The sequence below is a fragment of the Phenylobacterium sp. genome, from assembly GCF_004799515.1.
Lineage (GTDB): Bacteria > Pseudomonadota > Alphaproteobacteria > Caulobacterales > Caulobacteraceae > Phenylobacterium.
The window spans coordinates 110,802-151,908 of record NZ_SSMX01000036.1; the positions used below are offsets into that span (position 1 = coordinate 110,802).

Consider the following 41,107-nt stretch of genomic DNA (forward strand, 5'->3'; position numbering starts at 1 on the left):
TCGCCGAGTATCACACGCGGGATCGCCGGTATGGCGCTGTCATCGCCGATGATGTCCTTGCCGCAGGCTAGGCGCTTCGACTGGTCGAACCTGGGCCTGCGCGTCGCCTCTGGCTTCGTCCTGGTCCCGACGGCGCTCTACGCCACCCTGGGCCAGCACCAGCATTGGGCGCCGGCCCTGCAGGGCCGCCAGGAGGCCTTGCCCTATCTGCTGCTGATCTCGGTGGGCGTGGCGCTCCTGGCCATCGAATGGGGCGGGATGAGCGCGCCCTACGCGCCGATCCGGGTCTCGGCCGCGGTCACCGCCGCGGTCCTGGCCGCCGTCTTCCTCGGCTACCGGGACCACTTCCTGCTGGCCTGGCTGGCGATCCCGGTGGGCGCGCTGGCCGCGGCCCTGGTGGCGCGCGGCGTGGCGGAGCGGCCGGCCGATGCGGCCTTCGGGGTGTTCTATGTGGCGCCGGCGGCGCTCTGCCTGGTGTGGCTGAGAGCCACCAACCAGGGCGTCTGGTGGACGCTGATGCTGTTTGCCTGCACCTGGGGCGCCGACATCGGAGCCTTCGCGGTGGGCAGCGCGCTGAAGGGACCGAAGCTGTGGCCGCGTTTTTCGCCCAACAAGACCTGGTCGGGGTTCATCGGCGGCCTTATCACCGCCATGGGCGCGGGCGCCCTGATGGCCTCCTTGCCCTATTTCCAGCTCAGCCTGTGGGCCGCGGCCTTCATCGGCCTGGCGGTGGGCCTGGCGACCATGGCGGGCGACCTTTGGGAATCGGCGCTGAAACGCCGGTTCGGGGTTAAGGATTCGGGGGATATCATACCGGGCCACGGCGGCCTTCTGGACCGGGTCGACGGACTGATGTTCGCCGTCGTGGCCATGGCCGCCGCGCGTCTCGCCAACCATCTGGGGTGGGGACATTGAGTTTGCCGCGTAAGGTCAGCGTCCTGGGCTCGACCGGCTCGATCGGGGTCTCGACCCTCGACGTGCTGCATCAGGCCAAGGCCGATATCGAAGTCGTGGCGCTCGCCGCCGGGCGCAACGTCGCGCGGCTGGCCGAGCAGGCCCTGCGCTGGCGGCCGCAGCTCACCGTCATCCAGGACGAGACCTTGCTGCCGGAGCTGCGGGAGCGGCTCGCGGGATCCGGCCTGGCGACGGCCGCCGGGGTCCAGGCGGTGACCGACGCCGCCGCCCTCGACGCCCAGTGGGTGATGTCGGCCATCGTCGGTTTCGCAGGCCTGGCTCCGACCCTGGCCGCGGCGCGGGCCGGGACCATCGTCGCCTTGGCCAACAAGGAAAGCCTGATCTGCGCCGGACCGCAGCTCCTGCGCACCGCCAAGCTGGCGGGCGGGACGGTGATCCCGGTGGACTCCGAGCATTCGGCGATCTTCCAGGTGCTGGAGCCCGCCAACGCCGGCCGGGTGGCCCGGCTGATCCTCACCGCCTCCGGCGGGCCGTTCCGCGGCTGGACCCGCGAGCAGATGGCCCGCGCCACCCGCGAACAGGCGCTCAACCACCCCAACTGGAGCATGGGGGCCAAGATCACCATCGATTCGGCCACCATGATGAACAAGGGCCTGGAGGTCATCGAGGCGGCCTACCTGTTCGCCATGCCGCCCGAGAAGGTCGACGTGGTGATCCACCCGCAGTCCATCGTCCACTCCCTGGTGGAGTACACGGATGGCTCGACGCTCGCCCAGCTCGGCCCGCCGGACATGCGCGCGCCCATCGCCTGCGCCTTCGCCTGGCCTGAGCGGCTGTCGTGGCCGGCCCAGAAGCTGGACCTGGCCCGCGTCAGCCCGCTGACCTTCGAGGACCCCGATCCGGAGCGCTTCCCGGCCCTGCGAATCGCCAAGCAGGCCCTGACCGCCGGCGGGGCCGCGCCGGCGGCCATGAACGGGGCCGACGAGGTGGCCGTGGCCGCCTTCCTGGCCGGGCGCATCGGGTTCCTTGATGTTGCCGCAACTGTCGAGGAAACCCTGGCGCGGATGGATCGCCAGAACCTGCTTCGGCCGCCCGAGAACGACCCGGTCGAGGCCGCGCGCATCACCGATGCGACCGCGCGCCGCGTGGCGGACGAGGTGGTAAGCGGCCTTATGGCTCCGGCCCACGCATGACGCGCTCGGGGGAATCGCTGGGAGGGATGGACGGCCGATGATCGGTTTGCTGCCGAACCTGCTGTTCTACATCGTGCCCTTCCTGGTCGTGGTGGGCGTGGTGGTCACGGTGCATGAGTTCGGCCACTTCCTGGCCGGCAAGGCGACCGGGACCAAGATCGACCAGTTCTCCATCGGCTTCGGCAAGGCCATCGCTCACTGGACCGACAAGTCGGGAGTGGAATGGCGCCTTGGCTGGCTGCCGATCGGCGGCTTCGTCCGCTTCGCCGGCGACGACAACGCCGCCAGCGTCCCCGACACCGACGACCTGGACTCCTTGCGCCGCGAGGTGCTGGCCCGCGAGGGGCCGGAGGCGCTGTCGCGGTACTATCACTTCAAGCCGATCTGGCAGCGGGCGGTGATCAGCGCGGCGGGGCCGGTGGCGAACTTCGTGCTGTCCATCGCCATCTTCGCCGGCCTCGCGATGCTCCTGGGCGAGCCGATCACGGCGGCGCGGGTCGCCAGGGTGCTGCCCAACACGCCGGCGGCGCGCGGCGGCTTCGAGCCCAACGACGTGATCGTGCAGGCCGACGGCAAGCCGGTGAAGTCGTTCGAGGCCGTCAAGCAGCTGGTGATCCTGCGCTCCGGGGTGCCGATCACCTTCGTGGTCGACCGCGGGGCGGGGCAGGCGGTGCTGACGGTGACGCCGGTGCGCGGCGACGTCACCGATGCGGTGGGCCATGTGCATCGCCTGGGCACCATCGGCGTCGCCTTCGCCGATCTGCCGCAGGACCGCAAAACTGTCCGCTACAGCCCCGTGCAGGCCCTGGGGGTTGGCGTCGGCAAGACCTTCGATGTGGTCCAGACCACGGTCTATTACATCGGCCGGATGGTCTCGGGACACGAGACCGCCGACCAGCTCTCCGGCCCGCTGGGTATGGCCCAGATATCCGGCGACCTCGCCAAACAGACCGCCGACGTCTCCAAGGACGCGGCCAGCTTCGCGGTGAACGCCGCGCTGACCGCGCTCCTGCTGGTGGCCAACATCTCCGTCGGCATCGGATTCCTCAACCTGATGCCTATCCCGGTGTTGGATGGAGGCCATCTATTGTTCTATGCCTACGAAGCCGTTGCGCGGCGCCCACTTGCTGCCAAGGTTCAGGCGGCAGGGTATCGCGTGGGCCTTGCGCTAGTTCTCGGATTGATGTTGTTCGCGACCTGGAACGATCTGCAGCGCCTGCGTGTGTTCAATTTCATCGGCGGTCTATTCTCCTGACCCCCGACTTTTCCTCAACGGCTGATTCGATGCACAGACACCGCGCCCGTAGCGCTGCGCTAGTTTCCGGTCTTGCCGGTCTTATGGCGACGACCGCACTGGCCACGCCAGGCCTGGCGTTTGCGCAAGCTCCGCCAGCGCCTGCGTCCGGCGCCCCTGCGCCCGCCGCACCGGCTCCTGGAGCGCCCGCGCCTGGGGCCGCGGCGCCCGCGCCGGCCCCCGGGCCGCGGCTGACGGCCAACACCCAGACCGGCGTGGTCCAGCGCTTCGTGGTGCGCGGCAACGAGCGCATCGAGCCGACCACGGTGATCTCCTACCTGCCGATGACGGTGGGCGAGACCATCGACCCGGCCAAGATCGACGCGGCGGAAAAGGCGCTGTTCCGCACGGACCTGTTCTCCGACGTGTCGATCGCCCTCGACACCAGCGGCGACCTGGTCGTCACCGTGGCGGAAAACCCGATCATCAACCGGGTGCTGTTCGAGGGGAACAGCTCGATCAAGGAAGACAAGCTGAAGGACGAGGTGCTGGTCCGTCCGCGCGGCATCTTCACCCGCGCCAAGGCCCAGGCCGACGTGGGCCGCATCGTCGAACTCTACCGCCGCGCCGGCCGCATCTCGGCCAATGTGACGCCGCAGATCGTCGAGCTTCCGCAAAAGCGCGTGGACCTGATCTTCAAGATCGATGAAGGTCCGAAGAGCGGCGTGCTGCGGGTCAACTTCCTGGGCAACCACGCCTTCACGGACGACGACCTGCGCAGCGTGGTCGTGACCGAGCAGAGCCACTGGTACAAGTTCTTCTCGTCGAACAGCAACTACGACCCGGATCGGTTGGAGTACGACAAGGAGCAACTGCGCAAATACTACCGAAACCGCGGCTTCTATGACTTCCGCGTGATCTCGGCGGTGGCGGAGCTGTCACCCGACAAGAACGGTTTCGTCCTCACCTATACGGTGGAGGAGGGGCCCGAGTACAAATTCGGCAAGATCAGCGTCGAAACGGACCTGAAGAAACTCGACAAGAACGTCCTCGAAGCCCTGGTGCCCGTGCACCGCGGCGACATCTATCAGGACGAGAAGATCGAGCAGGCCACCGACGCGCTGACCTTCGCGGCCGGCGCGGCCGGCTTCGCCTTCGTGGACGTGCGGCCGCGCTACACCGCCAACCGCGCCAAGGGCACGGTGGACGTCACCTTCGACGTGAAGGAAGGCCCGCGGGTCTACGTGGACCGCATCGACATCGTCGGCAACACGCGGACCCTGGACTACGTGATCCGCCGCGAGATGAACGTCTCAGAAGGCGACGCCTACAACCGCGTGCTGGTCGACCGTTCGAAGAACCAGATCCGGGCGCTGGGTTACTTCAAGGACGTCGACATCACCGAGATCCCCGGCTCGGCCCCGGACCGCACCGGCCTGCAGGTGAAGGTCACCGAGCAGCCCACCGGCGAGCTGTCGTTCAGCGCGGGCTATTCCTCCGTCGACCAACTGGTCGTCGACCTGGGCGTCACCGAGCGCAACTTCCGCGGCCGCGGCGAAGACCTGCGCGCGCGCATCTCCATCGGCTCGATCCGCCAGTCGATCGACCTCGGCTTCACCGAACCCCACTGGCTGGGCCGCAATCTCTCGGCCGGCGTCGATCTCTATCTCTACAAGTACGACCTGACGCAGTTCTCCGCCTACAAGCAGGCGACGATCGGCATGGGTTACCACATCAACTTCCCGCTCAGCCTGAACTCGATCGGCACCCTGCGCTACACCCTGAAGAACGACGACGTGCAGATCGACCCGTCGTTCTGCGACCCGTCGGTGCAGGTCATCTCGGTGGCGCTCTGCGACCAGCGCGGCTCGTTCCTGACGTCGTCGGTGGGCTACGGCTACCGCCTCGATCACCGCAACGATCCGCAGAACCCGACGCGCGGCTATTACGTCCAGCTCAACCAGGACATCGCCGGCCTGGGCGGCGACGTGCGCTACGTGAAGTCCGAAGGCGAGTTCGGCTGGTATCACGGCTTCAACAAGACCTACATCCTCAGCATCACCGGGTCGGCCGGCGACGTGGAAGGCTGGGGCGGCGACCACGTGCGGATCAACGACCGCTTCTACAAGGGCGGCAACAGCTTCCCGGGCTTCCAGGTCGCCGGCATCGGCCCGCGCGACCTGACCCTCGAGGCGGAGAACGGCGGCGTCGCGCAGAACAACGCCCTGGGCGGCAAGGCCTACGCCATCGCCTCGGCGGAACTGACCGTTCCGACCTTCCTGCCCGAACAGTACGGCATCAAGGCCGCGCTCTTCACCTACGTCGGCACCGCCGGCCTGCTCGACAACTTCGACAAGTCGACCACGGACCCCACGACGGGCCTGCCGGTCAAGAACCCGGAGATCCAGGACGGCCTCGGCCTGCGCGCATCCGCCGGCTTGAGCGTCCGCTGGAAGTCGCCCATGGGTCCGATCCAGTTCGACTTCAGCCAGATCCTGAAAAAAGAACCCTACGACCAAACCGAACTCTTCCGGTTCTCAACCGCAACACGTTTCTAGGACGAACATGACCGCCAAGACTTTCGCCGCCGGCCTCTGCGCCGCCGCCGTCGCCGTTTCGGGCTCCAGCGCCTTCGCCCAAGCCCCCGCGGCCGCGCCGGCCGCCCAGCCCGTGACCCACGGACCGCCGCTCACGGGCGTCTGCATCTTCTCCTTCGAGAACGCCATCGCCATGTCGAAGGTCGGTCAGTACGTCGACGGGCGCATGAAGCAGATCGTCAGCCAGACCAACGCCGAGCTGACGGGCGAGAAGACCACCATCGACACCGACGCCAAGGCGCTCGACGCGCGCCGGGCCACCCTCGACCAGGGCACGCTGGAACAGCAGGCCGCCCAGCTGCAGGTCCGCGCCAACGCCCTGCAGCGCAAGGCCCAGCTGCGCGACCGTGAGATCCAGGCTACCGAACAGAAGGCCGTCTCGCGCATCAGCCAGGAGATGGAGCCCTACATCCGCGCCGCCTATCAGCAGAAGACGTGCAGCATCCTCCTGCAGCGCAATTCGGTGATCATCGGCAACCCGGCCATGGACATCACCCAGGCGGTCGTCACCGGCATCGACGGCAAGATGACCCAGTTCGCCTTCGACCGCGAACGCCTCGACCAGCCGGGCGCCACGGCCCCGGGCGGCGCGCCGGCCATCGTCCAGACGCCCGGCGGCGCGACGCCGCGCCCGGCCGCCCCGACCAAGAAGTAAGGCCTAAGGGAAGACGCGGGTCGCCGCACCTCAACCATGCCCGATCCGCGCTTCTTCGAAGACCTCGGCCCCGTCACGCTTTCCGAACTCACGGCCCTGACGGGCGCCGAATTGGCCGATCCGACCACGGGCGCACGCCAGGTGCGGGCTGTCTCGATCCTCGACGGCGCCGGGCCTGAGACGATCACCTTCCTGAGCGACCGCAAGCGCCTGGACGACGCGCGGGTGACCGCCGCGGGCGCCTGCTTCGTCATTCCCGGCCATGTGGCCGCGCTGCCCGCGAATTGCGCGGCGCTGGTCGTGGCCGCGCCGCACTTCGCCTACTCCACCGCCGCCCATCGCCTGCACCGGCCCCGGGTGCTGGGCTCGGGCGACAAGCCGATCTCGCCCCTGGCGCAGATCGAGCCGGACGTGCGGCTGAGCCCCGGGGTGGTGGTGGGCGCCGGCGCGCAGATCGGGCGCGGCAGCTATATTGGGCCCAACAGCGTCATCGGCCCCGGCGTCGCCATCGGCCGCGATTGCCAGATCGAGGCCAGCGTCAGCATCGGCTTCGCCCTGCTGGGCGACCGGGTGCAGATCCTGTCGGGCGCCAGGATCGGCGACGCCGGTTTCGGCGCGACGCCTGGACCGCAGGGGCTGATCAGCGTCCCTCAGCTCGGGCGGGTCATCCTGCAGGACGGCGTTTGCGTCGGCGCCAACAGCTGTATCGACCGCGGCGCCTTCGACGACACCTCCATCGGCGAGAACACCAAGATCGATAACCTGGTGCAGATTGGACACAATTGCCGCATTGGGCGTAACTGCGTCATGGCCGCCATGACGGGGATCTCCGGCAGCGTCACCATCGGTGACGGCGCCCAACTCGGGGGCGCGGTGGGGATCGCGGACCACCTGACGATCGGCGCGGGGGCGCGGATCGGCGCCCGCGGGGGCGTGATTTCGGATATACCGGCCGGCGAGACCTGGGGGGGCTTCCCGGCTCGGCCGATCCGCCAGTGGCTGCGGCGGGAAGCCTGGGTGGCGCGCCAGTCCGGTGACCCGCGGGGGGCTGCGTCCGGCGGCGCGAAAGAGGAGGGGTGATGGCTCAGAAAGCGCCAGTGAATGTCGATCCCAGCGTGATCGACATCAGTGAGATCATGGCGCGGATCCCGCACCGGATTCCCTTCCTGCTGGTGGACCGCTGCGAAGACTACGTCGCCAGCCAGTCGATCGTCGGGATCAAGTGCGTCACGGTCAACGAGCCGTTCTTCGCCGGGCACTTCCCAGACTATCCGGTGATGCCCGGCGTGCTGATCGTCGAAGCCATGGCCCAGACCAGCGCGGTCCTGATGTCGAAGTCCCTGGAGGTCGACCCGAAGGGCAAGGCGATCTTCTTCATGTCCCTCGATAACTGCCGGTTCCGGGCGCCGGTGCGTCCAGGCATGGTCCTGCGCCTCGCCGTCGAGGTCACCCAGTCGCGCCGGGACATCTTCAAGTTCAAGGGCCGCGCCCTGGTGGACGACAAGGTCGCCGCCGAGGCGGAGTGGGCGGCCATGGTTGTGGACACCACCCGGTGAGCGTCGAGATCCATCCCACCGCCATCATCGCGCCGGGCGCCGAACTCGGCGACGAGGTGCGCATCGGCCCGTACTGCATCGTGGGCGAGCACGTCCGCATCGGCGCCCGCACCACGCTGGCGAGCCATGTGGTTGTCGAGGGGCATACCCGGATCGGCGAGGACTGCACGGTGCGCAACTTCGCCAATCTCGGCGGCCCGCCGCACCACACCGGCTACAACGGCGAACCCACCGAGCTGGTGATCGGCGACCGCAACAAGCTCTGGGAACACGTGACCATGCACATCGGCACGCCCCAGGCCGGCGGCGTGACCCGGGTCGGCGACGACGGCATGTACATGGCCACCAGCCACGTGGGTCACGACTGCCAGGTGGGCGACAACGTCATCCTGGCCCACTCGGCCACCCTGGGCGGCCATGTGCACATCGGCGACTTCGTGATGGTGAGCGGCCTGGCCGCCGTCCACCAGTATTGCCGTGTGGGCCGCTATTCCTTCATCGGCGGCCTGGCGGCGGTGACCAAGGACGTGATCCCCTACGGCTTGGTCTGGGGCAACCACGCCCACCTGGAAGGCCTGAACCTGGTGGGGCTGAAACGGCGCGACTTCAGCCGCGAGACCATCGGCGAGCTGCGCTCGGCATACCGTCTGCTGTTCGCCGAGGAAGGCACCTTCCAGGAACGGATCGACGACACCGCCGAGACCTTCGGCTCGTCCCCTCCGGTGATGGAGATCATCGACTTCATCCGCGCCGACGCCGGCCGGCCGCTGTGCCTGCCCGAACGCGAGGTGTGATGCACAAACTCGGGCTGATCGCGGGCGGCGGAAGCCTGCCGGTCGAGATCGCCGAGCACTGCGAACGCTCCGGCCGGCCGCTGTTCGTGGTCCGCCTGAAGGGGTTCGCCGGCGCGGGGCTGGAACCCTTCGCCGGCGCCGACGTGGGCCTGGCGGAGCTGGGTAAGTGCATCAAGGCCCTGAAGCGCGCCGGCTGCCGCTCGGTCTGCCTGGCCGGCCAGGTGGCCCGGCCCGACTTCGCCACCCTGATGCCGGACCTGCGCGGCCTCGCCATCCTGCCGGCGGCCATCGCCGCGGCGCGGAAGGGCGACGACGCCCTTCTGCGCATGCTGGTGGGCGAGTTCGAGAAGGAGGGCTTCCTGGTCGAGGGCGCGCACGAGGTGATGGACGACCTCAGCCTGGGCGAAGGCGCCTTGGGCCGGATCGAGCCCGGGCCCGAGGCCCAGACCGACATCGCCCAGGCGCTGGCGGCCGCCCGCGCCGTCGGGCGCCTGGACGCCGGCCAGGCCGCCGTGGTCTGCCGCGGCCTGGTGCTGGCGCTGGAGGCGGCCGAAGGCACCGACGCGCTGTTGGCCAGGGTGGCCGACCTGCCGCAGGCCCTGCGCGGCCAGCCCGGCGAACCCGCCGGCGTGCTGGCCAAGGCGCCCAAGCCGATCCAGGAGACCCGCGTCGACCTGCCGACCATCGGCCCGGCCACCGTCGAAGCGGTGGCGCGCGCCGGCCTGGCCGGGATCGTCGGCGAGGCCGGCCGCCTCCTGGTTCTGGAGCGCGAGCGGGTGATCGAACTCGCGAACGAGCTCGGCGTCTTCATCCTGGGCGTCGAGCCGCCGTCGCCGTGACCCGGCCGCTCACCGTCATGCTGGTGGCCGCCGAAGCCTCAGGCGACGACCGCGGGGCAGGGCTGGCGCGGGCGCTGAAGGCCCGGCTGGGCGAGGGCGTCCGCTTCGTGGGCGTTGGCGGCGAGCGCATGGCGGCCGAAGGCGTGCAAAGCCCCTTCGACATCGCCGAAATCTCCATCCTGGGCCTGTGGGAAGGCCTGATGGCCTATCCGCGCATCGTCCGCCGCGCCGACGAGACCGCCGCCATCGCCGCGCGCGAGAAGCCGGACGTGGCGGTCCTGATCGACTCCTGGGGCTTCACCCTGCGCGTGGCGCAGCGCCTGCGGCGGCTGGACCCCAAGCTGCCGCTGATCAAATACGTCGGCCCGCAGGTCTGGGCGAGCCGGCCGGGGCGGGCCAAGACCCTGGCCGGCGCGGTCGACCACCTGCTCTCCATCCACGCTTTCGACGCGCCCTGGTTCGAGGCGGAGGGCCTGCCGGTGACGTTCGTCGGCAATTCGGCGCTCACACTCGACTTCTCCGGTGCAAGCCCGGAGCGGTTGCGGGCGGAGATCGGGGCCGCGCCCGGCGATCCGATCCTGCTGGTGCTGCCCGGCAGCCGTCGCGGCGAGATCGAGCACGTCCTGCCGGCCTTCGAGGACGCCGTGCGCCGGCTGAAGGCCGACCGGTCGGAGCTCCAGGTGGTGATCGTCGCCGCGCCGACGGTGGCCGAGACCCTCAAGGCCCGCGTCGCCGGCTGGTCGCACCGGGCGCACCTGGTCGAGGGTGAGGCGGGCAAGCTCGACGCCATGAAGGCGGCCACGGTGGCGCTCGCCTGTTCGGGCACGGTGACGACAGAGCTGGCGCTGGCCGGCGCGCCTATGGTGGTGGGCTACCGTCTGGCCCCCATCGGCGCCTTCGTCCTGCGCCGGTTGCTCCGTACACGGTACATCACCCTGTTCAACATCGCCGCCCAGGATTTCGTCGCCCCGGAACTCATCCAGGAGGCCTGCACGGGGGAGAACCTCGCGCGGGAGGCGGCGCTGCGGCTCGACGATCCGGAATTGCGCGCACGCCAGGTCGCCGCCCAGTACGCCGCCCTCGACAAGATGGGCCGCGGCGGTCCGGATCCGTCCGAAGCCGCCGCCGACGCCGTGCTGAAGATCGTGAGCGCGGGGCGGGCCTAGCTCAGGGCGCTTTGGTCTCGCCGAAGGGCGCGCCGCGCAGGGCCGTGTAGGTCGCATCGAACACGGTCAGGGTCTTAAGCTCCGGCGGCGGTCCGGCGGCGATCGGATCGCCGAGGCGCAGCACCGGTCCCGCCACGCCTTGCAACCTCGGCCAGGCCGGCAGGCCCGAGCCGTTGGGGTCGCCGGCGCGGGCGAAATTCACCCAGTAGCTCGTCATGGCGTCGGCGAGACGGCGGTCGGCGGGCGTCCAGGCCCAGGTCTCCTGGTCCAGGTGGTCGAAGACGTACCAGAGCTCGGCATAGTGCGAGGCGCCCCAGCCGGCGCGCACCGATCCGGCCGGGAAGGGCGGCTTCTGCTCGAAGCGGTAGGCGTAGGCGGGCTGCCCCGCCTTGGCCGCCAGCCGCGCCCAGGCCCAGTTGTCCCAGGCGAAGCGCAGGTCGCGCTCGAAATCGACGCGGGCCTGGCGGGCCTGGGCGTCGTCGGCGTGCGGATAGGCCTCGATCAGCGGCGGCGGCAGCGGTCCGAAGGCGCTCGTGATGTCGGCGGCGAAGGTGGCCGCCTTCACCGTGCTGAGATCGGTGAGCGACCGCGGCTCCTCCGCGTTCCAGCCGGTCAGCACCGGGACGTGCGCCTGGCGGCCGGCGGCGAAGGCGTCGTAGGGCGACAACGGCAGGGCGTAGCTCTGGATCACCGGATGCGACACGCGGGTCGCCCCATGCCCCAACAGCGCCTCGGCCGGCAACTTGCGCAGGTCAGCCAGCGACGTCGCGCCGCGCGATTTCGCGAAGGCGACGCCGTCGGTCTCCGCCGTCGCCAGCTGATAGCTGGGCGCGAGTTGCACGGGCTCGAACAGGCCGCCGCTTTCGCCGATGGCCCGCTGGAACAGGCCTTGGGACAGCGGCGAAGCCATCAGCATGCTCACCGACATGGCCCCCGCCGACTGGCCGAAGATCGTCACCTTGCGCGGATCGCCGCCGAAGGCCGCGATGTTCCGCCGCACCCAACTGAGGGCCCCGATCTGGTCGAGCAGGCCGTAGTCGCCGGAGACCTTGTGCGGGCTCTCGGCGGTGAGTTCGGGATGGGCCAGGAAACCCAGCACGCCCAGGCGATAGGCCAGCGTCACCACCACCACGCCCCGCCGCGCCAGCCGGTCGCCCCAGTAGAGCGGCAAGGAGGTCGCGCCGTTCTCGTAGCCGCCGCCGGGGATGAACACCATGACCGGGAGCCGGCCGGGCCCGGCGTGGGCCTTCGGGGTCCAGACGTTCAGGTAGAGGCAGTCCTCTTCCGTCCGGGGCGGCGGCTCGCCGGGCATGGAGACGCCGTGTTGTGGGCAGGCGGGCGCGAAGGCCGTCGCGGGCCGAACGCCGCGCCAGGCCGTCACGGGCTGGGGCTCGCGCCAGCGCAGCGGCCCGACCGGCGGGGCGGCGTAGGGCACGCCCTCGTAGGCGGTCACGCCGCCGCCGGCGTCCAGGCCGCGCAAGGTCCCGGTGTCGACCCGCGCGGTCGCCGCCGAGGCCAAAGCCGGCAGGGCGGTCAGCACCGCCGCCAGCAGGAACGCGGATGTCATTGTCGGTCTTGTCTTCCGTTGCATCGCACCAAGTTGGCGATCCGTGGACCGCGCCGGAAGCCGTGGACCTGCCGGTTCGTCCCCGGGCGGGAACGGGCCGTCACAAATCGGCCGATGGACGGTTCGGAGCCGCTCCCGCACACTGGCGCCATGCGCCAGACCGCCGTCTTCGATCTTCGCCAGCTCACCCGGGACCTGTCCTTCGGCTTTCTCTATTGGCTCGGGCTTGTCCTCATCCTGGAGCCCGGCAACCTGATGCGTTGGGTCCCGCCGGACGGCGCGGCCTGGAGCCATGAGATCCTGCGGTTGCTGGGCGCGGGCCTCTTGGGCGCGGCCGCCACGCCGGCGATCCTGGCGCTGACCCGCCGCCTGCCCATCGAGGGCCCGTCCGTGGCGCGGCGCGGGCTTGTCCATCTGGGATTCGGTGCGGCCACGACCCTGGCCTTGATCGTGGCGTCCTGCCTTTTGGGACGGCTGCTGCCGCACGCCGGTCATCGTCCGATGGGCCGGGAAATCGTCGAGGAGCTGACCGCCAACGGCCCCCTGGTGGCCGCCTGGATCGGCGGGCTGACGGCGCTGGCTCATGCCGCCCGCCATCGGCGCCGGGAGGCGGCGGCGACCGACCTGGCCGTCCGACAGCGCGGGCGGTTCACGCGGCTCGACCTGTCCCAGGTGGCCTGGATCGAGACCCAGGGGAACTATCTGGCCCTGCACGCCGCGACGGGCGTCAGCTTGCTGCGCCGGACCGCCAAGAGCCTGGAGCCCGAGCTCGACCCGAGCCGGTTCGTCCGCGTCCACCGCCGCGCCATCGTCGCCCTGGAGGCGGTGCAGTCGGTGACGCCGCTCGCCGCCGGCGACGCCGTCCTATGCTTGAAGACGGGCGAAACCCTGCGCGTCAGCCGAAGCTGCCGCGCGCGGTTGCACCAGGCCTTGGGACTCGGCGGCGTTTAGGGGCGCTTGTCGACCGGGACGTAGGGACGCTCGAGGGCGCCGGTGTAGAGCTGGCGCGGGCGGCCGATCTTGTAGGCCGGATCCTCGATCATCTCTTTCCACTGGCTGATCCAGCCGACGGTGCGGGCCACCGCGAACAGCACGGTGAACATCTCCGCCGGGAAGCCCAGGGCGCGCAGGGTGATACCCGAATAGAAGTCGACGTTCGGGTAGAGCTTGCGCTCGATGAAGTACTCGTCCGAGAGCGCGATGCGTTCCAGCTCGAGCGCGACCTTCAGAAGCGGGTCGTTCTCGTCGCCGACCTCCTTCAGGACCTCGTGGCAGGTCTTCTGCATCACGGTCGCGCGGGGGTCGTAGTTCTTGTAGACGCGGTGGCCAAAGCCCATCAGCCGGTAGCGGCGGTCCTTCACGCCCTGGATGTATTCGGGGATCTTATCGACCGTCCCGATCTCCTTGAGCATGTTGAGCGCCTCCTCGTTGGCCCCGCCATGCGCGGGACCCCAGAGGCAGGCGATGCCGGCGGCGATGCAGGCGAACGGGTTGGCGCCCGACGAGCCCGCCAGGCGGACCGTCGAGGTCGACGCGTTCTGCTCGTGGTCGGCGTGCAGGATGAAGATGCGGTCCATGGCCCGCGTCAGCACCGGGTTCGGCTTCCAGTCCTCGGCCGGGACCGAGAAGCACATGCGTAGGAAGTTCTCCGCGTAGGAGAGGTCGTTGCGCGGGTGCACGAAGGGCTGGCCGGTGAAGTACTTGAAGGCGCGCGCGGCGATCGTCGGCATCTTGGCGATCAGGCGATGCGCCGAGATCATCCGCTGCTCTGGATCGTTGATGTCGGTGCTGTCGTGGTAGAAGGCCGAAAGCGCGCCGACCGCGCCGGTCATGATCGCCATCGGGTGAGCATCCCGACGGAAGCCCTGGAAGAACCTATCGAACTGCTCATGCAGCATGGTGTGATAGGTGATCGTGTGCTCGAACTCTTCGTACTGGGCCGCGTTCGGCAGCTCGCCGTGCAGCAGCAGGTAGCAGACGTCCAGGAAGGTCGACTGCTCGGCCAGCTCGCCGATCTTGTAACCGCGGTGCAGCAGGATTCCGGCGTCGCCGTCGATGTAGGTGATCTTGCTTTCGCAGCTGGCCGTGGAGGTGAAGCCGGGGTCGTAGGTGAAGGTGTCGCTCTCCGCATAGTACTTGCGGATGTCGACCACGTCGGGGCCGGTGGTGCCCTTCAGGATGGGCAGATCGATGGTCTTGCCGCCGATGCTGATCTTCGCCGTGTCGGCCATGCCGCCCCTCCAAGATGTGGGAATGAAACGCCTGTTTCGACGGCTTATAGCGCGTTAGCCGCCAAGCGAAAGCGCCTCGTCAAGCCGCGCCAGGCTTTCGTCTTTCCCGAGTGAAACAAGGGCGCCGGCGAGGTCCGGCGCGGGCGCTCCGCCCGAGAGCGCGGCGCGCAATCCGGGGCCGATCTTCCCCAGTCCCACACCCTCGCGTTCGGCGAACGCGCGGTTGACGCCCTCCAGGGTCGGGACGTTCCAGGCGGGCGCCGCGGCCAGGTCTTCACGCAGGCGCCGGAGGCGGTCCAGGAACTCGGGATTCGACGCCAGCTCGCGCGCCTTGTCCGTGAACGGCAGCGGCCGGCGGTGCAGGGCGAAGACCGTGGCGTCGGCCAGTTCCAGCGTTGTCTTGGCCCCGTCGCGCACGAAGGGGATCACCTGGGTCAGGACCGCCAGGTGGTCATCGTGCAGAGGAAAATCGCGGCTCCTGTGGATCGCCGTCACGAGGCCGGCCAGCCGCGCCGGATCGGCCTCGCGGATATAGTGGTTGTTGAGGTGGTTCAGCTTCGCCCAGTCCAGGCGGGCGGGCGCCCCCACCACATCCTTGATGTCGAACCAGCCCACCGCCTGCTCGTCGGAGAAGATCTCGTCGTCGCCGTGGCCCCAACCCAGCTTGGCCAGGTAGTTGCGCATGGCCTCGGGCAGGTAGCCCATGTCGGCGAACTCGCTGACGGCCTGGGCGCCGTGGCGCTTGGAGAGCTTGGTCCCGTCCGGCCCGTGGATCAGCGGCAGGTGCGCCCAGATCGGCGGCGTCCAGCCCAGGCCTTCATAGATCAGGGTCTGACGCGCGGCGTTGTTCAGATGGTCGTCGCCGCGGATGACGTGGGTCACGCCCATCTCGTGATCGTCTGCGACCACGGCCAGGTTGTAGGTCGGGGTGCCGTCGGTGCGCAGCAGGATCAGGTCGTCGAGGTCCTTGTTGTGGAAGACCACGCGGCCCTTCACCTGGTCGTCGATCACCGTCTCACCCAGGACGGGCGCCTTCAGGCGCACCACGAAGGGGCGGTCCGGGGCGTCGTTGGGCGAGGCGTTGCGCCAGGGCGAGCGGACCACCCGGCCCTCCGCGCGGGCGGCGGTGCGTTCGGCCTCCAGCTCGTCGGGGGTCATGTAGTCGCGATAGGCTGAGCCGCGCGACAGCATCTCCTCGACCGCCCGGGCGTGGCGGTCGGCGCGCGCGGCCTGGAACACCGGCGTCTCGTCGGCTTCCAGCCCCAGCCAGGCCAGGCCGTCGAAAATCACCTGCACCGCCTCGGCCGTGGAGCGCTCACGGTCGGTGTCTTCGATGCGCAGCAGGAACTTGCCGCCGGTGTGGCGTGCGTAAAGCCAGTTGAACAGCGCCGTGCGCGCCGTACCAATGTGCATGGCGCCGGTCGGCGAGGGGGCGATCCGGGTGACGACGGGTTTGTCGGACATCGAAGTTGAAGAACCTGGGGAAGCTGCGGCGTCGGACGCCTGGGCGGCGCCTCTTAGCACGCGTGCTAAGAAGCGGCCTAGCCTCGCGCGCCTCTGGCCCTGGCTGCGCGAGGAGCTGGAACGTCAGACCGACCGCTGGATGCTGTGGACGCCGGTGGCCTTCGGCGGCGGCGCGGGGATCTACTTCTCCCTCGACCGGGAGCCGCAGACCTGGGTGGGGATCGCGGGCGTGGCGCTCGCCGCCCTGGTGCTGCTGAGCGTGAGCCGCTGTAGCCGCAGCCGGGTGGTCACCGCAGCCTTGGTGCTGATCGCCTGCCTGGCCGCCGGCTTCTCCATGGCCAAGCTCCGCACCGAGGGCGCCAAGGCGCCGGTGGCCAGCGTCGACACCAAGCCGCAGCGGCTGCAGGGCTGGGTGATCGATATCGTCAGCCCGGGGCAGGGCGGGCCGCGCCTTCTGATCGCGCCATACCGCATCGGGAACTGGACGCCGCAGGCCACGCCGATCCGGGTGCGCGTCACCCTGCGCGGCGGCTACCTGCCCGCGCCGGGCGAGCCGATCAGCGTGCTGGCGGTGATCAACACCCCGCCGCAGCCGGCCAGCCCCGGGTCCTACGACTTCGCCCGCGACGCCTATTTCCAGAGCGTCGGCGGCGTGGGCTTCGCGCTGGGGCCCGTGCAGTCTTGGTATCCGCCGGTAGAGGCGCCCTGGCGGCTGCGCGTCACCATGAAGATCAACACCCTGCGCTGGGCGCTGACCCGACGGATCGTCGACACCCTGGGCGTCGGCAGTGGCGGGTTGGCGGCGGCCATGACCACGGGCCACGACGCCTTCATCCCCAAGGACGAGGTCAACGACCTGCGCGCCGCCGGCCTGGCGCACATCATCTCGATCAGCGGCCTGCACATGGCCATCGTGGGCGGCTTCGTCTTCGCCTGCCTGCGGTTCGCCATCGCCGCCTGGCCCTGGCTGGCGCTCAGGGTTCCCGGCAAGAAGCTGGCGGCGGGCTTGGCGCTCGCCTCGGTGCTGGCCTACCTGATCCTCTCCGGCAATCCGCCGCCAGCCGAGCGGTCGGCCGTGACGGCGGCCGTGGCGTTCGGAGCCATTCTGGTGGACCGGCAGGCGATAAGCCTGCACGCGCTGGCGCTGGCGGCCATGGTCGTCCTCCTGCTGCAGCCGGAGGCGGTGACCCAGCCCGGATTCCAGATGTCCTTCGCCGCCACCGCCGCCCTGGTGGCCCTGGCCGAGGTGTGGCGCGCGCCGGTGCGCGAGATCGACGTCCCCTGGCCGATCCGCATCGTGCAGGGTTTCTGGACCTGGCTTGTCGCCGGGGCCATGGCGAGCTTCGTGGCGGGCACGGCGACGGCGCCCTTCAGCATGCAGGACTTCAACCGGGTCTCGACCTGGGGCCTGCTGTCGAACCTCGCCACCGAGCCGATCTCGGGCTTCCTGATGATGCCGGGCCTGGCGGTCGGCGCGGTGCTGGCGCCCTTCGGCCTCGGCGAATGGCCGCTGAAGCTGGCGGGCTTCGCCATCGACCTGATGAACCGCATCGCCCACGTGGCGGCTATCGCGCCGTTCTCGCAGATCAATGTGGCGAGCGGCCCGGACTGGTCGCTGGCGGCGGCCTTTCTGGGCCTCTTATGGCTGTGCCTGTGGCGCGGCAAGCTGCGCTGGCTGGGCCTGCCCTTGGCGTTGGCGGTGAACATCGCGCCCAAGCCGCCGGTCCCGGACGTCTGGGCGGACGGCGCGGGCTCGGCGGTGGCCATTCACCACGGCCGTGACGCCATCCTGTTCCGGCCGGATGTGAAGCTGTTCGGCGCCGAGCTCTGGGCGCGGCGGCGCGGCCTCGTCCCGCAGGAGACCGAGGCGTCGCGGGACGCCCTCTACGACTGCGACCACTGGAGCTGTTCGCCGAAGCCGGACGCGCCGCTGAAGATCGCCTCGGCCTGGAACGGCAAGCGCCCCCTCAAGCCCGAGCGGTTCGCCCAGCTTTGCGCCGGCGCCGAACTGGTTATCCTGCGCAACGAGGCGCCGCAGGACGCCTGTCCCGCGCCCCTGGTGCTGACCGGCGCGGACTTCGCCCGGGGCGGCTCTGCGGAGCTGTTCCGCGACGGGCCCGGCAAGTGGCGGATCGTCTGGGCGCAGACCGTGCGCGGCCGTCGGCCGTGGACCTGGGGGCCCGATCTCCGATGATGTTCGCCCAGCGCCTGCGCGAGCCGGTCCGCAGCGGCGAGGTCACCTGCAGCGTGCGCATCTGGCAGAAGCCGCGCGTGAAGGCCGGCGGGCGCTATCCGCTGGCGCCGGGCGAGATCGAGGTCACGGCCTTGCGGGAAATCGCCTTGGAGGACATCACCCCGGCGCTGGCGCGGCGTTCGGGGTTCCTGGGCGTGGTGGATCTTCTGAAGGTCGCCAAGCACGGCCCCGGCGACCGGGTCTTCCTGGTGGAGTTCGTCTACCACGCGCCCGACTAGGCGCGGTGACGGAGCCCCGGCGAGGCCAGGGCTCCGATGTTCCCGGCCTACTTCTTGGCGGCCGCCGCGTCCTTTGAGGCGGCGTCGGCCGCGCCCTTGGCTTCGGCGCCGGCCTTCTGGGCGGAGTCGCCCGCCGACTTGGCGGCGGCGGCGGCGTCCGCGGCGGGGGCTGCGGCGTCGGCGGGGGTCGGCGCGGCCGCGGCGGCGGAGGCGTCGGTCTTGGCGGTATCGGCGGCCGAGGCCGCCGCGGCGGCGTCGGCCTTGGCCGCGCCCGCATCGACCGCGGCCTTGTCGGCCGGCTTGTTGCAGGCGCAGAGCGCCAAGCTCACGGCGGCGAGCGCCGCCAGGTTGGTGACACGCATTGGATAGTCTCTCCCTATCAACGCCGGTCTGGACGGCGTCGGGCGGGAATTTGCACCCGTTCGAGGCCTAGTGGTAGCGGCGGATCAGCCCCACCAGCTTGCCCTGCACATCGACCTGGTCGGGCCCGAAGATGCGGGTCTCATAGGCCGGGTTGGCGGCTTCCAGCGCGATGGAGGCGCCCTTCTTGCGCAGGCGCTTCAGGGTGGCTTCCTCGCCCATCACCAGGGCGACCACGATGTCGCCGGAGGTCGCGGTGTCGCCGCGCTTGATGACCACGAAGTCCCCGTCGAGGATGCCGGCGTTGATCATGGAGTCGCCCTGGATCTCCAGGACGAAGTGCTCGCCTGCGCCCAGCATGCTCTCCGGCACCGGGATGCGGTCGCGCTCCTGCTGGATGGCCTCGATCGGCGTGCCGGCGGCGATGCGGCCCAGGATCGGCAGGTCGCGGGTGTCATTGGCCGCGGGCGGCATCGCCGGGCCGCCGTCCACCAGCTGGGGCTTGAAGGGCGCCCGGCCCTTGGGCGGAGCGGCCATGGTCGCCTGCTGCGGCAGCTTCACCACCTCCAGCGCCCGCGCCCGGTGCGGCAGGCGGCGCAGGAAGCCGCGTTCTTCCAGGGCGGTGATCAGCCGGTGGATGCCGGACTTCGAGGCCAGGTCCAGGGCCTCCTTCATTTCGTCGAAGGAGGGCGACACGCCGGTCTCCTTGATCCGTTCATGGATGAACATGAGCAGTTCATGTTGCTTGCGCGTGAGCATCGGAACGACCTCGACTTTGGGCGTCTGGAGAACAAACCGCCAACTTGCAGAATGTTCTCTAGGTGTTCCGCATTAATGTCAAGTTACGTCCAGCGTCACTGTAATTTCATAGGAATCGCCGGCGTGGGCCTGTCGCCCGAGGGGAATCAGCCGCCCAGCAGAGCGCGGGTCGCCGCCTCGACATCCGTCTGCCGCATCAGGCTTTCGCCGACCAGCATGGCCTGCGCGCCGGACTGTTCCAGCCGCGCGGCGTCGCCTGGCCCGAAGATGCCGCTCTCGGTGACCAGAAGGGCGCCCGGCGGCGCGGCGGCGGCCAGGCGTTCGGTGATCGAAAGATCGACCTCGAAGGTGTGCAGGTCGCGGTTGTTGACCCCGATCAGGTCGGCGCCGAGGCGCGCCGCGCGGACCATCTCGGCTTCGTCGTGGGTCTCCACCAGCACGTCCATCCCGTGGGCGCGCGCGGTCTCCATCAGATCGGAGGCGAGGGTGTCGTCGACCATCGCCAGGATCACCAGCACCGCGTCGGCGCCCAGGGCGCGGCTCTCCGCCACCTGCCAGGGATCGACGAGGAACTCCTTGCGGATGCAGGGCAGGGCGCTCGCCTCGCGGGCGGCGACCAGGTACTCGTCCGCGCCCTGGAAGCTGGGGGTGTCGGTGAGCACCGACAGGCAGGCCGCCCCGCCGGCCTCATAGGCGCGGGCGAGCGCGGGCGGGTCGAAGTCGGCGCGGATCAGGCCCCTCGACGGCGAGGCCTTCTTGATCTCGGCGATCAGCGCCAGGCGGCCCGGCGCATGCGCCCGCTCCAGGGCGGCGCGGAAGCCGCGCGGCTGGGAAACCGCCCGCGCCGCGGCCTCGATCTCGGCCCGGTCGCGGAAGGCCTTGCGCTCGGCCACCTCCTCGCGCTTGTAGGCCGCGATCCGCTCGAGGATGTCGCTCATGCGCCGGCCAGGCTCGCCAGCTTTTCGAGCGTGGCTCGGGCGCGGCCGTCGTCGATCACCTGGCCCGCCAGTTCGACGCCCTCGCGCAGGGTCTCGACCTTCTCGCCCACCAGGAAGGCGGCGGCGGCGTTCAGCAGCACGATGTCGCGGTAAGGGCCCTTTTCGCCGTCCAGCAGGCCGCGCAAGGCCACGGCGTTCTGAGCGGGCGAGCCGCCGGTGAGGTCGGCCAGCGCCACGCGCCTCAGGCCCACCGCTTCCGGCGTCACCACGAACAGCCGCACCTGGCCGTCGCGCAGCTCCGCCACGGCGGTCTCGCCGGTGGTGGTCATCTCGTCCAGGCCGCCGCCGTGGACCACCCAGGCGCGCTGCGAGCCCAGGGCCTTCAGCGCCTCGGCCACCGGCGCCACCCAGCGCTCGGCGAAGACGCCGACCACCTGGCGCTGGGCCCCTGCCGGATTGGTCAACGGCCCCAGCAGGTTGAAGATGGTGCGGAAGCCCAGCTCGGCGCGGATCGGCGAGACGTGGCGCATGGCGCCGTGATGGGCCGGGGCGAACATGAAGCAGATGCCGGCGGTTTCCAGCGCCTCGATCTGGCGGTCGGCGGGCATAGCGATGTCGACGCCCAGCTCGGAGAGCACGTCGGCGGTGCCGGACTTCGACGACAGCGCCCGGTTGCCGTGCTTGGCCACCTTCAGCCCGCCGCCCGCCGCCACGAAGCCGACGGCGGTGGAGACGTTGAGGCTGTGCTGGCCGTCGCCGCCGGTGCCGCAGACGTCGATGGTCGGGAACGGCGGCTCGATATGGACGGCGGCCTTCCGCATGGCCCGGGCGCAGGCGACGATCTCGCCCAGGGTCTCGCCGCGCATGCGCATGGCGGTCAGCGCCGCGCCCACCTGGCTGGGCGAGGGCTCGCCGCGCAGGCAGGCGTCGAAGAAGTCGCCGGCGTTGTCCTCGGACAGCGTGCCGCCGTCGGCGAGCAGGCTGAGAAGCGGCTTGAAGGCGTCGGACATCGGGTCGGATCAGGCCTGCGCCAGGCGCTTCACGCCGGCCAGATCGAGGAAGTTGGCCAGGAGGTCGTGGCCGCATTCTGTGGCGATCGATTCCGGGTGGAACTGAACGCCGTGGATCGGCCGCGTGCGGTGCTGGACGCCCATGATCTCGCCGTCCTCGGTCCAGGCTGTGACCTCCAGCTCGGGCGGCAGCTGGTCCTTCTCCACCGACAGGCTGTGGTAGCGGGTGGCGTTGAAGGGGCTCTTCAGGCCGGCGAACACGCCCTTGCCGTCGTGGTGGATGGCGCTGACCTTGCCGTGCATCAGGGCCTTGGCGTGCACCACCTCGCCGCCGAAGGCCTGGCCGATGGCCTGGTGGCCCAGGCAGACGCCGAAGATCGGCAGGTCGTCCGGCGCGGCGGCCAGGAGCGCCAGGCAGACGCCGGCCTCGTTGGGGGTCCTCGGCCCCGGCGAGAGCAGGACGCCCTGCGGCTTCATCCCCAGGGCCTCGGCGGCCGAGACGGCGTCGTTGCGCACGACATGGGTCTGCGCCCCCAGCTCGTTCAGGTAATGGACGAGGTTGTAGGTGAAGCTGTCGTAGTTATCGATCACCAGGATCATGGCGCCTATCTAGGCCGTGGCTGACGCTGCGCCAAGCACGCCGATTGGCGAGCGGGCCGACTCCGCCGATCTTGTCTTCATGGCGAAGCTCCCGTCCGCCCTCGACCCCGACGCCCTGGCCACGGCCCGGGGCCTTCTGATGCGCCGTGAGCGGCCACAGAAGCTATGGCCGGTGCTGGGCGCGGCCGGCATGCTGGCGGTGTCGGCCCTGCTGTTCGCCGCGGCCATGGTGACGGCGCCGCCGCTCACCAGCGAACACGTGATCGCGCGGAGCATGGAGTAGGCCTAGACGAACCGCCAGCTCTCCTCGGCGGCGCGGCGCAGGGCGCGGGCCTTGTGCAGGGTCTCGTCGTACTCGGCGTCGGGGTCTGAATCGGCCACCACGCCGCCGCCGGCCTGGACGTACATGGTCCCGTCCTTGAAGAGGGCGGTGCGCAGGACGATGCAGGTGTCCACCGAGCCGTCGCAGCCGAAATAGCCCGCCGCGCCCGCATAGCCCACGCCGCGCTTCTCGATCTCGAGCTCGTCGATGATCTCCATGGCGCGGACCTTGGGCGCGCCGGACAGCGTGCCGGCGGGCAGGGCGGCCATCACCACGTCGACGGGATCCAGGCCCTCCGGCGCGTCGCCCTCGACGTTGGAGACCAGGTGCATGACGTGGCTGTAGCGCTCGACGAAGAAGCTGTCGGTGACCCGCACGCGGGGCGCCTGGGGGCTTTGCGGCGCCTCGTTCGCGCCGGCGTCCTTCAGCATGGCCACCCGGCCCACGTCGTTGCGGCCGAGGTCGAGCAGCATCAGGTGCTCGGCGCGCTCCTTGGGGTCGGCGACCAGCTCGGCCTCGAGCGCGGCGTCCTCGGCCGGGGTCGCGCCGCGCGGGCGGGTGCCGGCGATCGGGCGGATGGTGATCTTGCCGTCGCGCAGCCGCACCAGGATCTCCGGCGAGGAGCCGGCCAGCTGGAAGTCGCCGAAGTTCAGATAGAACAGGAAGGGTGACGGATTGGTGCGCCTGAGCGAGCGGTAGAGGGCGAACGGATCGCGCGTGAACGGCGCGCGGAAGCGGTGGCTGGGCACCACCTGGAAGATGTCGCCGGCGTGGATATAGGCCTTCGCGGCGGCCACGATCTCCCGGTAGCGCTCGCGGCTGACCGGGGTGGTGAAGGCGTCCGGCTCCGGGACGCCGTCGCCCTTCAGCGGCGGGGCCGGGCGCTTCAGGTCGGCCATCACCGCGGCGATGCGGGCCTCGGCGGCGGCGTAGGCCGCCTCGGCCGAGGCGGTGTCCGGACGCACAGGCGTCACCAGGATGATCTCCTGGGCGATGGCGTCGAAGATCGCCACGATGGAGGGCCGGGTCATCACCCCGTCGGGCAGGTCCAGCGGGTCGGGATTGGCGTTCGGCAGGCGCTCGGCCAGCCGCACCATGTCGTAGCCCATGGCCCCGAACAGGCCGGCGGACGGCGGCGGCAGGCCGGCGGGCCGCTCGATCCGCGAGGCGGCCACCAGGTCGCGCAGGCTGTCCAGCGCTCCGCCGGGCTGGGCGGTGAAGCGGCCGGCGGCGATGTCGTCGCCCTCGGCCACCTCGGCCGCGTCGCCCCGGCAGCGCCAGACGAGGTCGGGATTGAGCGTGATGATCGAATAGCGCGCGCGGAAAGCGCCGCCCTCGACACTTTCGAACAGGAAGGCGTAGGGCCGCCCGTGGCCGATCTTCAGATAGGCCGAGACCGGCGTCTCCAGGTCGTCGATCAGCCGCGTCCAGACGAGCTGCGGATTGCCTTGCCCGTACGTCTGCTCGAAGGCCGTAAACGCCGGCTCGATCTTCATTTCGCCAGCGGCGCCTTGCCGGCCGGCGCGCCGCCCTTGCCGGCGGGCGCCCCCTTGCCGTCGAGGGGCTCCAGGCCGATGGCTTCGCGGGCGCGGTTCGCGTCCATGGTCACCTTGACCGTCTGACGGGCGTAGACGTGGGCGGACTCGCCGATCTCGCGGACGAAGCCCTGGGTCATCTGCGGGCGCAGCTGCTCTTCGTTCTGGGCGAGGGTCGTGGGATCGCCCACGTGGACCGCCTCCAGCTTGCCGACGAAGAAGCCCGGATGGTTGTCCTGGGCCGTGAAGACGTCGCCGGGACGCGAGCCGAACGCCTTGCCGAGCAGGTCCTGCGACAGGGCCTGGTTCTGGCCGGCGCTGCGGCGGTCGAGGGCGGCGACCTGGCTGACGGTGACGCCGGCGGACTTGGCCACCGCATCCAGGCTCTCGCCTTTGGTGACCCGCGCCGCCAGGGCCTCGGCCTTGGCCTGCATGGCCTTCATCAGCTCGCGCTGGGTCCAGAAGCGGGCGAGCTGCGGCTTGATCTCCTCCAGGGGCGGCAGGGCCGGCGGGGTGATCTTCTCGACGCGGACGGCGAAGTACTCGCCGTTGCCGGCGTCCTCGACCTCGCTCTCGCCGCCGGCCGGCAGCGACCAGGCGGTCTCCATCAGCTTCTGCGAGAGGCCCTGCACCGGCTGGCCGGTGGAATCGCGGCCGCCCTGGGTGAGCGGGCCGAGGGTCTCGGTGGCCACGCCGGCCTTGGCGGCGGAGGCGGCGAGGTTCGCGCCGCCCTGGTGGGCGTCGTCATAGGCCTGGGTGAGGGCGTAGACCTTCTCGGCGGCCTGGTCCTTGCGGATCTCGGCTTCCAGGGCCGGCCGGACCTCGTCCAGGGTCACCGCGCGCCCGGGCGTCACCGACATCACCTTGACCACGGCCATCCCGAGATCGCCCTTCACGGTGGCCACCTGGCCGGCAGGGGTGGTGAAAGCGGCCGTGGCCACCTTGCCGTCGGGAATCGCGGTCTTCGGCTTGTTGGCGTAGGTGATCGCCTCCACGCCGGCCTGCTTGGCGACCAGCGCCGGGTCGGCCCCCTTGGCCAGGCCCTGGGTGATCTGAGCCGCGGCTGCGGCGTCCTTGGCCGGGATCTGGATGACCGTGCGGGTCTCCGGCGAGGAGAGCGTGTCCTTGCGGAAGTTGAAGCGCTTCTGCAGCTCCGCCGGATCGATGGGCGCGGTGGCCGCCACCTGGCTGGGCGAGAACTTCACCACCGTCAGCGTGCGGAACTCCGGCCGGGTCAGCTGGGCCTTGTTCTCGTTCATCAGCTCGACGAGCTGGGCGTCGGTGGGCGCGGGCGGCTGCGGCACGCTGGCGGGCTCGATCGCGAAGTAGCCGAAGTCGCGGCTTTCCATGGTGTAGATCGCGGCCAGCGCGGCGTAGGCGCGCGGCACGGTGAGGCCCGCGATCAGGCCGGAGGCGGCTTCCTGCTCGGTTATCTGGTCGCGCAACTGGCCCTCGAAATTGGCCGCGGTCAGGTTGTTGTCGGCCAGGCGGCGCAGATAGGACTGCTGGTCGAAGCGTCCGGTGACCTGATCGAAAAAGGCCGGGATCTTGCGCAGCTCGGCGGCGACCAGCTTGTCGGACGGATGCAGACCGATGCGGTTCAGCTTCTCGGCGAAGGCCTCGCTGGTGGCCAGCCCCTGCAGCACCTGACGGTCCAGGCCGTTCTGAGCGGCGAGCTCGGGGCTGATCTGCTGGCCGTACTGCTGCTCCAGCTTGCCCTTGAAGCCGTCGAAGGCGCGCTTGAATTCCGCGGGGCCAATGCTGCGCGATCCAGCGGTGATCACCGAATTGCTGATCCTGGGCGAGAAGTTGTTGCGGTTGCCGATCCCGAAGACGACGAAGCTGACGATCAGAAGGCCGAAGAGCAGGGTGGCGACCCAGGATTTCGCGAAGACGCGAATGGCGGAGAGCATTGAAACCCTTTCAGGGGCCAGGCGGATGGAACCCGCCGGGCGCAGGACATGGGCGCCGGTATAGTGGAGGCCCCTTGCGCCCCGCAAGCGCGTGACATGCGCCGCCGCTTGCCTTAACCGCGCCAAGGCGGCGTCGCGCCGCGCATCTCGCGAGGCTGAATGACCGTTCCGACCCCTCTGATCGCCGGCAATTGGAAGATGCACGGCACAGCGGCCACGATAGACGAGGCGCGCAAGGTGGCCGCCCAGGTGAAGGGGACGAGCCCGCGTGTGGCGATCTGTCCGCCCGCCACCCTGATCCATCAGCTCAGTGAGGCGCTGAAGGGCTCGGCGGTTCTGGTCGGGGCGCAGGACTGCCATTGCGAGTCGGCCGGGGCCTATACCGGCGACGTCTCCGCCGAGATGCTGGCCGACGCCGGCGCGAAGCTGGTGATCCTCGGTCACTCCGAACGCCGGGCCGGCTACGGCGAAACCGACGCCCTGGTCGCGAAGAAGACCGCCGGCGCCCTGCGTGCCGGCCTGGAGCCCATCGTCTGCGTCGGCGAGACCATCGACCAGCGCAAAGCCGGCGAGGCGCTGGCCGTGGTGACCGGGCAGGTGAGGGGCTCCCTGCCGCCCGAGGTGGCCGGACAGGCTTTTTCCGTCGCCTACGAGCCGGTGTGGGCGATCGGCTCGGGCCTGACGCCCGCCGTGGCCGAGATCGAAGAGGTCCACGCCGCCATCCGCGCCATCCTGCGCGAGCTGTTCGGCGCGGCCAGCGACTCCGCGCCGATCCTCTACGGCGGCTCGGTGAAGCCCTCCAACGCCGCGGAGATCCTGCATGCGGCAGAGGTCGGCGGCGCGCTGGTCGGCGGCGCGTCGCTGAAGGCTGACGACTTCCTTGGGATCATCAACGCGCTCTAGGCGGACGGCCCCTTCAGCTCGACGGTGTTCCCCTCCGGGTCGCGGATGTAAAGAGAGAAGCCGTCGCCGTCGGCGCCATAGCGGGGGCCCTCTTCGACCACCGCGACCCCGCGCGCCTCCAGGTGGGCGCGGATCGCCGCCTCGTCGAAAGGCCGCACCTGCAGGGCGAAGTGGTCGAGGTTGCGCCCCTTCGCGCCGGGGCCGGCGCCGCCCGCTTTGCCGAGCGGACCGTCGAGGGTCACTAGGTCGATCATCTGCCGGCCGGCGCGGATGTGGGTCAGGCCGAGCTCGGGCCTGTCGCGGTCGACCGAAAGCCCAAGCACTTCGCCGTAGAAGGCCAGCATGGCGGCCTTGTCGCGCACCCGCAGCACGATGTGATCGAAGCCGTCCACGCGGATCGGATGGGCCATCGCTCGTCTCCCTGGCGTCTTCGGCGGAGATGGGAAGCCGGCGCCTATAGCAAAAGCCCGTAGAGCCGGCAGTCGCGTCGCTCGCCGTCGCGCAGGACGTGGCCGCGCAGCATGCCTTCCTCCGCGAAGCCCAGCTTCTCCAGCAGGGCCTCCGAACGGCGGTTGCCCAGGTGGGTGCGGGCCAGCAGGCGGCGCACGCCGCTGGACGCCGCGTAGGACAGCACCGCCTGCATGGCCTCCTGCGCATAGCCCTGGCCCCAGGCCTCGCGGCCCAGCATGAAGCCCACCTCGGCGCGGTGATGCCGCCGGTCGATCTCGGAGAGGTCGCAGGTCCCCAGGAACCGGCCGTCCGAGAGCGTCCGCAGCGACCAGTAGAAGGCCCGCCCGGAGGCCATCTCGTCCACCTGGCCCGCGACGATGCCGTCGATCACGTCGGGGTCGTCGATCTCGCCCACGTCCCAGAAGGCCATGACCTCGGCGTCGGCCATCAAGGGGAAGATCTGCCGCGCGTCCTCGTTCGCCAGGGGCGCCAGCCTTATCCTCTCCGTCTCGAGGATCGGCGGATGGCTGGGATCGGGGCTCATGCTACGCGGAACGTCCGGAGGCCAATCTTGTGTCGGGGCTGCGACGCCCTAGCTATGGCCTTGGCGCGTGCTCGGTGATAGAGCCCGCGCTTCATTTCGGCGGACCCGTCCTCGTTTGCGCGGGGGTGTGACCGCCCGAACGCACCGGATGAAAACAAGACCATGCTGATCGGCATCCTGCTGACCGTCCAGATCCTCGTCAGCATCGCGCTCGTGGGCGTGGTGCTGCTGCAGCGGTCGGAAGGCGGCGGTTTCGTGGGCGGCGGCAGCGCGGGCGGCGTGATGTCCGTGCGCGGCGCGGGCGACCTCTTGACCCGCACCACCTGGATCCTGGGTTCGGCCTTCTTCATCATCAGCCTGCTGCTGACCATCCTGTCCGGCCGTGAGCGCGGCGCGGCCTCGGTGGTCGACCGGCTGAAGATCGACAACATCGATCCCTCGACCCTGAACCATCCGCAGCCGGCCCGGCCGCCGGCCGGCACCGCCCAGCCCGGCGGTCCGCAGAGCGCGCCGGTCCCGCTGCAGGCGCCGACGCCGCAGATCAACAACCCGTTCCTCGGTCAGCCGGCCGGGCCTTCGGCGCCGCCTTCCAAGTAGTCTCCCTAGAAATCCGCACGACCCTGGTCGATTCGGGCGGCGAACGCTCGAATCGCTGCTAATCTGGACGCCCATGGCCCGGTACATCTTCATCACCGGCGGCGTGGTCTCCTCCTTGGGTAAGGGTCTCGCGTCCGCCGCGCTCGGCGCGCTGTTGCAGGCGCGCGGCTACAAGGTCCGCCTGCGCAAGCTGGACCCCTACCTGAACGTCGATCCGGGCACGATGAGCCCCTATCAGCACGGCGAGGTCTTTGTCACCGACGACGGGGCCGAGACCGACCTGGACCTCGGCCACTACGAGCGCTTCACCGGGGTGAACGCCACCAAGGCCGACAACATCACCACCGGCCAGATCTACAAGACCATCATCGAGAAGGAGCGCCGCGGCGACTACCTGGGCGCGACGGTGCAGGTGATCCCGCACGTCACCGGCGAGATCAAGGACTTCGTCCTGGCCGATCCGGGCGAGGGCGTCGACTTCGTGCTGGTCGAGGTAGGCGGCACGGTGGGCGACATCGAGGGCCTGCCGTTCTTCGAGGCGATCCGCCAGCTGGGCCAGGAGCTGCCCCGCGGCCACGCCTGCTACATCCACCTGACGCTGCTGCCGTTCATCAAGACGGCCGGCGAGATGAAGACCAAGCCCACCCAGCACTCGGTGAAGGAGCTGCGCTCCATCGGCATCCAGCCGGACATCCTGCTCTGCCGTTGCGAGATGCCGATCCCCGAGGGCGAGCGGAAGAAGCTGGGCCTGTTCTGCAACGTGCGGCCGAGCGCGGTCATCCAGGCGATGGACAGCGCCAACATCTACGCCGTGCCGCTGGACTATCACGTCCAGGGCCTGGACGCCGAGGTGCTGGACGTCTTCGGCCTAGCCGAGACCGCGCCCAAGCCGGACCTGTCGCGCTGGGAGGCGATCTCCCACACCCTCAGCCATCCGGACGGCGAGGTGAACATCGCCATCGTCGGCAAGTACACGGCGCTGACCGACGCCTACAAATCCCTGATCGAGGCCCTGACCCACGGCGGCGTGGCCAACAATGTCCGCATCAAGCTGGACTGGATCGAGGGCGAGACCTTCGAGGCCGACGAAGCGATGATCGGCGAGCGCCTGACCGGGGTGCACGGGGTGCTGGTGCCCGGCGCCTTCGGCGAGCGCGGCTCGGAGGGGATGATCCGCGCGGTCAAGTTCGCCCGCGAGCACGCCATTCCCTACTTCGGCATCTGCTTCGGCATGCAGATGGCGATGATCGAGGCGGCCCGGAACCTGGCCGGCATCCACCAGGCGTCGTCCACCGAGTTCGGACCGACGTCGGAGCCCATCGTCGGCCTGATGACCGAATGGGTGAAGGGCAACCAGAAGGAAACCCGCGCCGAGGGCGGCGAGATGGGCGGCACCATGCGCTGCGGCGCCTATGAGGCCTTCCTGACGCCAGGCAGCAAGGTGGAGGCGATCTACGGGACCCAGGCGATCTTCGAGCGCCACCGGCACCGCTACGAGGTCAACATCGCCTACCGCGATGCGATCGAGGCCACCGGGCTGAAGTTCACCGGCCTGTCGCCGGACGGCATCCTGCCGGAGCTCTGCGAGCGCACCGACCATCCCTGGTTCGTGGGCGTGCAGTACCATCCGGAGCTGAAGAGCCGGCCCTTCGACCCGCATCCGCTGTTCGCCAGCTTCATCGGCGCCGCCCGCAACCGCAGCCGGCTGGTCTGACCTGGCGGCATCCGTTTTGGGGCGAGCCCATAGCGTGGCGACCCTCCTCCCCTTGTGGGAGGTGGCGGCGGCCGGATGGCCGACGGAGGTGGGGTCGCGCTCACCTCTCCGCGCGAACTGAGCTTCGAATAGAGCCGCGAGGTCGAGAAACCCCACGTCCGACCCGCTCCGCGGGCCACCTCCTCCCACAAGGGGAGGAGGAGACCGGAGGCGCCGGTGAATGTCGATACGACCTATGCTGACAAGTCGGACCATCCGGCGCACCTTCCGCAGATGCGCAGTCCTCTCGCCCTCACGATCTTGGTCGGGCTCGCAATCGCGGCGCCCGCCGCAGCGCAGACCCAGATCGAACTCAACCAATTGGCCGCTGCGAACTTCCGGAAGGCCGACGCCCAACTCAACGCGCTCTACCGGAGGGTCACCAATCACCTGCCGGCCGGGGCGAAGGCGAAGCTGGTCGCGTCCCAGCGCCTCTGGATCTCCTTCCGCGACGCCGAGTGCAGGTTCCGGGCCGAGAGCGTGGCCGGCGGCTCCGCCCAGCCCATGGTGTTCGCAGGCTGTCAGGCGACGCTCACCCGCGAGCGCATCAAGAGCCTTTCGGCCGTGACCGTCGGTTGCCAGGAGGGCGACGTCAGCTGTTTAAGGACGCCTTAGAACTCCGGGCGCGCAGGCGAAGGCCTAGCGGCCGACCGCGAACAGCTTGACCATCGGCCGGACGCCGGCGTCCGTGTCCTTGGCGTGGCCGAGGTAGCCGTCCACGCCGAACGCGTCCTCCAGGGTCCGCAGCAGCGAATAGTGGCTGTAGGGCGTTTCGTCCTTCACGCCGCGCGGGCCGTGGTTGGTGATCACCACGGTGGGGATATGGCCGCCGCCGTAGTTCGCGACCGAGCCCGGAACGATCCCGCAACAGCCGCCGACGCTGCCGCCGGAGCCTTCGTCGAAGGTGATGATGATCGCCATGTTCTGCTTGCTGGCCCAGGCGGGCGTGGCCTGCAGCCGGCGGACCAGCTCGCCGGTGTAGGCGTCGCCGCGGCGGATCAGCGACTTGTCCTGGTCGGTGTTCCCGTCGCAGTCGGCCGGCACGCCGTCGCCGTGCAGGCCATGCATCTCGTTGCACTGGTTGGGCACGATGAGGGCGAAGTTGGGCAGCTGGCCGCTGGCCAGGTCGCGGTCGAGCTGGTCGAAGCCCACGATCCGTTCGGCGCGATGCGGGTCGTCCTGCACGCTGGCGAAATTCATGAAGCCCGAGTGCTTGGAGGCGTAAAGCGACGCCGTGCGCATCCCGTTGGCCGCCTTCGGGTCGCCGGCGATCACCGCGCCGGAGCCGGGCTCCGGCAGGTTCTCGTAATAGCCTTTCCAGGTCAGGCCGATCGCCAGAAGCTGGTCGCCCAGGTGCGGAACCTGCACCCGGTGAGTCGCATAGCCCGGCGCCTTGGCGCCGCCGCAGAACGGGCGCGTCGAGCCGGGATCGCAGTAATAGGCGTCGTCGTCGTGGATACCGAAGGTGTCGCCGCCCAGGAGGGCCACATAGTTGGCCTCGCTGGGATGCACCTCGGCGAAGAACTGGGCCGCGTCGCCGTACTTCACCGCCAGGCCCGCGATGTTGGGGGCCGACGCGGGGCTCATGATCTGGCCGTAGTCCTTGTTCTCCTCAAGGATCACGAAGACATGGTCATAGTGCGGGACGCCCTCGCGGCCGGCCGTCGGCGCGGCCGGAGCGGCGAGGGGAGACAGGACCAGTCCTGCGGCAACCGCCGCAACCGTAAAGAAACGCCGCATCAGACTCTCGCCCTCCCGCTTTGGGGTCCACCTAGCAGACCGCATTCCGGGGCGTCTCGCGCCGTTTTACGACAGCTCGGCGACAGTCCTCACCCTACGGACGGTTGACGGACGCCAGCGCCGGGCGCCTGCTGCTCCGAGGGGAGCCCGCCGATACTCGACCTGGCCCTGGCGCGACGCTGAGAGGTGGGCAGGCAGCCGCGGTGAAACGGCCATGATCAAGATCGTCTTTTGCCTTCGCCGGCTTCCGGAGCTCTCGCGAGAGGCATTCGCCCGCTATTGGCTGAGGAACACGGTCCCCTCGTCCGGAGATTGGCGGGCGACCTCATGATCCAGCGTTATGTCCAAAGTCATCTTCTGCAGGACGATCGCCTGACCCCTCTGATCCACGCGCGAAGCGCCGAGCCTGAGCCCTACGACGGCGTCGCCGAACTTTGGTGGCGTTCGTTGGGCGACATCTTCTCGGCCGCTCAGACGGAAAAGGGGCTCGCCGCCAGCCAGGCGCTCCTGGCCGACGAGCGCACCTTCATCGACTTGCCCCGCTCTCCGCTCTTCTTCGCCAACGAGCACGAGATTCTTTCAGACAAGGCTCGACCCGCCATCTGATGGCGCGTCGGTTCAGGAGGCCCATCCATGCTCGATCTGGCCCAGGCGATCGCCCACCACATCCTGGTGTTCAGCCTGTTCGGCGTGCTGTTCGCCGAGCTGATGCTCGTGCAGCCGGGCGTCGGCTTGGCGACCATCGCCCGAGTGGGCCGCATCGACCTGATGTACGGCGCCCTGGCCGGCCTGATCATCGTCGTCGGCTTCTCGCGGGCGGTCTTCGCGGCGAAGGGCTGGCTCTACTATTCGCACAACCTCTTCTTCTGGCTGAAGGTGGGGACCTTCCTGGTCATCGGCCTGCTGTCTGTCCCGCCGACCATCGCCTACATCCGCTGGCGGCGGAGCGGGGCCGCACCCGCCGACGCGCAGGTGGCCGGCGTGCGCCGCTGGCTGTGGGCCGAGACCCTGCTCTTCGCCCTGTTGCCGGCCTTCGCCGCGGCCATGGCCCGCGGCTACGGCGAATTCCCGGTCCGCTGAGGCGCGGCGGGGCCATCGATGCAGACCGCGGACGACCTTCGCCGGATCGCGCTCTCCCTGCCGCGGGCCTACGAGGACCTGCACCGCCGCCGGCCGGCGTTCCGGGTGCAGAAACGGATCTTCGCCATGCTGGGCGTCGCCGGCAACGCCAGCCTGTTCCCGGAGCTGGCGGCGGACCAGGTCGCCGTCGTCAAGCTGGACCGCGACGACCAGCTCAACCTGGCGGCGGCCCATCCCGGCGCGGTGCGGCCCACCGAGACCTACGGCCATCACGGCTGGACCTATTTGCGCCTGCCGGACCTCACCGAGGACACCCTGACCCTGCTGACCCGGCTGGCCTGGACGCATGTGGCGCCAAAGCAACTGTCGCGGACGTTGTCGTGATGCGCTCAAGAGTCGACTACCCGACTCGCAACGATCGGCCGGGAACAACGTTCTTCGGCTGACCGGAGGCCCACATGGCCCGCACGCCCGATAAACTCACCGACATCGTCATCGCCAACGACAAGCTGCTCAAGGCGATGATCGCCTTGCTGGCGTTGAAGGACCGCTATCTGCTGGACGAGCTGCGCGTGGTCTTCGACCACGTCCATGACCGCGACCCGGGTAACGAGGTTGGCCTGGCGAACCGCGCCGTCTGGGCGCATATCCGCGAAGAGCTCAACGTCATCGCCGACATGGTCGGGGACGAGGCGTCGCCGGACACAAACCTCGGCGAGGCTGGCGCGCACTACGGCGGCTGAACGGCCGAGCGAGGCTCGCCTTGAATCGCGGCGGGGTTTCAGGCATAAGCCCGCGCTCACGTCGGCGGACTTAGGTCCGCAGGCCTCCTTTTTACGCCCGCGAGATATTCCGATGGCCGTTCCTAAACGCAAAACCTCGCCCTCGCGGCGGAACATGCGCCGCTCCCACCACGCGCTCGGCGCCAATTCCTTCGTCGAGGACAAGGAAACCGGCGAACTGAAGCGCCCGCACCACGTCGACCTGAAGACCGGCATGTACAAGGGCCGCCAGGTCCTGACGCCGAAGGAAGACTAGCGCTTCCAAGCCAAAGAGATTTCGAACGCCGGCTGCGGATCGTGGCCGGCGTTTTCGATTCCAGGGTTCGGCCCTAGGCTGACGCCATGTCCGTTCGACGCATCAGCCTCGCCGCCGCCTTTGCGATCGTCGCCTCGGCGGCAAGCGCTGCGCCGCCGCTCACCGCTCAGGGCTGGGGGAAGCTGCGCATCGGGATGCGGGAGCGCGAGGCGGTGCGGCTGTTCCACCTGCGCGTGCCCAAGGGACTCGGCCCGGACAGCTTCGAATGCCGTCAGGACCAGCTTCCCAGCCAGCCGGGGCTGAATGTCATGGCCGAGCGGGGCGTGGTGACACGCATCACCATGGACGGCGACAGCCAACTCCAAACAGATCGCGGCCTTGGCCTTGGCGCGAGGGAGGCCGACATCCGCCGCGCCTATGGCCCGACGCTGAAGATCGCCATGACGCCCTATGAGGAGGAACCGGCCCACCAGCTGATCTTCTGGACCGCCCATGGAAAGCGAGGCGTCCGCTACGACACCAATGTCGCAGGCTCCGTCGAGGCGATCTACGTCGGCAGCCGGTCGATCACCTACATCGAGGGCTGTTCCTGAACCTACTGACTGCGCCCGCGCGCCTGCACCGCCGCGCGGCGGGCCTCGACCATCTCCGGGGTCACCGCGGCGTTGTGGACGACCGAGCGCTCGTGCTCCAGCGCCAGGCCGTCGCCCAGCGACAGCGCATAGCCGTCGTCGATCATCGCCTTGTAGGCTGCCAGCATGTCGGCCTCGATGGAGGCCATCTCGCGCGCCAGCTTGAGCGCCGTGGGCATCAGCTCGGCCGGCTCGACCACCCGGTTCACCAGACCCCAGTCATAGGCCTGCTGGGCGGAGAGGAAGTTGCCGGTCAGCGACAGCTCCTTGGCGCGGTAGGGGCCGATGGCCCGCGACAGTTTCTGCGACAGGCCCCAGCCGGGCGTGATCCCGACCCGGGCGTGGGTGTCGGCGAAGCGGGCGTTGGTCGAGCAGATCAGGATGTCGCAGGCCAGCGCCACCTCGAAGCCGCCGGTGATCGCCACCCCGTTGATCGCGCCCACGATCGGCTTGGAGCAGGCCAGGACGGCGCGGGCCGGGTTCTCCGCCGGGTCGGTGGCGTTGGCCGCGCCCATGCCCAGCGGATCGGTGGAAAGCTCCTTCAGGTCCAGGCCCGCGGTGAAGGCGCGCTCGCCCGCACCGGTCAGCACCACGACCTTCACGGACGGGTCGGCGTCCAGCTCGGTCAGCGCCTGGCGCAACGCCGCCCGCAAAGCCTTGGAAAGCGCGTTCATCGCCTCGGGGCGGTTCAACGTGACGATGGCGACGGCGTCCTGGCGTTCGACGAGCAGCATGGGGTCCTCCTGAGCATCAGCTAGCACCTCCTCTCCCCGGAGCGAAGCGACAGAGGGAGAGGGAAGGGAGAGGGCGTTGCCCGAACACCGGAAGCTGGCTAAGCCTCGCCCGCGCCCGAAAACCCGAGGTCCGAGAGATTCCCATGACCGAGATCGTCGACATCACCGCCCGCGAAATCCTCGACAGCCGCGGCAATCCGACGGTGGAGGTGGACGTGGTCCTGGAGGACGGCGCCATGGGCCGCGCCGCCGTGCCCTCGGGCGCCTCGACCGGCGCCCACGAGGCGGTGGAGAAGCGCGACGGCGACAAGTCCCGCTATGGCGGCAAGGGCGTCCTGCAGGCGGTCGACGCGGTGAACGGCGAGATCTACGACGCGCTCGCCGGCGCCGACGCCGAGGACCAGCGCCGGCTGGACCGGATGCTGATCGACCTCGACGGCACGCCGAACAAGTCGCGGCTGGGCGCCAACGCCATCCTGGGGGTCAGCCTGGCCGCCGCCAAGGCCGCCGCCAGCTCCTCGGCCCTGCCGCTCTACAAGTACGTCGGCGGCGTCTCGGCGCGGGTGCTGCCGGTGCCGATGATGAACATCATCAACGGTGGGGCGCACGCCGACAATCCGATCGACATCCAGGAGTTCATGATCCTGCCGGTGGGCGGCGCGACCTTCGCCGAGGCCCTGCGCATGGGCTCGGAAATCTTCCACGCGCTGAAGGCCAAGCTGCACGCCGCCGGCCACAACACCAACGTCGGCGACGAGGGCGGCTTCGCCCCCAACATCGGCTCGGCCGAGGAGGCGCTGACCTTCATCATGCAGGCCGGCGAGGCGGCCGGCTACAAGCCGCAGACCGACTTCGTCCTGGGCCTGGACGCCGCCGCCAGCGAGTTCTTCAAGGGCGGCCAATATGTGATGGCGGGCGAGGGCAAGACCCTCGATCCGGCCGGCATGGTCGACTACCTGGCCGGCCTGGTCGCCAAGTTCCCCATCGTCACCATCGAGGACGGCTGCGCCGAGGACGACTTCGCGGGCTGGAAGCTGTTGACCGACAAGCTGGGCGGCAAGATCCAGCTGGTCGGTGACGACATCTTCGTCACCAACCCCGAGCGCCTGGCCATGGGCATCGAGAAGGGCCTGGCCAATTCGATCCTGGTGAAGGTCAACCAGATCGGCACCCTGTCGGAGACCCTCGACGCCGTCGACCTGGCGCACCGCAACGCCTACACCGCGGTGATGAGCCACCGGTCGGGCGAGACCGAGGACTCCACCATCGCCGACCTGGCCGTGGCCACCAACTGCGGGCAGATCAAGACTGGCTCGCTCAGCCGCTCCGACCGCACGGCCAAGTACAACCAGCTGCTGCGCATCGAGGAAGAGCTGGGCGACCAGGCGGTCTACGCCGGCCGGGGCGCCCTGAAGCGGTAGACCGCCCGGTAGGCCGCGTGGGACCCCTCACCAACGAGACCCTGCCGGCCGCCTTCCGGCAGGCCGTAGGGCTGCAGACGGCGGGGGACTTTCCGGCGGCGGCGGCGATCTGGCGGCGGGTCGTGGCGGCCGCGCCCGGCAGCGCCGAGGCCTGGCGCAACTTCGCCGACGTGCTGACCGCGCTGGGCGATTTCGAGGCGGCGGAAGCGGCCTATCGGCGGGCCCACGCCGCGCGGCCGAAGGCGGCCTGGGCGCTCTGGGGCCTGGCGGGCTTCCTGCACAAGACCGGGCGATGGCGCGAGGCCGATCCCCTCTACGCGCAGGCGCTGGCGGCCACGCCGGACGACCCGCACCTGCGCCTGGCCTACGGGCACCTGAAGCTCGGCCTCGGCGACTTCGCGGGCGGTTGGCCACTCTACGAGAGCCGCAAGGGTCTGGCCGGGCAGGGCGCCGATCCGCCGCCCCTGCGCAACGAATGGCAGGGCGAGCCGGTGGAGGGCCGCCGCCTGCTGATCTGGCCCGAGCAGGGGTTCGGCGACCAGATCCAGGTCGTCCGCTACGCCTTGGAGCTGCAGGCGCGGGGCGCCGCGGTGACCCTGGTCTGCCCGCCGGAGCTCGCGGCGCTGTTCGCCGAGCTGCCGCTCAAGGTGGCGACGCGGGAGCAGACCATGCGGCTGGACGAGCCGGACTACTGGGCCCTGGCGCTGTCTGCGCCCGGCCGGCTCGGTGTCGCCCTCGGCGACCTCAAGGGCGCGCCCTACCTGCGGGTCCCGGCGGACCGGCAAAGCAAGTGGGCGGGGTATGTCCCGGCCGGCTCGGTCGGGGTCGCCTGGCGCGGGCGGTCGACCCATCCGAACGACGCCCACCGTTCGCTGCCGTCTGTGGACGCCCTGCAACCGCTGCGCGAGGCCGGCGCGCGCCTCGTGGACCTCACCGAACCGTTGGGCGACTTCGCCGACCTCGCCGCCATCGTCGAACATCTGGACCTCGTGGTGACCGTCGACACCGCCGTCGGCCACCTGGCGGGCGCGCTGGGCAAGCCCTGCTGGCTCCTGCTGCCCTGGTTCCGGCAGGACTGGCGCTGGCTCGAGGGCCGCGACGACAGCCCCTGGTACGCCGGCCACCGCCTGTTCCGCCAGGCGCCCGGCGAGGGTTGGGCGCCGGTCGTGGGCCGCGTCGCAGAGGCCTGGCGGCGCGCCCACGCCTAGCCGCCGGGATTGCCGCAAGACCGCCGAGCCGCCACTCTTGCCCCGAATCCGCCGGGGAGGGCGCGATGACCTCAGCTTCGAGCCCGCCCGACGCGCGGCCGGCCGCCGGCCCGCTGATCCTGGGCCTCTGCTTCGCCGCCGCGCTGTGCGAGGGCTTCGACGTCCAGGCCGCGGGCGTCACGGGCGCCGGCGTCGCGCACGCGTTCGGCGTCCAGCCCAGCGGGCTCGGCGGCTTCTTCACGGCGGGCAACGTCGGCCTGCTGTTCGGCGCGGCGCTCGGCGGGCGGCTGTCGGACCGGGTCGGGCGAAGGATCGTGCTGATCGTGTCCCTGGCGGTGTTCGGCGTCTTCTCCCTGGCGGCGGCCCAGGCGCAGAGCCTGACGATGCTGACCGCGTTCCGCGTGCTGACCGGCCTGGGCCTCGGCGGGGCCATGCCCAACGCCATCGCCATCGCCGCCGACTTCGGCGGGCTGTCGCCGCGCAGCGGGCACGTCGCGGTGAGCTACTTCGGCATGCCGCTGGGCGGCGCGGCGGCCAGCGCCCTGGCGGCCGTTCTGCCGATGAACCAGTGGCGCGAGGTCTTCGTCATGGGCGGCGCGACCCCGTTGATCGCCGCCGCGGCGATCCTGCTCCTGATGCCCGAGACCGTGGGGCGGGCGGCGGCTGTTAGGCCGGGCGGCGCGCCCGCCAGCATCGCCCACGCCCTGTTTGGCGAAGGACGGGCCTACCGCACCCTGGCGCTGTGGGCCGGGATATTCCTGATGGCCCTGGCGCTGCACCTGATGCTGAACTGGCTGCCCCTGCTGCTGCAGGCCCAGGGCCTGTCGAAGGGCCAGGCGGCGCTCGCCCAGGTGGGCTTCAACCTGGCTGGTGCCGCGGGAGCCTTGGCCGTGGGCGTGGCGATGGACGGCGGCGCGCGCCGGCCGGCCGTGATCGCCGCCGTCGTGGGGCTGCCGGCCGTGCTCCTGCTCATGGCCGTGCTGCATGGACCGGGCATGATCGGCCTGGCCGCGGGCCTGGGCGCGGCGGTCCTGGCCGTGCAGGTGATCCTCTACGCCGTGGCCGGCGGCCTCTATCCGCCGTCGGTGCGCGGGACGGGTCTCGGCGCCTCGGTGGCCTTCAGCCGGGTGGGCTCGATCGCCGGCCCGGCCTTCGCCGCGGTGTTGCTGGCCTCTGGGGGCAGCGCCGGCCAGGTGCTGGCGGGCCTGCTGCCGATCACCCTCGCCGGCGGGGCCTGCGTCCTGGCTCTGAGCTGGCGCGCGAACCCCCTCGAAAGGCTTGGTTAGCGCGCCGTTAAGCATCCTGGCGGCATTGAGTCCTCTCTGGTGCAGGGATTCGCCGTGCTCGCTCGCCTTCGTCCGTTTTTGCCGACCGCGCTGCTGATCCTGCTGATCGTCTACTTCGCCATGAACGCCTTCACCGGCGACCGCGGCCTGCTCTCCGCCGACCAGCGCGACGAGACCCTGATCGCCAAGACCCGCGAGCTCGCCCAGGTGCAGCGCCAGCGCCAGGATCTCGAGACCCGCGCGCGCCTGCTGCGCGACACCAGCCTTTCCGCCGACCTGCTGGAGGAAAGAGCGCGCTCCCTGCTAGGCTTCGCCGATCCGAGAGACTATGTGATCCGCATGAAGCCTTGAGGCCCGTCGCGGGTTCTAGAAGGCCTCGAGGACGGATCCAGGAGATACGCATGGCGCGTGAGCAGACCGGCGCGGCCGGTCGGCGGAAAGCCAACGGCGCCGAAGCCAAGGAGCCCGCGGACGGGTCCGGCGGTGGCAAGGACGAACTGCTGAAGTTCTATCGGGACATGCTGCTGATCCGCCGCTTCGAGGAGCGCGCGGGCCAGCTCTACGGCATGGGCCTGATCGGCGGCTTCTGCCACCTCTACATCGGCCAGGAGGCGATCGCGGTCGGCGTCCAGTCGGTGAAGACCAAGGGCGACCAGATCATCACCGGCTACCGCGAGCATGGCCACATGCTGGCGGCGGGCATGGACCCCAAGGAGGTGATGGCCGAGCTGACCGGCCGCGCCTCCGGGGTATCGAGGGGCAAGGGCGGCTCGATGCACATGTTCTCGACCGCCGAGGACTTCTATGGCGGTCACGGCATCGTGGGCGCGCAGGTCAGCCTGGGCACCGGCTTGGCCATGGCCAACCGCTACCGCGACGACGGCCACGTCTCTTTCACCTACTTCGGCGACGGCGCGGCCAACCAGGGCCAGGTCTACGAGAGCTTCAACATGGCCGAGCTCTGGAGCCTGCCGGTCGTCTACATCATCGAGAACAACCAGTACGCCATGGGCACGGCCATCGGCCGCTCGTCGTCCGAGACCCATCTCTACAAGCGCGGCGCCTCGTTCCGCATCCCGGGCGAGGAGGTCGACGGCATGGACGTGCTGGCCGTCCGCGCCGCCGCGGGCAAGGCCGCCGAGCACGCCCGCTCCGGCAAGGGCCCCTACATCCTGGAGATGAAGACCTACCGCTACCGCGGCCACTCCATGAGCGACCCGGCCAAGTACCGCACCCGCGAGGAGGTCGACGAGGTCCGCAAGACCCGCGACCCCATCGACCACGTGGAAGAGCTGCTTGAGAAGAACAAGTGGGCTGACGAGGCGGCGCTGAAGGCCATCGACGCGGAGGTGAAGCGCATCGTCGCCGACGCCGCGGAGTTCGCCCGCACCAGCCCCGAGCCCGACCCGAAAGAACTCTACACCGACGTCTACACCGACATCACCCAGGAAGCCTCCGAGGTGGCGGCATGACCGACGTCCTGATGCCGGCCCTGTCTCCGACCATGGAGGAGGGCACGCTCGCCAAATGGCATGTGAAGAAGGGCGACACGGTCAAGTCCGGCGACGTCATCGCCGAGATCGAGACCGACAAGGCCACCA

Annotated in this window: 45 protein-coding genes (1 of these 45 running past the window's edge); 31 read left to right on the forward strand and 14 right to left on the reverse strand. The window is 70.0% G+C overall.

Annotated features, from left to right (window positions below; translation table 11 throughout):
• The 11 genes from uppS to lpxB form a co-directional block, all read left to right on the forward strand.
• A protein-coding gene (uppS, locus tag E8A49_RS15860) for a polyprenyl diphosphate synthase (RefSeq protein ID WP_293383430.1) crosses the window boundary here: on the forward strand, positions 1 to 71 show its end. Its footprint begins 703 nt before the window's first position; only the last 71 of its 774 coding nucleotides appear in the window; its start codon lies off the left edge, out of view; the stop codon is at positions 69 to 71.
• Complete coding sequence (locus E8A49_RS15865; protein ID WP_293383433.1) at positions 31 to 915, forward strand: phosphatidate cytidylyltransferase; 885 nt, start codon at positions 31 to 33, stop codon at positions 913 to 915. The genes uppS and E8A49_RS15865 overlap by 41 nt, the downstream gene beginning before the upstream one ends.
• Positions 903 to 2,108: a 1-deoxy-D-xylulose-5-phosphate reductoisomerase gene (dxr, locus tag E8A49_RS15870; RefSeq protein WP_293383436.1), complete on the forward strand. Its 1,206-nt coding sequence runs from the start codon at positions 903 to 905 to the stop codon at positions 2,106 to 2,108. Before E8A49_RS15865 ends, dxr begins: the two co-directional genes overlap by 13 nt.
• A gap of 37 nt (positions 2,109 to 2,145) precedes the next feature.
• Positions 2,146 to 3,363: an RIP metalloprotease gene (locus E8A49_RS15875; protein ID WP_293383440.1), complete on the forward strand. Its 1,218-nt coding sequence runs from the start codon at positions 2,146 to 2,148 to the stop codon at positions 3,361 to 3,363.
• 83 nt (positions 3,364 to 3,446) lie between these two features.
• Positions 3,447 to 5,900: an outer membrane protein assembly factor BamA gene (bamA, locus tag E8A49_RS15880; protein WP_293383443.1), complete on the forward strand. Its 2,454-nt coding sequence runs from the start codon at positions 3,447 to 3,449 to the stop codon at positions 5,898 to 5,900.
• Positions 5,901 to 5,907: 7 nt separating this feature from the next.
• Positions 5,908 to 6,594 (forward strand): OmpH family outer membrane protein, encoded by a 687-nt coding sequence (locus E8A49_RS15885; protein WP_293383446.1) that lies wholly within the window; start codon positions 5,908 to 5,910, stop codon positions 6,592 to 6,594.
• A 36-nt stretch (positions 6,595 to 6,630) separates the two neighbouring features.
• Entirely contained in the window at positions 6,631 to 7,674 is a 1,044-nt protein-coding gene (lpxD, locus tag E8A49_RS15890; protein WP_293383449.1) for a UDP-3-O-(3-hydroxymyristoyl)glucosamine N-acyltransferase, read from the forward strand.
• Positions 7,674 to 8,150, forward strand: a complete 477-nt coding sequence (gene fabZ / locus E8A49_RS15895; protein ID WP_293383452.1) for a 3-hydroxyacyl-ACP dehydratase FabZ — start codon at positions 7,674 to 7,676, stop codon at positions 8,148 to 8,150. Before lpxD ends, fabZ begins: the two co-directional genes overlap by 1 nt.
• Positions 8,147 to 8,944, forward strand: coding sequence for an acyl-ACP--UDP-N-acetylglucosamine O-acyltransferase (gene lpxA / locus E8A49_RS15900; RefSeq protein WP_293383455.1), 798 nt, complete (start codon positions 8,147 to 8,149; stop codon positions 8,942 to 8,944). Before fabZ ends, lpxA begins: the two co-directional genes overlap by 4 nt.
• Entirely contained in the window at positions 8,944 to 9,783 is an 840-nt protein-coding gene (gene lpxI / locus E8A49_RS15905) for a UDP-2,3-diacylglucosamine diphosphatase LpxI (protein ID WP_293383458.1), read from the forward strand. The genes lpxA and lpxI overlap by 1 nt, the downstream gene beginning before the upstream one ends.
• Positions 9,780 to 10,949 carry a lipid-A-disaccharide synthase gene (lpxB, locus tag E8A49_RS15910; RefSeq protein WP_293383461.1) on the forward strand — a complete coding sequence of 390 codons (1,170 nt, stop codon included), beginning with the start codon at positions 9,780 to 9,782 and terminating at the stop codon, positions 10,947 to 10,949. Before lpxI ends, lpxB begins: the two co-directional genes overlap by 4 nt.
• Position 10,950: 1 nt before the next feature.
• On the opposite strand, the gene E8A49_RS15915 is transcribed toward lpxB, so the two are convergent.
• Positions 10,951 to 12,516: a carboxylesterase family protein gene (locus E8A49_RS15915; protein WP_293383464.1), complete on the reverse strand. Its 1,566-nt coding sequence runs from the start codon at positions 12,514 to 12,516 to the stop codon at positions 10,951 to 10,953.
• Positions 12,517 to 12,666: 150 nt separating this feature from the next.
• On the opposite strand from E8A49_RS15915, the gene E8A49_RS15920 reads away from it, so the two are divergent.
• Positions 12,667 to 13,467, forward strand: a complete 801-nt coding sequence (locus E8A49_RS15920) for a LytTR family DNA-binding domain-containing protein (RefSeq protein ID WP_293383467.1) — start codon at positions 12,667 to 12,669, stop codon at positions 13,465 to 13,467.
• On the opposite strand, the gene gltA is transcribed toward E8A49_RS15920, so the two are convergent.
• On the reverse strand, positions 13,464 to 14,747 hold the full coding sequence (gltA, locus tag E8A49_RS15925; protein WP_293383470.1) for a citrate synthase: 1,284 nt from the start codon (positions 14,745 to 14,747) through the stop codon (positions 13,464 to 13,466). The two genes, E8A49_RS15920 and gltA, sit on opposite strands and share 4 nt — an antisense overlap.
• A gap of 54 nt (positions 14,748 to 14,801) precedes the next feature.
• Positions 14,802 to 16,211 (reverse strand): glutamate--tRNA ligase, encoded by a 1,410-nt coding sequence (gene gltX / locus E8A49_RS15930; protein WP_293383473.1) that lies wholly within the window; start codon positions 16,209 to 16,211, stop codon positions 14,802 to 14,804.
• 139 nt (positions 16,212 to 16,350) lie between these two features.
• Between gltX and E8A49_RS15935 the strand changes: the two genes are divergently transcribed.
• A complete protein-coding gene (locus tag E8A49_RS15935) occupies positions 16,351 to 18,405 on the forward strand; it encodes a ComEC/Rec2 family competence protein (protein WP_293383477.1) in 2,055 nt (684 codons plus the stop codon).
• Positions 18,402 to 18,683 carry a hypothetical protein gene (locus E8A49_RS15940; protein WP_293383480.1) on the forward strand — a complete coding sequence of 94 codons (282 nt, stop codon included), beginning with the start codon at positions 18,402 to 18,404 and terminating at the stop codon, positions 18,681 to 18,683. Before E8A49_RS15935 ends, E8A49_RS15940 begins: the two co-directional genes overlap by 4 nt.
• Before the next feature lie 47 nt (positions 18,684 to 18,730).
• Here E8A49_RS15940 and E8A49_RS15945 read toward each other — a convergent pair whose 3' ends face one another.
• From E8A49_RS15945 to E8A49_RS15965, 5 genes are all read right to left on the reverse strand, one after another.
• Positions 18,731 to 19,045: a hypothetical protein gene (locus E8A49_RS15945; protein ID WP_293383483.1), complete on the reverse strand. Its 315-nt coding sequence runs from the start codon at positions 19,043 to 19,045 to the stop codon at positions 18,731 to 18,733.
• A 67-nt stretch (positions 19,046 to 19,112) separates the two neighbouring features.
• On the reverse strand, positions 19,113 to 19,802 hold the full coding sequence (gene lexA, locus E8A49_RS15950) for a transcriptional repressor LexA (protein WP_293383486.1): 690 nt from the start codon (positions 19,800 to 19,802) through the stop codon (positions 19,113 to 19,115).
• A 146-nt stretch (positions 19,803 to 19,948) separates the two neighbouring features.
• A complete protein-coding gene (gene trpC / locus E8A49_RS15955; RefSeq protein WP_293383489.1) occupies positions 19,949 to 20,740 on the reverse strand; it encodes an indole-3-glycerol phosphate synthase TrpC in 792 nt (263 codons plus the stop codon).
• Complete coding sequence (gene trpD / locus E8A49_RS15960; RefSeq protein ID WP_293383492.1) at positions 20,737 to 21,750, reverse strand: anthranilate phosphoribosyltransferase; 1,014 nt, start codon at positions 21,748 to 21,750, stop codon at positions 20,737 to 20,739. Before trpD ends, trpC begins: the two co-directional genes overlap by 4 nt.
• A gap of 9 nt (positions 21,751 to 21,759) precedes the next feature.
• Positions 21,760 to 22,350 carry an aminodeoxychorismate/anthranilate synthase component II gene (locus tag E8A49_RS15965; RefSeq protein ID WP_293383495.1) on the reverse strand — a complete coding sequence of 197 codons (591 nt, stop codon included), beginning with the start codon at positions 22,348 to 22,350 and terminating at the stop codon, positions 21,760 to 21,762.
• A gap of 79 nt (positions 22,351 to 22,429) precedes the next feature.
• On the opposite strand from E8A49_RS15965, the gene E8A49_RS15970 reads away from it, so the two are divergent.
• Positions 22,430 to 22,633: a hypothetical protein gene (locus tag E8A49_RS15970; protein WP_293383498.1), complete on the forward strand. Its 204-nt coding sequence runs from the start codon at positions 22,430 to 22,432 to the stop codon at positions 22,631 to 22,633.
• 2 nt (positions 22,634 to 22,635) lie between these two features.
• Here the strand turns inward: E8A49_RS15970 and trpE are convergent, their stop codons facing one another.
• A complete protein-coding gene (trpE, locus tag E8A49_RS15975) occupies positions 22,636 to 24,168 on the reverse strand; it encodes an anthranilate synthase component I (RefSeq protein WP_293383501.1) in 1,533 nt (510 codons plus the stop codon).
• Entirely contained in the window at positions 24,165 to 26,120 is a 1,956-nt protein-coding gene (locus tag E8A49_RS15980; RefSeq protein ID WP_293383504.1) for a peptidylprolyl isomerase, read from the reverse strand. The genes trpE and E8A49_RS15980 overlap by 4 nt, the downstream gene beginning before the upstream one ends.
• A 159-nt stretch (positions 26,121 to 26,279) precedes the next feature.
• On the opposite strand from E8A49_RS15980, the gene tpiA reads away from it, so the two are divergent.
• Entirely contained in the window at positions 26,280 to 27,023 is a 744-nt protein-coding gene (gene tpiA / locus E8A49_RS15985) for a triose-phosphate isomerase (protein WP_293383507.1), read from the forward strand.
• On the opposite strand, the gene E8A49_RS15990 is transcribed toward tpiA, so the two are convergent.
• Together E8A49_RS15990 and E8A49_RS15995 are read right to left on the reverse strand one after the other, a co-directional pair.
• Positions 27,020 to 27,433: a VOC family protein gene (locus E8A49_RS15990; RefSeq protein WP_293383510.1), complete on the reverse strand. Its 414-nt coding sequence runs from the start codon at positions 27,431 to 27,433 to the stop codon at positions 27,020 to 27,022. The genes tpiA and E8A49_RS15990 overlap by 4 nt on opposite strands.
• Positions 27,434 to 27,477: 44 nt before the next feature.
• Positions 27,478 to 28,017, reverse strand: a complete 540-nt coding sequence (locus E8A49_RS15995) for a GNAT family protein (RefSeq protein WP_293383513.1) — start codon at positions 28,015 to 28,017, stop codon at positions 27,478 to 27,480.
• 162 nt (positions 28,018 to 28,179) lie between these two features.
• Between E8A49_RS15995 and secG the strand changes: the two genes are divergently transcribed.
• From secG to E8A49_RS16010, 3 genes are all read left to right on the forward strand, one after another.
• Entirely contained in the window at positions 28,180 to 28,614 is a 435-nt protein-coding gene (secG, locus tag E8A49_RS16000) for a preprotein translocase subunit SecG (RefSeq protein ID WP_293383516.1), read from the forward strand.
• A 73-nt stretch (positions 28,615 to 28,687) separates the two neighbouring features.
• A complete protein-coding gene (locus E8A49_RS16005) occupies positions 28,688 to 30,328 on the forward strand; it encodes a CTP synthase (RefSeq protein WP_293383519.1) in 1,641 nt (546 codons plus the stop codon).
• Positions 30,329 to 30,544: 216 nt separating this feature from the next.
• Entirely contained in the window at positions 30,545 to 30,982 is a 438-nt protein-coding gene (locus E8A49_RS16010) for a lysozyme inhibitor LprI family protein (protein ID WP_293383522.1), read from the forward strand.
• Between the two features lie 24 nt (positions 30,983 to 31,006).
• Here E8A49_RS16010 and E8A49_RS16015 read toward each other — a convergent pair whose 3' ends face one another.
• Complete coding sequence (locus E8A49_RS16015) at positions 31,007 to 32,107, reverse strand: alkaline phosphatase family protein (protein ID WP_293383525.1); 1,101 nt, start codon at positions 32,105 to 32,107, stop codon at positions 31,007 to 31,009.
• Positions 32,108 to 32,386: 279 nt separating this feature from the next.
• Here E8A49_RS16015 and E8A49_RS16020 point away from each other — a divergent pair, with 279 nt between their 5' ends.
• The 6 genes from E8A49_RS16020 (at position 32,387) to E8A49_RS16045 (ending at position 34,818) form a co-directional block, all read left to right on the forward strand.
• On the forward strand, positions 32,387 to 32,713 hold the full coding sequence (locus E8A49_RS16020; RefSeq protein ID WP_293383528.1) for an EthD domain-containing protein: 327 nt from the start codon (positions 32,387 to 32,389) through the stop codon (positions 32,711 to 32,713).
• Positions 32,714 to 32,740: 27 nt separating this feature from the next.
• Positions 32,741 to 33,187 carry a DUF2214 family protein gene (locus tag E8A49_RS16025; protein ID WP_293383531.1) on the forward strand — a complete coding sequence of 149 codons (447 nt, stop codon included), beginning with the start codon at positions 32,741 to 32,743 and terminating at the stop codon, positions 33,185 to 33,187.
• Between the two features lie 18 nt (positions 33,188 to 33,205).
• Positions 33,206 to 33,571 carry an MmcQ/YjbR family DNA-binding protein gene (locus E8A49_RS16030; protein ID WP_293383534.1) on the forward strand — a complete coding sequence of 122 codons (366 nt, stop codon included), beginning with the start codon at positions 33,206 to 33,208 and terminating at the stop codon, positions 33,569 to 33,571.
• A gap of 74 nt (positions 33,572 to 33,645) precedes the next feature.
• Positions 33,646 to 33,930: a hypothetical protein gene (locus E8A49_RS16035; RefSeq protein WP_293383537.1), complete on the forward strand. Its 285-nt coding sequence runs from the start codon at positions 33,646 to 33,648 to the stop codon at positions 33,928 to 33,930.
• Positions 33,931 to 34,042: 112 nt separating this feature from the next.
• Positions 34,043 to 34,225, forward strand: coding sequence for a 50S ribosomal protein L32 (rpmF, locus tag E8A49_RS16040; protein ID WP_111515250.1), 183 nt, complete (start codon positions 34,043 to 34,045; stop codon positions 34,223 to 34,225).
• 86 nt (positions 34,226 to 34,311) lie between these two features.
• A complete protein-coding gene (locus tag E8A49_RS16045; RefSeq protein WP_293383540.1) occupies positions 34,312 to 34,818 on the forward strand; it encodes a hypothetical protein in 507 nt (168 codons plus the stop codon).
• A 2-nt stretch (positions 34,819 to 34,820) separates the two neighbouring features.
• Here the strand turns inward: E8A49_RS16045 and E8A49_RS16050 are convergent, their stop codons facing one another.
• Entirely contained in the window at positions 34,821 to 35,591 is a 771-nt protein-coding gene (locus E8A49_RS16050) for an enoyl-CoA hydratase (RefSeq protein ID WP_293383543.1), read from the reverse strand.
• Positions 35,592 to 35,734: 143 nt separating this feature from the next.
• On the opposite strand from E8A49_RS16050, the gene eno reads away from it, so the two are divergent.
• The 6 genes from eno to E8A49_RS16080 form a co-directional block, all read left to right on the forward strand.
• Complete coding sequence (gene eno / locus E8A49_RS16055; RefSeq protein ID WP_293383546.1) at positions 35,735 to 37,012, forward strand: phosphopyruvate hydratase; 1,278 nt, start codon at positions 35,735 to 35,737, stop codon at positions 37,010 to 37,012.
• A 17-nt stretch (positions 37,013 to 37,029) separates the two neighbouring features.
• Positions 37,030 to 38,220, forward strand: coding sequence for a tetratricopeptide repeat protein (locus E8A49_RS16060; RefSeq protein WP_293383549.1), 1,191 nt, complete (start codon positions 37,030 to 37,032; stop codon positions 38,218 to 38,220).
• Between the two features lie 65 nt (positions 38,221 to 38,285).
• On the forward strand, positions 38,286 to 39,506 hold the full coding sequence (locus E8A49_RS16065) for an MFS transporter (RefSeq protein ID WP_293383552.1): 1,221 nt from the start codon (positions 38,286 to 38,288) through the stop codon (positions 39,504 to 39,506).
• Positions 39,507 to 39,560: 54 nt separating this feature from the next.
• Positions 39,561 to 39,857 (forward strand): septum formation initiator family protein, encoded by a 297-nt coding sequence (locus tag E8A49_RS16070; RefSeq protein ID WP_293383555.1) that lies wholly within the window; start codon positions 39,561 to 39,563, stop codon positions 39,855 to 39,857.
• A 50-nt stretch (positions 39,858 to 39,907) separates the two neighbouring features.
• Positions 39,908 to 40,978 (forward strand): pyruvate dehydrogenase (acetyl-transferring) E1 component subunit alpha, encoded by a 1,071-nt coding sequence (pdhA, locus tag E8A49_RS16075; RefSeq protein ID WP_293383558.1) that lies wholly within the window; start codon positions 39,908 to 39,910, stop codon positions 40,976 to 40,978.
• On the forward strand, positions 40,975 to 41,107 hold a 133-nt coding region (locus E8A49_RS16080), incomplete at its 3' end, for a biotin/lipoyl-containing protein (RefSeq protein ID WP_293383567.1). The genes pdhA and E8A49_RS16080, both read left to right, overlap by 4 nt.

Coding starts and splice junctions, on each gene's coding strand:
- E8A49_RS15865 (WP_293383433.1), top strand. CDS start 31: ATGGCGCTGTCATCGCCGATGATGTCCTTGCCGCAGGCTAGGCGCTTC.
- E8A49_RS15875 (WP_293383440.1), top strand. CDS start 2,146: ATGATCGGTTTGCTGCCGAACCTGCTGTTCTACATCGTGCCCTTCCTG.
- bamA (WP_293383443.1), top strand. CDS start 3,447: ATGGCGACGACCGCACTGGCCACGCCAGGCCTGGCGTTTGCGCAAGCT.
- E8A49_RS15885 (WP_293383446.1), top strand. CDS start 5,908: ATGACCGCCAAGACTTTCGCCGCCGGCCTCTGCGCCGCCGCCGTCGCC.
- lpxD (WP_293383449.1), top strand. CDS start 6,631: ATGCCCGATCCGCGCTTCTTCGAAGACCTCGGCCCCGTCACGCTTTCC.
- fabZ (WP_293383452.1), top strand. CDS start 7,674: ATGGCTCAGAAAGCGCCAGTGAATGTCGATCCCAGCGTGATCGACATC.
- lpxI (WP_293383458.1), top strand. CDS start 8,944: ATGCACAAACTCGGGCTGATCGCGGGCGGCGGAAGCCTGCCGGTCGAG.
- E8A49_RS15915 (WP_293383464.1), bottom strand. CDS start 12,516: ATGACATCCGCGTTCCTGCTGGCGGCGGTGCTGACCGCCCTGCCGGCT.
- E8A49_RS15920 (WP_293383467.1), top strand. CDS start 12,667: ATGCGCCAGACCGCCGTCTTCGATCTTCGCCAGCTCACCCGGGACCTG.
- gltA (WP_293383470.1), bottom strand. CDS start 14,747: ATGGCCGACACGGCGAAGATCAGCATCGGCGGCAAGACCATCGATCTG.
- gltX (WP_293383473.1), bottom strand. CDS start 16,211: ATGTCCGACAAACCCGTCGTCACCCGGATCGCCCCCTCGCCGACCGGC.
- E8A49_RS15935 (WP_293383477.1), top strand. CDS start 16,351: ATGCTGTGGACGCCGGTGGCCTTCGGCGGCGGCGCGGGGATCTACTTC.
- E8A49_RS15940 (WP_293383480.1), top strand. CDS start 18,402: ATGATGTTCGCCCAGCGCCTGCGCGAGCCGGTCCGCAGCGGCGAGGTC.
- E8A49_RS15945 (WP_293383483.1), bottom strand. CDS start 19,045: ATGCGTGTCACCAACCTGGCGGCGCTCGCCGCCGTGAGCTTGGCGCTC.
- lexA (WP_293383486.1), bottom strand. CDS start 19,802: ATGCTCACGCGCAAGCAACATGAACTGCTCATGTTCATCCATGAACGG.
- trpC (WP_293383489.1), bottom strand. CDS start 20,740: ATGAGCGACATCCTCGAGCGGATCGCGGCCTACAAGCGCGAGGAGGTG.
- trpD (WP_293383492.1), bottom strand. CDS start 21,750: ATGTCCGACGCCTTCAAGCCGCTTCTCAGCCTGCTCGCCGACGGCGGC.
- E8A49_RS15965 (WP_293383495.1), bottom strand. CDS start 22,350: ATGATCCTGGTGATCGATAACTACGACAGCTTCACCTACAACCTCGTC.
- E8A49_RS15970 (WP_293383498.1), top strand. CDS start 22,430: ATGGCGAAGCTCCCGTCCGCCCTCGACCCCGACGCCCTGGCCACGGCC.
- trpE (WP_293383501.1), bottom strand. CDS start 24,168: ATGAAGATCGAGCCGGCGTTTACGGCCTTCGAGCAGACGTACGGGCAA.
- E8A49_RS15980 (WP_293383504.1), bottom strand. CDS start 26,120: ATGCTCTCCGCCATTCGCGTCTTCGCGAAATCCTGGGTCGCCACCCTG.
- tpiA (WP_293383507.1), top strand. CDS start 26,280: ATGACCGTTCCGACCCCTCTGATCGCCGGCAATTGGAAGATGCACGGC.
- E8A49_RS15990 (WP_293383510.1), bottom strand. CDS start 27,433: ATGGCCCATCCGATCCGCGTGGACGGCTTCGATCACATCGTGCTGCGG.
- E8A49_RS15995 (WP_293383513.1), bottom strand. CDS start 28,017: ATGAGCCCCGATCCCAGCCATCCGCCGATCCTCGAGACGGAGAGGATA.
- secG (WP_293383516.1), top strand. CDS start 28,180: ATGCTGATCGGCATCCTGCTGACCGTCCAGATCCTCGTCAGCATCGCG.
- E8A49_RS16005 (WP_293383519.1), top strand. CDS start 28,688: ATGGCCCGGTACATCTTCATCACCGGCGGCGTGGTCTCCTCCTTGGGT.
- E8A49_RS16015 (WP_293383525.1), bottom strand. CDS start 32,107: ATGCGGCGTTTCTTTACGGTTGCGGCGGTTGCCGCAGGACTGGTCCTG.
- E8A49_RS16025 (WP_293383531.1), top strand. CDS start 32,741: ATGCTCGATCTGGCCCAGGCGATCGCCCACCACATCCTGGTGTTCAGC.
- E8A49_RS16030 (WP_293383534.1), top strand. CDS start 33,206: ATGCAGACCGCGGACGACCTTCGCCGGATCGCGCTCTCCCTGCCGCGG.
- E8A49_RS16035 (WP_293383537.1), top strand. CDS start 33,646: ATGGCCCGCACGCCCGATAAACTCACCGACATCGTCATCGCCAACGAC.
- rpmF (WP_111515250.1), top strand. CDS start 34,043: ATGGCCGTTCCTAAACGCAAAACCTCGCCCTCGCGGCGGAACATGCGC.
- E8A49_RS16045 (WP_293383540.1), top strand. CDS start 34,312: ATGTCCGTTCGACGCATCAGCCTCGCCGCCGCCTTTGCGATCGTCGCC.
- E8A49_RS16050 (WP_293383543.1), bottom strand. CDS start 35,591: ATGCTGCTCGTCGAACGCCAGGACGCCGTCGCCATCGTCACGTTGAAC.
- eno (WP_293383546.1), top strand. CDS start 35,735: ATGACCGAGATCGTCGACATCACCGCCCGCGAAATCCTCGACAGCCGC.
- E8A49_RS16065 (WP_293383552.1), top strand. CDS start 38,286: ATGACCTCAGCTTCGAGCCCGCCCGACGCGCGGCCGGCCGCCGGCCCG.
- pdhA (WP_293383558.1), top strand. CDS start 39,908: ATGGCGCGTGAGCAGACCGGCGCGGCCGGTCGGCGGAAAGCCAACGGC.